Here is a 55,225-nt window from a genome sequence, read left to right as displayed (position 1 = left end):
ACAGCTAAAATGCTGTCTATCCTTTACCCCCTAAGGGTTGCGTAAAAAGATGATCTCAATCCGATTATTGCGTACCGCCATGGGGTTTTTATCCGAAAGCTCTCGGTCCGCGTGCCCAGTCACGCGGTCCAACCGCTGTGGCTGGATGCCTTTGTTCTGCAGCAGTTGGCGGGTGCTTTGCGCCCGCGCGGTCGACAGATCCCAGACCGGGTTATTCGCCAACACGACGGGCGCAGACCGCACATGCCCTTCAACCGCGATTGCGTTTGTCACCAGATCAGAAGACCGCGCTACCAAAAGTGTCAGCGCGCGCATCATTTGGGTTGGCGTGTCTGTCCCCGATTCGAACAACGGTTGATCCTCAGTGGCGAACAGCTCGACCACCAGCCCTTCGTCGGTGACGCGGGTCACGATGTGCTTGCGCATCTTATCGGACACCAGGCTTTCCCCAGCGCGCCCCAGCAACTGCGCCTCGAGCGACGAGAAATCTTCGAACGCACCCTTACCGCCGCCTTTCGCATCCACGCCGGTTGATCCGCGCGCCTGTTTCGCCTCGGTGGGGTTCCGATTGCTGGCACCTGATCCATCCATAACCATGGTTTTTTCCGAAAACATGTTGTCACCGCCGAAGGCACCATCGCCACCGCCCGAGACCGGATTGACCGGTATCGTGGGCGAAAAATAATCCGCCAGACCCTTGCGTTGCGTCTCGGTCGTTGCATTCAGCAGCCACATCAACATGAAGAACGCCATCATGGCAGTGACAAAGTCCGCATACGCGACCTTCCACGCACCACCGTGGTGAGCATCGCCACCCGATACACGTTTCTTCTTGATGATGATTGGCGCCGCATTGGATTGCGCACCCATCTCCACCACCTTCTATTCACCCGCTTACTGGCCTAGCAGGGCAGGTGTTAAGGTGGGCTTAACACTTAAAACTGTTCTGAATTCTAAGACTGCGACACCGGGTTTACACCAGCGCGCCTTAAAATCAGAGATAATCGATTAAAGCTGTTTTCGATACCATCGGGATCAGCCTTCGCAAAAAAGCTATCTAGCTCTTCGTGGACTCGGACGGCGCGATCCAACAAAGGATCTGTTCCTTCGGCATAGAGACCGGCTTTGATCATCACCTCAGATTGCTCATAACTGCCGACCAGCTTGCGGGTTTCTGTAATCAAATGGTTCTCATCTGCGGTCGCCGCACCTGGTAGGCTGCGTGATACGGATCGGCTGAGGTCAATGGCCGGGAAGCGCCCGCGTTCGGCGATGTCTCGGCTCAGCACGACATGTCCGTCCAAGACGCCGCGCAGAATGTCCGCAATGGGCTCGTCCATGTCAGAACCCGCGACAAGAACACTGAAGACTGCGGTGATGTCACCTTGATCGGCAGTTCCGGGACCCGCCCGTTCGCACAGGTTTGCAATCAGCGGCGTGACCGATGGCGGGTAGCCACGTAGCGATGGGGCCTCACCCATTGCGGCAGCAATCTCGCGGTGCGCTTCGGCAAAGCGGGTAACTGAATCGGCCAGAAACAGAACGTTTAACCCTTGATCCCGCAGGTATTCCGCCACCGACATGGCCGACCATGCGCACCGTCTGCGTATCAGGGCCGATTGATCCGAGGTTGCGGCCACGATGACCGATCGTTTCAGACCTTCGGCACCCAGGGCGTTCTCGACAAACTCATTCACTTCGCGCCCGCGTTCGCCCACCAATGCAACGACCACAGCATCCGCCTGGACTGAGCGGGCAAGCGTCGCCAGCAGTGTCGACTTACCAACGCCAGAACCGGCGAACAGGCCGATTCGCTGGCCTTGGACAATGGGCAGCATCGTGTTGAGGATCGCCAACCCGGTTTCCACACGACCGCCCAGCGGCTTGCGCGATACCGCGGTTGGCGGGGCCTGCATAAGGTCACGTTCAAGCGTGCCAGGCAGCAGGGGCTTGCCGTCCAGAGGTTTGCCAAACGGATCGATCACCCGCCCAAGCCAATGCATTCCGGGCGCAAAGGCAGGCATCTGGTCGAGAGAGACCTGATCCCCCAGGCTTACGCCATCGGGTGCGGAGGCTGGCAGCATATGGATCGCGCCTGATTCGACATGCAGGACCTCGCCCGGCAGGTCCGGGCCTTTTTGTCGGCGCAGCGTCAGATGATCCCCGATCCGGGCTTGGGCGGTCAGACCATCGATTTCAACCACGCCGCGCGCAACACCGGTCACACGCCCGATATGGTGTACCGCCGACATCCTATCGAATTCGCATTTCAGACGCATCGGATCGAGATCGGCCATCGCAGGTCCTCCAAATAGATTTGTTGAAAACGGTTTCTAAAGGAATCGGGGTTAAGCCTTGATTGAAATTGATCGAGGGAGAAGCCCCGATGTTCAATGATCTGAACGTCTTTAAGACTGCGTACGCAATGGCAGCCCATGCCGGACAACGGCAAGCGGTTGTTGCGCGCAACATGGCCAACGCGGATACGCCGGGATACAAGTCCCGCGATATTGAAGCATTCCAGACAGCGTTAGAAAACACGAGCCAAGAGGTCGCGATGACCGCGACTCGGACGGGTCATCTGAATGGTGATGTGCGCGCTCAGCCTTGGGCTGAATTCACGGTCGCGGCTTCGAGCGATCCGAATGGCAATGGTGTTTCATTGGAAGAAGAGATGCTGAAAGCTGTCGAGGTCAAGCGACAACATGACCGGGCATTAGCGATCTACAAGTCTTCAATCGGTGTGCTGCGCACGAGCCTGGGCCGGGCATAGGGGAATTCACGATGAGCGATTTTTCCTACTCGTTGGACGCGTCGGCTAGCGCACTGCGTGCGCAAGCAGCGCGGTTGCGTCATGTGTCCGAGAACATCTCGAACGCCGATACGCCCGGATACCGGCGTAAGACAGTCCCGTTTGAGACAGTCGAACGGGACGGAAATGAAATGGTTCAGGTGGGGCGCGTCAAACTCGATCGTCGCGACCTGAGCCGAATTTATGATCCTGGCCACCCTATGGCTGATGAGACTGGCCATTACAGAGGATCAAACGTCGATCTGATGATCGAAATAGCAGACGCCCGAGAGGCGCAGCGCAGCTATGAAGCCAACCTCAAGATGTTCGACCAGACCCGGCAGATGTCATCGAGTCTGATGGATCTACTCCGAAAATAAAGGAATACCAGAATGGATGTTCGCTCACTTACCGCCGCGCAGAATTATACGGGTGCGCGCCCAGCAACGCAGGCCGACCCCGAACATCAGGGGACAGCGCAAGGGCTGCGATCCTCGTTTCAGGATTTCGTGGCGACGCTGAAACACAGCGAGCAAGTCACGCAATCTTCGATGGTTGGGCAGGCCGACCCGCACGCTTTGGTTCAGGCGCTGGCGCAGACAGAGTTGGCAGTGGAAACGGCTGTGATTGTTCGGAACAAAGTCGTTGAAGCCTATCAGGAAATCTTGCGGATGCCGGTCTGAACGATGCTGAGCGAAGGTCTGTTCTACGACATCGTGCGCCAGGCGCTTTGGGTTGCAGTCATCACGTCGGTTCCGATCCTGGCGGTGGCGCTGATCTCGGGCCTTACAGTTGGTTTGTTTCAGGCGCTGACCTCGGTTCAGGAGATGACCCTGACCTTCGTGCCTAAGCTGATTGCAATCGTGGTCGTGTTCTGGATGTCGATGGGCTTCATGACCCAGACCCTTGTTACGTTTTTTACCGGGACATTGGTCCCGCTTATTGCCGGAGGTCGCTAATGGACACCGCTTATGTCACCTTGTCCCGCCAATCCGGTCTCATGGATGAGATGCGAATGGTGGCCAACAATATCGCCAATGCCAACACGACCGGGTATCGTCAGCAGGGGTTGGTGTTCTCCGAATTCGTCCGGGATATGCCGGGCAATCCTTCACTATCGCTCAGCCGTGCGCAGGTTCGAAACACTTCTCTTCAACAAGGTGTGCTGACCGAGACAGGCGGGTCCTTCGACTTTGCCATCGAAGGGGACGGGTTCTTTATGATCGAAACGCCCGCAGGGAACCGCCTGACGCGTTCCGGCAGTTTCTCACCCAATGCTGAGGGCGATCTGGTGACGATGGACGGGCACCGGGTTCTGGACAGCAATGGCGCGTCGGTCTTTGTCCCGCCCGACGCCGCAACGATCGATGTTGGCAGCGACGGCACGATGAGCGTCGATGGACAACTTCTGAGCCAGATCGGTGTCTACAACGTCGCCGATCCCGAAAACCTGGTGCGCGAAGGAAGCACACATTTTCGTGCAGGCGGGCAGGTGGACCCGGTGGACGAGCCGGTCGTGCTGCATCGGTTCCTCGAAGGATCGAATGTCAATGCCATTGGTCAGGTGACCCGGATGATTGAAATTCAGCGGGCCTACGAGCTCGGGCAGAGTTTTCTTGAGGCCGAAGACGAACGGGTTCGCGGGGCGCTTAAGGCATTGATGCGCTGATTACCGGAAGGAGAATACGACATGCGAGCATTGAAGATCGCGGCTACGGGCATGACCGCACAGCAGATGCGGGTTGAGACAATTTCAAACAACCTCGCGAATATGAATACAACCGGCTACAACACCCGCCGGGCCGAGTTTGCCGATCTGCACTATCAACAGATGGCGCGCGCCGGGGCGGTCAATGCCTCGGATGGAACGGTCCTTCCGACAGGTATTCAGCTGGGGTTGGGCGTGCGCCCTGCCGCCGTCACCGTACAGCTGGAACAGGGTGGGCTCTCGGCAACGGGCAGTGATCTGGATGTCGCCATTGAAGGGCGAGGTTATCTTGAAGTCACCATGCCGAATGGCCAATCCGCCTTTACCCGAGACGGAAGCCTGAAACGTTCGGCCGAAGGTCTGATCGTAACTTCTGATGGCTTTGCCGTTGCCCCTGAAATTACCATTCCAGACGATGCCAGATCGATCTCAATCAATGCGGCGGGTGAGGTCTATGCCTATTTCGATGATACGGCCGAGGGGCAGTTGCTGGGCGAGTTTACGCTGGCCAGCTTCTCGAACGCCAAGGGTCTTGAGGCGATTGGTAGCAACCTCTTCAAGGAAACCGAAGCCTCGGGCGCTCCGGTTGTCGGCACCCCGGGCGAAGATGGGCTGGGCACATTGCGGCAGGGCTATCTTGAGGACAGCTCAGTCGATGCGGTGCGCGAGGTCACGGAACTGATCGAAGCGCAGCGTGGCTATGAAATGAACGCCAAAGTTATTTCCGCCGTCGACCAGATGATGGGCGCGACCACGCAGGTGCGGTGATGCGTCTGTTAACCCTCATACTATGCCTGACGCCGATGCCAAGCTTGGCCGAGATCGTTGTGCCGACCCGCACGATCCGCGCCAAAGAGGTCATTGTCTCATCCGACCTCGAAGTCAAAACCTCTGAGGTCAATGGGGCGGTTCGTAGGCCAGAGGATCTTATCGGTCAGGAGGCACGTGTTGCGCTTTATCCAGGTCGGCCAATCCGCCCTGCCGATGTCGGTCCGCCTGCGATCGTGGACCGAAACGATCTGGTGACGCTGGTGTTCGATCACGTCGCGCTATCGATCACTGCCGAAGGCCGCGCGTTGGGTCGGGGCGCAGCAGGCGAGCGTATCCGTGTCATGAATCTGGCGTCTCGCACAACAGTAACGGGCGTAATCCGTCCCGATGGACAAATTGAGGTTAAATGATGCCGAGCCTTTCGAAACCCCTGCTATTTGTCGTTCTGAGTGTTGCGGCGTGTGGACGATTGGACCACCTTGGCAAGCCGCCCAGCCTGACACCAAACACGGAATCGCCTGAGCATGTTGCGATGCTGTGGCCCGGACTACCTTTGCACAGCCAGCCTCAGCGAACCGTTGATCAGTCATCTTTGTGGAGTGGCGGTCAGCATTCCTTGCTTGGTGATCAACGGGCGATGAAAAAAGGGGATATTCTGACAGTCGTGATCGAGCTGGATGAAAAGGCCGAAATATCCAACGACACCAACCGGTCGCGGGCCGGGTCAGAAAGTCTTGCGGTGCCGGAACTCTTCGGCCTTCCTCAGCGCGCAGGTGAACGCCTGCCGGAAGGCGCCTCACTTGATGATGCCGTTTCAATTGACTCGGCTTCGGTCAGCAAAGGCAAGGGATCGGTCAAACGCAAAGAAAAATTGACCTTGCGCGTGGCAGCAACGGTCGTCGACGTGTTGCCAAACGGTGTGCTTTCGATTTCTGGATCGCAAGAACTGCGGGTGAATTTCGAACTTCGGGAATTGCTGGTCTCGGGCTATGTCCGCCCCGAAGATATCTCGCGCCAGAATGAAATCACCTATGACAAGATCGCGTCAGCGCGGGTGTCTTATGGTGGCCGCGGGCAGATCACGGATGTGCAGCAACCACGCTATGGACAACAGATACTTGATACCTTGCTACCGTTCTGAGGGCCGCTCTGATGGGAAAACTACTACCGATCGTTTTTCTGGTTTTCGGCCTGGCTGCCGGTGCGGGCGCCCGGATCCTATTGTCCCCTTCCGGGGAAGCTGAAGATCTTGCGGAGGCTGGGCAAAAACCCAATGAAGACAAGAAAAACAAAACTAAACCCGGCAAAGATGATCAATCGGAAACACATGAGTACCTGAAACTCACCAAACAGTTCGTGGTCCCCGTGGTTTCCGAGGACGAGATATCGGCGCTCGTCACCATGTCCCTCAGCCTTGAGGTGAGGCCGGGGATTGCCGAAGCGTTTTATGAGATCGAGCCAAAATTAAGGGACCGGTTTCTGCAAGTTCTGTTTGATCACGCCAATATCGGCGGGTTTGACGGCGCATTCACGCGGTCAGACAACCTGACGGCATTGCGCAATGCGTTGCTGGAGGTTGCGAGAAAGGATCTGGGCGAAGATGTCTCGCAAGTTCTGATCATGAGTGTCAGCCGACAGGATACCTGAACGGGTTGGGGTTACGAATCCTGAGCCTTAGATTGTCGCACGCGTCGCTTGTGTTCTTGCAGGCGGCGCGACAGATCGGCAACGGCCAGTTTGCGCCCAAATGCCCCACGCAATTCTTCCATTGCCGCAAGCTTTTGTGATCGCAGGCGCGCCAACTCGGTGTTCAGGTTGCGCCGTGTCAAAGATTCCCAGCCGTGCCACAACAGGTCTGTGCCGGTGACCTGATAGCCATCCGACTGTGAACTCGTCGCTTTTACTTCGGCTAATTGAGAATCCAGACGCGTCAATTGCTGAAGCAACTGGGCTTCGCGCTGCAACAAAGGGTGCAATTTTTGGTGTTCCTGTTGATAAACAGCTTCGACGACGGTCAAAAGGTTGTCTATGCGATCTTGCGTCATCCGACCTGGCCCTTCGCTCGTTTGCGCATGGCTTCGGCAAACCGAATAGCTGCTGCAACGGGTCGGTAGTATTCTTCGGTAATTTCCTGTCCGATCCCGACGGTCGCGTGCAATGCGCGTGCTGTTGGTGGATCGGAATGAATAGGAATGCCTGCGTCTCCGGCCGTGGCCCTGATTGTTGCCGCGATTTCATCTACCCCTTTGGCGACGCAAACCGGAGCGCTGCCACTTGCTCGCGACCATTTCAGCGCCACCGCATAATGCGTCGGGTTGACGATCACCACATCGGCCTTGGGCACATCCGCCATCATCTGATTGGTTGCTATGTCCTGCGCGCGTTGGCGACGCTGCTGTTTGACGTGCGGATCACCCTCGGAATCCTTGGTTTCATCCTGAATTTCTTTGCGTGACATTCTGTTTTTGCGAAGGTGTTCGGCATGTTGCCACAGATAGTCGATCATGCCGATCGCCAGCGCGATCATTATGACGATAAACAGAAATTGGCTGAGTAAGTTCATCATCAACAGAATTGAGGATCTCGGGGCGGCTGCACTGGCTGTCAGAATCTCGGGCAGGTGGGCGTGCAAAAATAGGGTCAGGCATGTTCCATAGATCAACAATTTAACAAAGCTCTTGGCGAATTCGAACAACCCGCCCCGGCCAAACTTGTTCTTTGCGTTTGAGACGATCGAGATGCGTGAACCGCGTGGTTTCAGCTTTTCCGGCGCGAAGATCAGTGCGCGCTGGGCGATCAGGCTGAGCAACACCGCGACTGCCGGAACGATAAACAACGCGGCGATTGGTGCCAGAGTTGATCTCAGAATCCCAGCGACGGTGGATGTCGCGGGTCCGACGGTCAGCAAGCTTGCGAATTGATCTGATTGGTCGATCAAGACCACGAACAGAGTCCCCAGATGCTCTGCCGTGAATTGCCCCGTGAGCAAAAGTGCGACGAGCAGTCCCATGTATGCAGCCACCACCGACAGATCATTGGACTTCGCCACCTCGCCTTTTTTGCGGGCTTTTTCCAGCTTTTGCGGGGTCGCCTCAAATGACTTATCACTGTCGTCTGATGCGCTCATCTCAGCCCTCCCAGAGGATTTTGGAGAAAGGCGAACAAAGCGTCAGACCAGGTTGCCAGGATCAATGGTGCCCCGGCGAAAAGCAGGAAAAGGCCTGCGAAAGTGATTGCTGGGGCACCGACAAAAGCGACCATGAGCTGCGGCATGGCGCGGTTAATTACGCCCAGTGCGAGGTTGTAGATCAGCGATGCGATGACAAAGGGCATAGCCAGCGCAAAGGCCAGTCCAAAGCTGCGGGCGACTTGCGCAACGCCCCATTGCGACAGATCAGGCGCAGTTGGAAGCGCGCCCATCGGAAACAGCATATAGCTGTGGATCATGAACTGCGCTGCACGGATATGAAGGCCAAGCAATACCGCCAGCGCCAAGCCGGCCAGCGTCAGCAGATACCCCATCGCCGGGACAGGTTCTGCGGCCGCTCCGCCCAGGATCTGAGACAAGGATGTCGCTTGCGCCGCGATTGAACCTGCAGTTTGTAGTGCAAGGACAAATAGGCGCAACCCGATGCCGAGCATAAGACCGATCAAGACTTCGATGGTGATTAATCCAATCATTTTGTGAAAGCCCGGCATAACACCCGATGCGGGTATGGCGGGAATGACAATCATTGTGAAAGCAACTGCCACGCCCAGTTTGACCCGCACAGGGACGCTGCGTTCACCAAAGGCCGGTAGCAGCGAAACCAATGCGGACACACGAAGAAATACGGCGAACAGATGCCACAGGTTTTGCCCCAGATGTGGCAAAAGCTCTGACGGGACTGAGATCACGCGGGCACCGTTCCGACCAAGGCGGGGCGCGCCTCAAGCCCGATCTCTTCAAAAGACAGGACGGGGTTGGCGACGCCGCGCGCGTGCATAATGGTCCTGAGCAATCTGCGTCGGCGGGTCGTGGTTACGACCGCCGGGAACAACCCGTGATCTGCTGATTTTGCGACGCTATCGACAACTCCATCGGCCAGCTTATTGAACAGGTTGGGCGGTAGTGCCACGTCGATACCTGCGTTCGCGGCGTCGATCTGGTAGGTGGCAAATGTGTCCTCCCATTCCGGCGCGAGTTGGATCAGAGGGATCGAGCCGTCCTCGCGCTTCATGTCGGCAACCAGTTGAAAGCCCAGCCGCTGGCGGACCAGTTCGCAGATCCCTTCGGGCTGGGTGGTGGTCAATCGTGCTTCGGCCACGCTTTCAAGGATCAGGGCCATGTTTCGGATCGACACCCGTTCGTCGAGCAACAACCGCAGGACTGCATGCAGCGTATCGATCGGCACCTTGTCTGGGATCAGCTCGTCCAGCAGTTTGCGGTTGGCTTCCGCTCGGGTCGGATCGCTGAGCCGCGTCATCTCGGACAGCAGGCGGCGAAGGGATTTCAGGGTCAAAAGGCGCGAGAAATTCTGTTTGATGATCTCAAGCAGATGGGTCGCCAGAATTTCAGGAGGGGTGACGATGGTGGCCCCATTCAGTGCGGCGACCTCCTGGTCCTTGGGCAATATCCAGCGCGCCGGGGCACCGTAGACGGGTTCGGTCACATCGGTGCCATCAGGTAGAAAGTCGTGCCCGTCCTGTACCAGTGCGAGCACAAGTTCAGAATTCAGAACGCCACGCGCCTGTTCGACCCCTTGTACTTTGATCGCATAAGTTCCGGTCGGAAGATCGGCGCGGTCAGTCAATCGAATTTCGGGCAGGATAAGCCCAAAGCTTGAGGCGACATAGGTCCGCATGTTGGCAATCCGCGCGTCAAGGCCGGTACCGGGGTTTAGCACCATGCTGACCAGATCAGGGGCGAATTCCAAGTGAACGTCGTCGAGGTCCAGGATATCACCGATAGCCTGCGAGACCGGAGTATCAGACTCGGCCTCGGGGGTCTGAGCCTCTGCCTCGCTGGCGTTGCGTTGTCTGAGGCCTGAATAAGCCGCATAGCCCAGCACCCCCGCCCCAAGAATGAACGGTAAGAACGGCAAACCGGGCACCAGGGCGAACAGCACCATCAGAACCGCTACGGTGCCCAACGCCGCCGGGTGGCGTCCAAGTTGCGAGAAGAGCGCATTGTCGGTTGCACCCTGCGTACCGCCACGCGCCAACAGCAAGGCGGACGCAATCGAGATGATCACTGCTGGTATCTGCGATACCAACCCGTCCCCAACGGTCAGGATTGCATAGGTTTCGAAGGCGGACGATACCGGCATCCCATGCACGATGACCCCCATGACCAATCCCATCACGAGGTTGAGAAGTGTGATCAGCAACCCGGCAATCGCATCGCCTTTGACGAATTTCGACGCGCCGTCGAGCGAACCGAAAAAGGTGGTCTCCTGCTGCTCGCGCTCACGCCGTTCTTTGGCTTGCTGGTGATCGATGGCTCCAGCCGACATGTCACTGTCGATGGCCAACTGTTTGCCTGGCATCCCGTCCAGCGCGAACCGGGCACCCACTTCGGCCATGCGGGCTGCACCTTTTGTGATGACCATGAAGTTCACGATCAGCAGAACGCCAAACACCACAAGGCCCAGAAAGATGCTGCCGCCCATGACAAATTGGGCGAAACCTTCGATCACATCGCCAGCGGCGTTAGTGCCAGTATGCCCCTGACCGATGATCAGCTTCGTCGAAGACACGTTCAGCGACAAGCGCAGCATCAGCGAGGCCAGCAGGATCGTCGGGAAGGATGAGAAATCCAGTGGCCGTTCGATGAACAGCGTCAATGTGAAGATCAGGATCGCCAGCGCAAAGGATGCCGCCAGCCCCACGTCCAGTACCCAGGCTGGCATGGGCAGGATCATCATCACGATGACCGCCATCAGCGCCAGCGCCAGCAATATGGTCGGAGAGAACAAGGTGCGGGGATCGATACGGGGCACTATCTGCTCCTAATTGAAAGCGATAAAGGCGGTGGCTGTAGAGGTTTCGGGAACCAGTGACCCCAGCGCGTTCTGGCCGACCGGATGAGCGTTCAGCGGGATGAGCGGACTGGCAGATGCTGTGAATGGATCGCGTTCGTGGGCTGTGCCCGAGCCATCCAGCTGCGCCAAGACGGTCTGAAAACGATCAGAATATGAGGCCGCAAGGTGCTGCGTGCGCGAGTGGTAGGCCCCGGCAGCGGCAGGCCATGATCCAAGTTCCGCATAAAGCTGGGCCAGAAACCGTGCTGCATAGGTTGCGTTTTCATCCGGATCGAACATCGCGTCGATCGAGCGAAAAGCCTTACCATGCCAACGATAATTGATCTGAAAGCAACCGACGTCAAAGCTGCGTACACCGGATTTGAAGATGTCGAACACGTAAGACTTTGCCTCAACCTCGGAGGCAAACCAATATCCCTGTCCTTCACGATTGACGGTCCATGGCCAGGGTTCCAGAACCCCGTCCAGCGTGCGGCCTGTTTCAACGCGGGCAATTGCCTTTAGAACATCGAGCGGAACGTCTTCGGCCAGCGCAGCCCGTTGCGCTGCGCGGTCACAAAGAGCTGCCGTTGTCGCCGCGTCTGCGGCCTGCGCCAAAAACATAAGCGCCGCAATCAGGAGGTTTTGAATTGGCATTCTGCCGGTCCGGGATTCTGATCAGTCCGGGCCAAGCTATCCAGTTACCTGTTTACAGAGAGTTAGCGTGCCTTAGTTTCGATCAATCTTTCGACCGAAGACCACGCTGGTGTTGGTGCGCGACACGCCAGGGATGCGCGCAAGTTCATCGACCAGAATGTCGAGGTCTTCGATCCGTGGCGCTTCGGCGGAAAGCAGCAGGTCAAATTCGCCATTGATTGATAAACACAGTTTGACCTCGGGATAAGCTTCAAGCCGCTTGATGATCCGTGTGGTTTCTTTCTGCTGCACTTCAAGCAGAACGATGATCTGAACGCGTGGCGTATCTACGGTTTCGCGCAGGACGACCGAGTAACCAGCGATGACGCCCCGCTCTTCCATTCGATTGATGCGTTCATGCACCGTTGTCCGCGCGACGCCAAGTGTTGTTGCAATGCGGGTCGTCGAGTCGCGCGCATTGTGCTGTAAGGCGGCGATGATGCGTCGGTCAAGCTGGTCCATTGCGGCTCCGGGTTCAGGCAACTTCGCCTCGGTTTAGGGTAGTTTGGTGTTCGGGCTCAAGGCTGGTGCGGATAACGGGGATGCAGTTCATCAATGATGATCGGATGCGCATGAGGTTTTGGCCCAGACAGGTGGGGGTGATCCTGTGGGAGGTCAGGGTGGCCGTGAACCACCGCATTGTCTTCGCGCCGTGGCCAGGCAATGAGCACAAGAACCAGACCCAGAATCGCTGCGGTCGCCATTCCGGCCATGGCCACAGTTACGCCAAAGCGAGTCATCAGCCACCCGGCCAGGGGATAAAGCACCAGCCAGCAAGCATGAGACAGAGTGAACTGTGCGGCAAACACAGCGGGTCGATCTTCGGGGTGGGCGGATCGGGTCAGCAGGCGGCCCGAGGGCGTCAACGTGCTGGAGTATCCAAAGCCGACCAATAGCCAGGTCGTTGTCAGTAAGCCCAGCGTCATCGGTAGGGTGGCAGATAGCAGCGCCGCTGCTGCCATGGTGCCCGTCGCCAATGATGCACCACCCAGCATGACGCGACGCTCTGGATTGTGATCCAGAAGGCGTGGCAGTGCAAATGCCGCGAGCATCGAACCGCCACCGAACCCGGCCAGCGCGACGGCAACAGCGCTTTCAGAAAGTCCAAGATCGCCGCGCACGATCACGACCGTGTTGACGATGACCATCGAACTGAGCGCGGCCGCGCTCCAACTCAGCGCCAGCAGCCCCCGCAGGCGCGGGGTTTTAAGGTAAATTCGGATGCCGCGCGTGGTGCGGTCATAGATGCCACGCGGCTGGGATGGTTTGGGTGAGGGCAAAATTGCAGACACCACAAGCAAGGCCGAGGCGACAAAACCGACACAGGTGCCCAGAAACAGGCTGTCGAAACTGACGAACAGCAGCAAGGTGGCGGCCAGCATCGGACTCAGCAGGCTTTCCAGATCGTAAGCCAGCCGCGACAGGGACAGGGCTTTGGTATAGTCCTGTTCGTTGGTCAGCACATCCGGGATGGTGGCCTGAAACGCGGGTGTAAATCCGGCTGAGGCGGATTGCAGCACAAAGATCAGCACGTAGACCTGCCAGATTTCGGACACGAAAGGCAGGCAGAGCGCAACCACGGCGCGTACCAGATCCAGTGCGACCAGCATCCGGCGACGATCCAGCCGCTCGGCAAAGGCAGCAGCAAGCGGGGCAACGGTGACATAGGCGATCATTTTGATCGTCAGAGCGGTACCAAGAACCAACCCTGCGGACTCTCCGGCCAGATCAAAAGCCAACAGCCCAAGGGCCACCGTCGCCAACCCGGTTCCAGTCAGTGCCACGACCTGCGCGGCCAACAGGTGTCTGTAGGTACGGTTTTTCAGGATGCTGAGCATTGTCGGAATTTCTCAATCGCGGTGTCGCATCCATAGTTCTCGTGTTGGCCATAAGGTCAAGGGTGCCGCTTTTCCAAGGACGGCGTTGAGTTTGCGGGCCAAACCGCCTATCTCGGGGCCGAAAGCGCACAAAGGACATTTCCGTGGCGAACCACTTGTATAAAAATGACCTGCCGGACGGGCTGGATCTGGGCCCGGTTGTGGCCATTGACTGTGAAACCATGGGGTTGAACCCGCATCGAGATCGCCTGTGCGTGATCCAGATGTCAGGAGGGGACGGCAACAGCCATATCGTTCAGGTCGAGATTGGGCAGACGCAGGCGCCGAACCTCTGTGCGATGCTGGAAAATCCGAATGTTTTGAAGCTGTTCCACTTTGGCCGCTTCGATATTGCTGCGATGTATCACACCTTTGGCGCTTTGGCCGCCCCGGTCTATTGCACCAAGATCGCCAGCCGTTTGGTGCGCACCTATACTGATCGTCATGGTCTTAAGAATCTGTGTCAGGAACTGATTGGCGTCGATATCTCGAAGCAGCAGCAGATGAGCGATTGGGGCGCTGAAACGCTGACTGATGCCCAGTTGGACTATGCGGCATCGGATGTTTTGTACCTGCACCAACTGCGGGATGCACTGGACGGACGTCTGGCCCGCGAAGGCCGCACCGAAATGGCGCAGGCGTGTTTTGACTTCCTGCCAATGCGTGCGAAGCTTGACCTCGCAGGCTGGCCCGAAACTGATATTTTTGCGCACTCATGACTGACACCGAAGCATTCCTCAGAACAGCCCGGCAGGTCGTTACCGACGAAGCCCGCGCATTGGAGGTCCTTGCCGAAAGCTTGGACGAGCATTTCGCCGAAGCCGTGCAACTGATCCTGCAGGCCACTGGCCGCATCATTATCAGTGGTATCGGCAAATCCGGCCATATTGGCCACAAGATCGCGGCGACTCTGGCCAGCACTGGTACGCCCGCCTATTTTGTCCATCCCGCCGAAGCCAGCCATGGTGATTTGGGCATGGTCTCGAAAGGCGATGTGGTCCTTGCGATCTCGAACTCAGGTGAAGCGCCGGAACTGGCGAACTTGCTGGCCTTTACGCGTCGCTTTGGAATTCCGCTGATCGGGTTGTCGAGCAAGCCGGAAAGCACCTTGATGAAACAGGCGGATGTGCATCTGCTTATCCCGTCACTGGGAGAGGCCTGTGGTTTTGGGATGGTGCCCTCAATCTCGACAACGCTGACACTGGCGATGGGCGACGCGCTGGCGATTGCGCTGATGAAGTACCGGGATTTCAAACCCGAAGATTTCCGCGCTTACCACCCCGGTGGAAAGTTGGGGGCGCAACTGTCTACTGTGCGTGATCTGATGCATGAAGATTTGCCCTTGGTGACCGCTGGCACCCCGATGAGCGAGGCGCTGCTGGTCATGAGTCAGAAGAGCTTTGGTGTTGTGGGAGTCACTGATCATGCAGGTCGTTTGCTGGGTATTGTGACCGATGGCGACCTGCGCAGGAACATGGACGGACTATTGAGCAAAAACACCGAAGAGGTGATGACCGAAAACCCAATGACCATTGCGCCAAGTGCCATGGCGGAGGAGGCGGTTGCAATCATGAACGATCGCAAGATCACGTCACTCTTTGTGGTTGATCCTGACACAAATGGTCCAGCTTTGGGTCTGCTGCACATACATGACTGTCTGCGTGTAGGATTGGGTTAGGAAGATGGCTGAAGTTGATCGCCATTCCCGATGGGTGCAGTTCCTGAAGGTACTGCTACCGCTTGTGGCGATTTTGTTGCTGTCTTCTGTCTTTCTTCTTTCTCGCAGCGTCGACACCAATGTCTCGGTGCCGTTCAGTGATCAGGATATTGACGACCGGCTGACAGATCAGGTGGTCACGCGGCCCGACTATAAAGGTGTCACCCGCAAGGGCGAGGAAATCCGCGTCGAAGCCCGAAGGGCCAGTCAGGGTGGCGATGGCGACACGCCGACGGCAGCCGAAGTGCAGGGTCGCTTTGGACTAAGCAATGGGGGCGAGATCACACTCGAATCCAACACAGGCATCATCAGGCCAGACAAGGGTACTGCAACGTTTGCAGGGGATGTGGTCATCACCACCAGAGACGGCATCCAGGTCACCACCGACCTGTTGAATACGTCGCTGGATGAAATACGTGGTGATAGCCCTGGACAGATTGACGGAACCGGTCCGATTGGCGACTTTACTGCCGGAAGAATGGTGTTTGGGACTGAAAAAAAGGACGGTCCGGTTCATATTCTTTTTACAGGCGGCGTGAAGTTGATATATGAGCCGCAAAAAGCAGAAAGATAACTTGTGTTCGATTTACGTGTCGCCTTTTTGTGTCTAGCCGTGGCTGTCGGGGCCGCACCTGTTTCTGCACAAGAGGCTCAGGTGGCGTTCGGCTCGGTCAATGCCGACCCGACGCTGCCGGTCGAGGTGACGTCCGAGACATTGAACGTGAATCAGGAAGATGGATCGGCCGAGTTTATCGGCAACGTCATTGTCATCCAGGGTGAGATGCGCCTGACGGCAGACCGGGTTCTTGTCATCTATAACGAAGAACGCTCGGCCATCGAACGGATGGAGGCCACCGAAAACGTGGTTCTGGTCAGTCCGCCCGACGCAGCCGAGGGTGATTGGGCAGAATACACCATCGATTCCGGCGTGATTGAGATGAAGGGCAACGTGTTGCTGACGCAGGGCCCAAGTATCATCAGCGGCGACGAGATGATTGCAAATCTGACGACGGGAACCGCGACGATGTCAGGGCGTGTCAAAACCATTCTGCAACAAGGTGGCAACTGATGAACCGGCCCGAACTCTCCATCGCTGAAGGTTCTTCCGGTCTGAAGATCGAAAAGCTACGAAAGTCTTATCGCAAGAAGACCGTCATTCGCGATGTGTCCATGGAATTGAACCGCTCCGAGGTCGTAGCGTTGCTAGGCCCGAACGGATCGGGCAAGACCACCACTTTTTATTCTGTCGCGGGTCTGGTTTTCCCCGAAGCGGGCACGGTCACGATTGATGGGCAGAGCGTCACGACCCTGCCGATGTATCGTCGTGCCCGGATGGGGATCGGATATCTGCCGCAGGAGATGTCGATTTTCCGCGGGATGAGCGTTGAAGACAACATCGCTTCGGTTCTAGATATCACGGTTAAACATGCCCATCGCCGCAAGGAGCGGCTGGAAGAGCTGCTATCGGACTTTTCCATCGAACACCTGCGCCGAGCGCCTGCATTGGCATTGTCCGGCGGGGAACGCCGACGGGTCGAAATTGCGCGCTGTCTGGCCGCCGATCCGAAATATCTGCTGTTGGACGAACCATTTGCGGGTGTCGATCCGATCAGTGTCGGTGATATCCGGCATCTGGTGGCCGATCTGAAAAAGCGTGGCATCGGAGTACTGATCACGGATCATAACGTCCGGGAAACGCTGGAGATTGTGGACCGGGCCTATATCTTGCATGACGGCCAGGTTTTGATGTCAGGCACGCCCGACGAAGTTGTCGAAAACGAAAATGTTCGCCGGGTCTATCTGGGTGAAAACTTCCGTATTTCATAAGGTTGTGCGGAGATGCGCCTGATGCATGACGGAAATCACGTATATACACACCTGTTTTGATTGACTCTTCCCTCACCTCTTGGCTCAATTGGCATATGGCATTTCTTCGGTTCCAAACTGGATCTCGATCTCCCTTCGTTGAAGGGCCGGGCCAACGGCAACCGCAGAACATGCCGATACCCCCCACCCGATAAAAACAAGTCAGTTGCGTTACGCGACGTCAGAATGGGTGTGAATTGTGAAGGAGATCACATGCGTTACCAAATCAGCGGAAAACAGATCGACATCGGTGCGGCCCTGCAGACCCATGTGCAGACCGAACTGGGCGAGGTCGTGGGCAAATATGCCCAGCGGCCTACAGACGCCAATGTCGTCTTTTCCCGTTCGGCGCATGAATATGTATGCGAAACCACCGTGCATCTGTCGACCGGCCTGACCGCACAGGCCAAGGCGCACGCGACCGAGATCTACGCGGCATTCGAAGGCTGCTGCGACAAGATGGAGACACAACTGCGACGCTATAAGCGCCGCCTGAAAGACCACCATAAGGATCGATCCGAGCCGGTTGAACTCTTTGGCGCGTCCTCTTATATCCTCGCCTCTGACGAATCGGAGACGGCAGACGAACCCGAATCGCTGCAGCCCATGATCGTGGCTGAGATGGAAACCAAGATCCCATCGCTCAGTGTTGGTGAAGCCGTCATGCAGATGGAACTCGCTGGTGCTCCGGTACTGGTGTTCCGAAATGAGAACAAGGACGGATTGAATGTCGTTTATCGCCGCGAGGACGGCAATATCGGTTGGATCGATCCGTAACAGGCAAGACAAATCGGCCTGCCCCCGAATAGCCGGGGGCACGGCTTAGGAGCAAAATGATGGAGCTTTCGAGCATTCTAAAGCCAGAAGCGGTGCGTGTACTGTCCGCTGCTTCCAGCAAGAAGCGTTTGTTTCAGGAAATTGGCGATGTGGGCGCCGCGACGCTTGGGCTGGATGCTCAGACGATCGTAGACAGCCTGCTTGAGAGGGAGAGCCTTGGCCCAACTGGTGTTGGACATGGTGTTGCACTTCCGCACGCACGGCTTTCCGAACTAGAATCGGTTTCGGGTGTGTTTGTCATGCTGGAAAAGCCCATCGACTTCGGCTCGGTCGATCGTCAGCCGGTCGATTTGGCGTTTTCCCTGTTTGCGCCAGAAGAGGCGGGGGTTGAACACCTTAAGGCGCTGGCGTTGGTCTCGCGCACGCTGCGCGAGCAATCGGTCTGCGCCAAGCTGCGGGCCAACCCTGACCCGGTAAAGCTGTATGCCATTCTGACTGAAGCGCAATCGATGCAAGCTGCCTGATTGGCCCACTTATCAACAAAAAAAGCCCCCGATTTGTCGGGGGCTTTTTTTGTTTCTTTAGCTGGCGTGATCAGCCGCCGGATCCCATCTCCAGCGTCCACCAGATCTTGCCACCGCCTTCTTGGTGCCAGGCGAATCCCATCTGGGTGGCGCGCGGGTCCATGATCACGGCACGAGGACCGGGTTCCTGCATCCATGCGGCCAGCGTTTCGGTCTCGGTCTCAAAGGTTTCCGAGATCGCTTCACCCAGGAATGTACCGAAGTAACCGGCGCGCGCCGCGCGATCCAACGGAGACGAACCGTCCGAACCGAAATGCCATGGCCGATTCTGTCGCGCCATGTCTTTCGCATGAGTGGCGGCAGCTGCATTCAGTTGCGAGTTCAATTGGACCTGTTGCAGGCCAGATGCTTGCCGCAAGGCATTCACCGAATCCAGCATTCTGAACTGCAGCTTTTCAGGGTTGCCACGAATTTTGTACACGGATGGCAGCGGCCTGCCATCGGCGCCAATAGCGGATGTGCCCGAATCGGTACATGCCGCAAGTGCGACAAAACAAATCGCTAGTAGAGAAAGAATACGTGTCATGATCGGCCTAAATATTGTGTCGAGAAGGGAAATAGCCTGCTTGACCGCCCGGAGCAAACCTACAATGCCCCAACCTTGCGTGATTCTGCCGGTTTGATTTGCGACTGAAGCATTCTGGCCATAAAATGCCTTAGATTTTGCATTTGCTGTTAGCAGAGGACCGATCTCCATGGTCAAGAAACATATTCTTACATCGACGCGCCGGGGATTCCTGGCCGGTGCAACCGCCAGCTTGGCCTCGCCTGCGTTGGCTCAGTATATTCCGGGCGACCCGCTACGCCCCGCCCCGGAACCGGAAGCTCCGGTACGCCGCAATGTGTCGGGATTCCGTGCGCTGGACTGGCAGCCCTATTTTTCGAACACAAGAAACGGCGCCATTCTGGTGGATACCGTATCCAGAGCGCTGCATTATTGGTCAGATGATCAATCCGTATACAAACTGTACCCCTCTTCGGTGCCTCTGACCGAGGAATTGACCCGTCGCGGACGCACCAGTGTCATTCGCAAGGTGGAAGGCCCAAGCTGGTCACCGACGCCATCGATGAAAAAGCGCAACCCTGAATGGCCGGATTATATTCCGCCGGGTCCTGATAACCCGCTGGGAACACACGCTTTATATCTGAGCTGGAAGTATTATCGCATCCATGGCACCCACGATACGCGTAAAATTGGACGCCGGTCGTCGAACGGGTGCATTGGCTTGTTCAACGATGACATCGCCGAACTGTTTTCTATGGCTAAGGTCGGCACGCAAGTGTTGCTAATTTGACGACATTTTCGCGCACGAACCCGCTTGCGGGACAAGTTGCAATTGCAATCCGCCTGCATTGCTGATTAGAAAAACTCACGAGGTAAGTCTTAGATGCGTGGTTTCGCTATTGGGAATCGCGCAAATTCTGGAGGTTAATATGAAGAAACTCGTTCTCGCTGCTGCTCTGACCGCTGCTGCTTCGACCGCATATGCTGGCAACCTGGAAGAGCCGGTTGTTGAAGCACCTGTTGTTGTCGAAGAGACCCAAGGTTCGTCGCAGGGCATCATCCTGCCGCTGATCCTGCTGGTTGTTGTTGCCGCAGCTGTTGCAGCAAGCTAAGTCGACGAGACTTTATGCACTTAAAAGGCGGTGGTGCAAACCACCGCCTTTTTTCGTGTCTGGTGAAAGCGCGCGATTAGTCTAACCAACCACGCAGATTGTCTTCGATCACTTTACTCAGCGCGGCGATATGCGAATCATCGTCGTTAAGGCAAAGGATATAGGTGAACGATTCACCACCCGCCTCTTCGAAGCTCTCTTTGATCTCTTCGTTGATCTCTTCCAGTGTCTCAATGCAATCGGCAGAGAAGGCAGGTGCGATGACGGCGATGTTCTTCTTGCCCTGACGCGCCAGATCAGCCACGTGATCGACGGTGTAGGGCTTCAGCCATTCTTCAGGTCCAAAGCGCGATTGAAAGGTCGAGATCAGCTGATCATCCGTCCATCCCAGACGCTCTTTCAGTAGCCTTGATGTTTTCACGCATTGGCAGTGATAGGGGTCCCCTTGCTGCAAATAGCGCTGGGGCATCCCGTGATACGAGCAGACCAGGACATCCGGTTTTGTCTCCATATCTGCATAGGCGCGCTCGACAGAGCTCGCCAACGCATCGATATAGGCAGGTTCGTCGAAATAGGCCGGAACAGTTCGGCTGGCAGGCTGCCATGTCTCTTTCATCAACGCGCGGAAGAACTGATCATTTGCTGTAGCAGTCGTGGCACCGGCGTATTGCGGGTAGAGCGGGAAGAACAGGATGCGATCACAGCCTTCTTCTACCATCTCTCGGACCTTCGACGGAGTTGAAGGATTGCCGTAGCGCATGCAAAAATCCAGCATCACCCGATCGCCATACCGCTGCTGCATCGCTGCGCGCAGCTTGGCAGTCTGATCTTTGGTGATCGTCATCAACGGGCTTTCGCCCTTATCGTGATTCCAGATTGACTTGTACGCCTCACCCGAACTGAAAGGCCGCTTGGTCAGAATGATGCTTTGCAGAATCGGCTGCCACTTCCACGCCGGGTAGTCGATCACGCGCTTGTCCGACAGGAACTCGTTCAGATACCGCCGCATAGGCCAATAACTGTAGTCATCTGGAGTTCCCAGATTAGCCAGCAGGATGCCGACGCGGCCCATCTTGACCTTGGGATGGTCTGCAGGGGCATGGGTTGGACGAGTGGCATCAAACATTGAAAGCTTCCTGATTTGTGGTGTCTGGCCTGAGATATAGGGAAAAGGCCGGTCGTCAATCGGGCAGTTTGCCCTCATCCGTACCTAGCGCATCAGCCAGCCGCATCTTGGCGGATCCCGGACGCAAAGGTTTGGGTTGGCTGTCATCGGGGGCCCAGCCCGTCAGACAGATCAATTCAAATGTTGCCGCCAGGCGGCCCTGTGGCGATTTGTAATGTCCGGCATAGATGTCTTCCGCTTTGTCAAAAACAGCACGTCGGGTCGCGTGTTTCAGGCGATCGGCCAATGCGTTGGTTTCTCCCATCGCACGCAGATCACGCATCAGATGCAGCAGATCGCGGTATTCCGCAGACAGTGTCGCCTTGTCGGCGACGGGCAAAGCCAGCCCGGCCCGCTGCAGCAGCCCCCCCAGATCACGAAGCTCGGCCATAGGAGCAATACGGGGGCTGAGACCGCCAGTCACCTCGATCTCGGCTTGACCCAAGGCCGCGCGTAATTCCTTTAGGGTGTCGCCCCCTAAACATACCGCTAACAGCAATCCGTCGGATTTTAGGGCGCGATGGCATTGGATCAGTTGGCCGACCGGGTCGTTTGCCCAATGCAGTGCCATCGCATGTATCAAGAGATCATGCTCTCCTGGAGTTAGGTCGAGAACATCTTCATCCCTGATCACCCGGGCCTCGGGCCACAACCCCTCCCAGATATGGGGAAAGGGCGTCACGACGGCGGGTGCCTTAAAGGTTTTGTTAACCATGGACAGACGATCCTGCACTTCGTCTACAGCGGCACGGTGCAGGAAAAGCGCGTCGTCCCGCGCGCGGCTGCGGTGAAGCGCAAGGACGGCGCGGTCAAACAGAGAGGGTGTAGTGTCGGACGGAAGCTTCATAAGCCGCAAGTATCGCATTCGTCAGGGGATTCAAACCGCTGTCGAGATGATCTACCCACCGCGTTGCCTGTCCTGCGGAGCACTGACCGAATCCGATTTCGGCCTCTGCGGCGCATGCTGGCGCGACACGCCGTTCATCGGTGGCACCGTCTGCGAAAGCTGCGGCATGCCACTTCCCGGCGTGCAGGACGGACACCGGATTGAATGTGATGACTGCCTCAGGGCACCACGCGCGTGGCAGCATGGTCGGGCAGCGTTGCTGTATCAGGGGCGCGCGAAGGCACTCATACTTGCCTTTAAGCACGGGGATCGGCCTGAGTTGGCCCGCCCTGCCGCACGCTGGATGGCTCAAGCCGGGCAAGAGCTGTTGCACCCGAACATGCTGATCGCGCCGGTTCCGCTGCACTGGACCCGGCTGATCAAGCGTCGCTACAATCAATCGGTGCTGCTGGCGGGGCATCTGGGCCGGGAAGCGGAGTTGAGCGTCTGCCCCGATCTTCTGGTACGCACGGTACGCACCCCTGTTCTGGATGGAAAAACTGCGGTTGAGCGATCCCTTGCGCTGTCCAACGCCATATCTCTGCATCGAAAACGTGCACCCATGATCAGAGGCCGGGATATTCTTCTGGTCGATGATGTTATGACCTCGGGTGCGACGTTGGACGCCTGCGCGCGTGTCTGTCGCGCGTCAGGGGCAAATCATATTTTCGTGTTGGTACTGGCGCGCGTTGCCAAGGATGCCTAATTCGCCCAAGAATGTGCGAAACCCAAAGGGACGGAATATGAAGCCGGTAGAAATCTACACCTCGCCGCTGTGCGGCTTTTGTCATGCGGCCAAGCGGTTGTTGAAACAGAAAGGCGTCGAATTCAAGGAAATCGACGTGCTGATGCATCCGAAACGCAAACCTGAAATGATCCAGCGCGCGGCAGGAAAACGCACTGTGCCGCAGATTTTTGTGGGCACCACCCATGTTGGTGGGTGCGACGATCTTTACGAGCTTGAACGTCAGGGCAAGCTGGACCGCCTGCTGGCGGCTTGATGAAAACCGCTTTGCTGCAGATCACCGCGTCGGATGATCCGACCGAGAATCTGGACATGGTGCGAACCATGATGGCCGATGCGGCTGCGCAAGGTGCGCAGTTCATTCTGACGCCTGAAGTTACGAATTGCGTCTCAACCAGCACCACTCGGCAGCGCGAGGTTTTGCAGCATGAAGAGGACGATATCACTCTGGCGGGCCTTGGCGAACAGGCCGCCAATTTGGGTGTTTGGCTGCTGATCGGGTCACTAGCGATCAAAACGCATGATACCGATGGCCGCTTTGCCAACCGTAGCTTCATGATCGACCCGCAGGGGCAGATCGTGGCGCGGTATGACAAGATTCACATGTTCGATGTGCAGGTCACGGAATCCGAGACCTTCCGCGAATCGAAGAACTACCGCCCCGGCCAGAAAGCAGTGATTGCTGACACCGATTTCGGCAAGGTTGGTTTGACCATCTGCTATGACATCCGCTTTCCGCACCTCTATGCCGCTCTGGCGCAGGCCGGGGCACGGATTCTGACGGTTCCTGCCGCGTTTTCTCCCGTCACCGGCACGGCCCACTGGGAAGCGCTGCTGCGTGCGCGGGCGATTGAGACCGGCTGCTGGGTGCTGGCTCCGGCGCAGACGGGTGAGCACCCTAAAACTCGAGGAAAGACCCGTTATACCCACGGCCACAGCATGGTTGTCGCCCCGTGGGGCGAGGTGCTGATCGACGCAGGCACCGATCCGGGCATTCACTTTTTTGATTTGGATGATAGGTCTGTTACAGAGGCGCGTCGGCGCGTGCCTTCACTAACACATGTCCGCCCCTTTGACGGACCCTGATCCAGAACCGGACCATGACTGACGAAAAGAATGCCCTGGCGGTCACGCTGTTCAGCGAGATCCTGACCGCAGATCAGCTATTGCGCAATCGGCTGAGCCGGGTGCTGCCCAAAGGTATGGAAATCTCGCATTTCTCGGTGCTGAACCATCTGGTGTTTGTCGGCGACGAGCGCACTCCGGCGCAACTGGCCAGAACATTCCACGTGACGCGTGGGGCGATGACCAACACTTTGGCCAAGCTGGAATGGGCCGGATACATCCACATTCGCCCCGACTGGGACGACGCCCGCCGCAAGATGGTGGCGATCAGCCCTGCTGGCCGGAGGGCGCGCGATCAGGCGATTTCGTCGATTGCCCCGCTGATCAACCGCGTCGTTGGAGAGCTGGGGCTGGAGCGGGTCCGCAGCACGCTGCCCGTGTTGAGGGATTTACGGTTGCAGTTGGAGGGGGAGTAGGGGCTTTGCGCCAACTGCGCCAAAGGATCGCAAAAGATGACGGATGAAATTTGGGTTTCCGACATTACCGTCGGGATGGACCTGCAGAGGCCATTCCGGGCGCTTGTCCCTGATGATTTTCCTGAAGAACCAAGTGAGCGCTTCAAGGCCTTCAGGTGGCAGCCCGGATCAGGTTATCATGCGAACCTGTATCGTTGGCAGCGCCTCGGGGAACCGCTAGAGCAGCAGGATATCTTGCCGGATTTCTTTCAAGAGGTTGCACCTGAAGATCATGATTTTGAGCCTCACTACGGCAAGTATTCTCCTGTAATCGCGTTGTTTGGAATTCTCGCGGTCCGATCAGATGTGGCCGATGTCCTCAAGAACTTCGACTTAGGAAAAGGGGGGCTTTATCCCGTCAACCTATTCGAAAAAGACAAGATCACACCGATTGAGCAGAACTACTCGATCCTGTGGATCGCAAACAAATCAGGCACGCTGAACATTGCTGAGTCAAAGGGCCTTCTGCGTCGCCGACCCGATCGGGATGACCTTTTCCGACTTCCTGAATGGAAGGATGTCAAGCCGAGGGATGTTGTCTGCAATGCGGATGCGGCGTCCGGGATCGACATTTGGCGCGACCCGGGCGTACCACATCGCGTTTTTCTAAATGGGCGTCTCAAACACTCGTTGGACGAAGCTGGTTTTGCCTCAGCGTTTTACCTTCACCGTTTAGCCTTAAAATAATCAAGCGTAGGATGGGTTTTAACCCATCGCTTAAGATCGAAAACGCTTGCAAGATGGGTTGAAAACCCATCCTACCTAGGCTTCACACTCGCCGTCACGTAATTCACGCTCAAATCCCGGTCCGAGATCGACCAGCTCCACAGGATCGGGTTGAAGACGAACCCCTTGCGGTCCACCGGTTCCAGCCCGGCCTGGCGCAGCAGGTCGAACAGCTCATCCGGGGTGATGAACTTGTTCCACTCGTGCGTGCCGCGCGGCAGCCAACGCATGACGACCTCGGCCCCGATGATGGCCATCGCGTAGGATTTCGGGTTGCGATTGATGGTTGAGCAGATCAGTAACCCGCCCGGTTTCAGCAATTGCTGCGATGCGGTCAGGAAACCCAACGGATCAGCGACGTGTTCGACCACTTCCATGTTCAGCACCACATCGAACTGTTCGCCTGCGGCGGCCATGTCTTCGGCGGTAGTGTGGCGGTAGTCGATCTGTAGCCCCGATTGCTCGGCATGGATGCGCGCGACAGGCAGGTTGCCTTCGGCGGCGTCGGCGCCCACGACCGTGGCGCCCAAACGCGCCATCGGTTCGCTCAATAACCCGCCGCCGCAGCCGATATCCAGCAGGCGCAAGCCTTCGAAGGGACGCGGAGCTTTCAGATCACGGTCGAACTCGCCTGCGATCTGCTGTGTGATATAATCCAGGCGACACGGATTCAGCATGTGCAGAGGTTTGAATTTCCCATGCGGGTCCCACCATTCCGCAGCCATCGCCTCGAATTTTGCGATCTCGGACGGGTCAACCGTGTTCGGATGCGCTTGCATTCCTGTCTCCGTGTGCTCTTTTACGCTTAAGGACTATATAGGGCCGTAATGGATAAGTACCCGGACCAAAAGCGCGCAGTTCAATATCTTTACCCGCCGATCGATCCGTTTGATCAGCGCGTGGTCGATATGGGCGATGGGCACCGTATTTATGTGGAACAATGCGGTAATCCCAATGGGATACCAGTGGTGATCCTGCACGGCGGGCCGGGCGGCGGCTGCAGCCCGGCGATGCGACGGTATTTCAACCCGGATGCCTATCGGGTGATTCTCTTTGATCAGCGCGGATGTGGCCGGTCGCGGCCAACCGCGTCGGTCGAAAACAACACGACATGGCATCTGGTGGCGGATATCGAGCGTCTGCGCAAATTGTTCGACATCGAAGATTGGATCGTCTTTGGCGGCAGCTGGGGCGCGACACTGGCGTTGATCTATGCCCAAACACATCCAGATCGGATAAATCGGCTGGTATTGCGCGGCGTGTTTCTGGCCACACAGGCCGAACTGGACTGGTTTTATGGCGGTGGTGCGGGCAAATTCTGGCCTGAACAATGGGCCAAGTTCACCTCTCTCTTGCCCGAACATGAAGTAAACGACGCAATTGCGGCCTACAACAAGCGCCTGTTTTCGGGCGACCGCGCGACCGAGATCCTGTATGCTCGCGCCTGGTCACATTGGGAAAACGCTTTGGCCTCGATCCACACCAATGGGTCGGTTGGGGAAAGTCCCGGCGAATACGCGCGAACTTTTGCGCGGCTTGAGAATCACTATTTCACGAACAAGGCGTTTCTTGAGTATGACGGGCAAATTCTGGATCAGATGGACCGGATTGCCCATATTCCCGGTCACATCGTTCAGGGACGCTATGACATGATCTGCCCACCGCAGGCTGCATGGAACCTGTCCGAGCGCTGGCCCAATGCCGAACTGAAGATGGTGCGGCAAGCCGGTCACGCCCTGTCAGAACCGGGCATCAGCGCGGAACTGGTTCGGATCATGGATCGCGTGTCGGAGGAAACGGTATGACTCGCATCGACCGTCGCGCATTATTTGCCTCGGGCGCCGCCGCCGCTTTGCTGGCGGCGACAGGAGCGTCTCTGGCCGATACGCCGAAACAGGGCGGCACCTTACGGCTGGCGGTGCCACGCGACAATAGTTTGGAACAGGTGGCTCGGGGCGCAGTCTTTGACAGCCTGACCGAGATCGCGCCCGATGGTACCCTGCGCGGAGAGCTGGCTACAAATTGGCAGACCGATGCTGATGCGCGGGTCTGGAACTTTGATCTGCGCGACGATGCTGTGTTCCACGATGGCACCAAGCTGGACGTGAACGATGTACTGGCTGTTCTGGAAGATATTGGACAGGCCGAGGCCATTGCACCTGATCGTGTGCAGCTGCAATTGGCCGAGGGTAACCCGGGACTACCATTCTTGCTGGCTGGGTCACGGTTTGTCATTGCGCGAGGGGGCGTGACGCCACTGGCTCAGGCCAACGGCACAGGATGCTACCGGGTTGAGCGGGCCGAGGATGAACGCCATTTCCGCGCACGCAGGGTGTCCAATCACTACAAAAGCGGAACGGCAGGATGGGTTGATACGCTTGAGATTATCGTGATCCCGGACGCCGGAGTGCGGGCCGAAGCATTGCGCGATGGATATGTAGATATCGCAGCGCTCCCGGCTGGTGAGGAGCTAACCGCGCAACGCGGGCTGCGATATCATCCGTCTGAGACCGAGATGGCGTTGGCAATGGCCTCTCATGTCGGTATGCCGCGCCAGATCAGCCGGGCTGCGCTGGATGATGGGCGCATCGCCGAACGGTGGTGGCTGGCGTAAATTTGATCACGATTTGCGCCGGGGGTTGCAGACTCAGGAACTCCTGCGTATATGCAACTGCAACAGCGGCGCGTCGGACTTCTGGTCCGGGGCTCCACCGGAAAATTCGACGGGCCGCGCGCCCGTTTTTTTGTGCCCGATGACAGGGTAGAGAACCTGAATGACAAACGACCTGATAGCCAAAGCAGCGATTGACCGGCGACTGGCCGAGATCATCACCCCTGTGATCGAGGATCTGGGGTATGAGCTGGTGCGCATCCGCCTGATGAGCGGCAAGACCACCACGATGCAGATCATGGCCGACAAGCCCGATGGCGGCATCGAAGTGGATGACTGCGCCGAGATTTCGAACGCAGTGAGTGCCACGCTGGACGTCGAGGACCCGATTCTTGATGCCTATACGCTTGAAGTGTCCAGCCCCGGCATCGACCGCCCTCTGACCCGTCTCAAGGATTTCGAGACCTTCGAAGGATACGAGGCCAAGATCGAGACCGCTGAACTGATCGACGGCCGCCGCCGCTTTAAGGGTGAATTGGCCGGGATCGAAGGGGATGAGGTACTGATCAACATCCCCGAAGGGGACGAGACGATCACTATCGGTCTGCAATTCGACTGGCTGAGCGACGCCAAGCTGGTCCTGACTGATGACCTGATCAAGGAAATGCTGCGCCAGCGCAAAGACGCCGGTGCGCTGAACGAAAACGCTTTCGACGAGATTGAGACCGAAGGGTCCGAAGAGGAGACGAACTGATGGCAATCACCTCAGCCAACCAGCTGGAGCTGCTGCAGACCGCCGAGGCCGTGGCCCGCGAAAAGATGATCGACCCCGGTCTGGTTGTCGAAGCGATGGAGGAATCGCTCGCCCGTGCCGCCAAGAGCCGCTACGGCGCGGAAATGGACATCCGCGTCAGCATCGATCGCAAGACAGGTAGAGCGACCTTTACCCGCGTCCGCACCGTGGTCGAGGATGAGGAGCTGGAGAACTACCAGGCCGAGATGACCGTTGAACAGGCCAAGCAGTATATGGAAGCGCCAGAGGTTGGTGACGTTTTCGTTGAAGAGGTTCCGCCGGTCGAAATGGGCCGTATCGCTGCCCAATCCGCCAAACAGGTGATTCTGCAGAAGGTACGCGAAGCTGAACGTGATCGTCAGTACGAAGAATTCAAGGATCGCGCGGGCACCATCATCAACGGTGCAGTCAAGCGTGAAGAGTTTGGCAACGTCATCGTCGATCTGGGCGGTGCCGAAGCCGTTCTGCGTCGCAACGACAAGATCGGCCGCGAAAGCTATCGCCCGAATGACCGCGTGCGCGCCTATATCAAAGAGGTTCGCCGCGAGGTGCGTGGCCACCAGATCTTCCTGTCGCGTACAGCGCCGGAATTTATGGCTGAGCTGTTCAAGATGGAAGTGCCCGAAATCTATGACGGCATCATCGAGGTCAAGGCCGTGGCCCGTGACCCCGGCTCGCGCGCCAAGATCGCCGTAATCTCGTATGACGGCTCGATCGACCCAGTCGGTGCTTGCGTTGGTATGCGCGGCAGCCGTGTGCAGGCCGTGGTAAACGAGCTGCAGGGCGAAAAAATCGACATCATTCCGTGGAACGAAGATCAGCCGACCTTCCTGGTGAACGCACTGCAGCCTGCTGAGGTCTCTAAGGTGGTTCTGGACGAAGAAGCGGGCAAAATCGAAGTTGTGGTTCCCGAGGAGCAGCTGAGCCTCGCCATCGGCCGCCGCGGTCAGAACGTGCGTCTGGCCAGCCAGCTGACCAATCTGGACATCGACATCATGACCGAGGCCGAAGAATCGGCCCGCCGTCAGAAAGAATTCGAAGCCCGCACCCAGCTGTTCATGGAAACGCTGGATCTGGACGAATTCTTTGCACAGTTGCTGGTCTCAGAGGGTTTCACCAACCTCGAAGAAGTCGCTTATGTCGAGCTGGACGAACTGCTGGTCATCGATGGTGTGGATGAAGGCACCGCGCAAGAACTGCAGACGCGTGCACGCGAATTCCTGGAAGCTCAGGCTAAGGCGGCGCTGGATGCAGCCCGCGCGCTGGGTGCCGAGGATAGCCTCATTGAATTCGAAGGCCTGACACCCCAAATGGTAGAGGCGCTGGCCAAGGATGATGTGAAGACGCTGGAAGACTTCGCAACCTGCGCTGACTGGGAACTGGCCGGTGGCTGGACCACGGTCGATGGCGAACGCATCAAGGATGATGGTGTACTGGAGCCCTTCGGCGTGACGCTTGAAGAGGCGCAGGATCTGGTCATGACCGCGCGCATCATGCTGGGTTGGGTTGATCCGGCCGAGCTGGAGCAGGCCGAAGAAGACGGCGAAGCAACCGATGAGGAGGTCGAGGCCTGATCTCAGGCCTCGGGTGGCTGACATGGGTCGCGGTGGCGTCCATAAGGATCGGTCGGAAGGCCCTGAACGCAAGTGCATCGCCACGGGCGAGATTCAGCCTAAATATGGCTTGATCCGCTTTGTGGCAGGACCGGACGGTCAGGTCTTTCCCGATGTCGCGGCGAAATTGCCGGGACGTGGGGTCTATGTGGCGGCAGATCGCGCCGCGCTGGACAAGGCGGTGAGCAAGAAACTGTTCTCACGCGGTTTCAAGGCGCAGGTGAGCGCGGCCAAAGATCTGACCGATGAGGTTGAAAAACAGGTGGCGCGTCGTGTGATTGAACTGATCAGTCTGGCGCGCAAGTCCGGCGATGCAGTCGCCGGGTATGAAAAGGTCAAATCGTGGCTGGACCGGGAAGAGGCCCAGGTGCTGATTCAGGCCTCGGATGGATCGGGGCGCGGCAAGTCGAAACTCAGCACGCCGCACTTCGGGAAATATATCGGTTGGCTGACTGCGGATGAGCTTGGGGCGGCATTTGGGCGCCAAACCGTGATTCATGCGGCCTTGGCCTCTGGCGGACTCGCCAAACGTGTTGTAGAGGAAGCGCAGCGCCTGCGTGGCTTGCGCGAAACGGATGACGGCGGCAAGGGCCGCTCGGAAGGGTAAGAAGCTTTATGAGCGATAGTGACGGCAAAAAGACATTGGGTCTTCGTGGCGGGGCACGCCCCGGAAATGTGAAACAGAGTTTCAGCCACGGACGCACCAAGAATGTCGTGGTGGAGACCAAACGCAAACGCGTGGTCGTACCCAAGCCGGGCGCGACCAAACCAAGTGGTGGTGCGGCACCTTCGGGTGATCCTTCGCGTCGTCCGGCGGGTATTTCCGATGCGGAAATGGCGCGCCGTATGAAAGCGTTGCAGGCCGCTAAGGCACGTGAGGCCGAAGAGGCCGCTGCCCGTGAGGCGCAGGAAAAGGCGCGCGAAGAAGAACGCGCACGCCGCCGGGCCGAACAAGAGGCCAAGGAACGCGAGCAGCGTGAAGCTGAAGAGCGTGCCCGTGCCAAGGCCGAAGAGGAAGAACGCAAGCGTAAAGAGGCCGAGGAAGCAGCCCAGCGTGCTGCCGCAGCCCCGGCACCCGCCGAGCCCAAAGCCGCGCGCAGCCCATCCAGCAAGCCTGCACCTGCTGCTGCACCGCGCAAGCAGGATCGCGAGCGTGAGCAGCGTGGCCGTGGCAAGGGCCGTGACGACAACCGCCGCTCGGGCAAGCTGACACTTGGTCAGGCCACTGGCGGCGAAGGCAATCGCCAACGCTCGATGGCCGCGATGAAGCGCAAGCAGGAGCGTGCGCGCCAGAAGGCCATGGGCGGCACGGTCGAGCGGGAAAAGGTGATCCGCGACGTTCAGCTGCCCGAGGCGATCATGGTCTCGGAACTGGCCAACCGTATGGCCGAGCGTGTCGCTGACGTTGTCAAATCGCTGATGCAAATGGGCATGATGGTCACGCAGAACCAGACCATCGACGCTGACACCGCTGAACTGATCATCGAAGAATTTGGCCACAAGGTCACGCGTGTCTCTGATTCGGATGTTGAAGACGTCATCAAAGAGGTCGAAGACAGCGATGACGATCTGCAGCCCCGTCCGCCGGTCATCACCATCATGGGTCACGTTGACCATGGTAAGACCTCGCTGCTGGATGCGATCCGCGACGCGCGTGTTGTTGCCGGCGAAGCCGGTGGAATCACGCAGCATATCGGTGCCTATCAGGTGAAAACCGACGGCGGCACCACGCTGACCTTCCTGGATACGCCTGGCCACGCGGCCTTTACCTCGATGCGCTCTCGCGGTGCTCAGGTCACGGATATCGTGGTTCTGGTTGTTGCCGCCGATGACGCTGTGATGCCGCAGACGATCGAGGCGATCAACCACGCCAAAGCGGCCGAAGTGCCGATGATCGTGGCGATCAACAAGATCGACAAGCCCGACGCGAACCCCGACAAAGTCCGCACGGACTTGCTGCAGCACGAAGTGATCGTCGAGAAGATGTCGGGTGAGGTTCAGGACGTTGAGGTCTCGGCCATGACTGGTCAGGGTCTGGACGAATTGCTGGAAGCCATTGCACTGCAGGCCGAGATTCTGGAACTGAAAGCCAACCCAGATCGCGCCGCCCAAGGTGCCGTGATCGAGGCGCAGCTGGATGTGGGCCGTGGTCCCGTCGCCACCGTTCTGGTTCAGAACGGCACGCTGCGTCAGGGCGACATCTTCGTTGTGGGTGAGCAGTACGGTAAGGTCCGTGCGCTGATCAACGACAAGGGCGACCGCGTCAAAGAAGCTGGCCCCTCGGTTCCGGTCGAGGTTCTGGGTCTCAACGGTACGCCCGAAGCAGGTGACGTGTTGAACGTGACCGAGACCGAAGCGCAGGCCCGTGAGATTGCTGCTTATCGTGAGCAAGCCGCCAAGGACAAACGCGCCGCTGCCGGTGCCGCGACCACCCTTGAGCAGCTGATGCAGAAGGCCAAGGAAGACGAAAACGTCACCGAGCTGCCAATTCTGATGAAAGCGGATGTGCAGGGCTCTGCCGAAGCCATCGTTCAGGCGATGGAGAAGATCGGCAACGACGAAGTACGCGTGCGCGTGCTGCACTCGGGCGTTGGTGCGATCACCGAGACGGATGTCGGTCTGGCCGAAGCCTCCGGTGCACCGATCTTTGGCTTCAACGTGCGTGCGAACGCATCGGCGCGGAACACCGCCAACCAGAAAGGCGTCGAGATTCGCTACTATTCGGTGATCTACGATCTGGTGGATGACGTGAAAGCGGCCGCATCTGGCCTGCTGAGCGCCGAGATTCGCGAGAAGTTCATCGGTTACGCCGAGATCAAAGAGGTCTTCAAGGTTACCGGCGTCGGCAAAGTTGCTGGCTGTCTGGTCACCGAAGGTGTTGCCCGCCGCTCGGCTGGCGTACGCCTGCTGCGCGACAACGTGGTGATCCACGAAGGCACGCTGAAGACCCTCAAGCGCTTCAAGGATGAAGTGGCCGAGGTACAGTCGGGTCAGGAATGCGGTATGGCGTTCGAGAACTACGACGATATCCGCGCTGGCGACGTGATCGAAATCTTCGAGCGCGAAGAAGTCACGCGCACGCTGGACTGATCCGGTTTTAGAAAAGAGCTTGAAGCAGCGGCCCCACGAGGCCGCTGTTTTCGTTTGCCGGTTACTCGCTGCGCGACGACAGAAATGTGCCCGATGGCATGATGATGTCGAAGTGATGCTTGCCCTTCTGCAGATCAAAACTGACCGAATGCCCGGCCTTGCGCAGCAATTCCGCATAGTCACGGCTTTGGCGGATAAACTCGGGCGTATCCCGCTCGGCGACTGTCACCCTGTAACGGGGTCCTGGCGCGGGCAGGTTGAGGCAGGGTGAGAAATCGTGAATCTCGACTTTGGTCAGTTGCAACGGATCATTCACCGAGGTCAGGCAGATCGGAACAAGGTCATAGATCCCGCTAATCAGGATCACATTGCGCACCCGCAGGCCAGCCTGCGCAAATGCCTTCGAAGACGTCGCCATCACCATCGCAACCAGATGGGCACCTGCACTATGACCCGATAGCGTGATGTTTGATGGATCAAAACCCAGTGTTTCGGCCTGTGACGCGAGCCACAACAAGGCGGTACGGCATTCGTTGACCATCTGCCCCAATCTGGCATCGGGTGCGAGCGTATAATTCAGCGTGGCAAAGGCTTGCCCGTTCTCATGCAATACCGGTGCCATAGGGGCCGACTCACGCTGACTAAGCGCCTGCCAATAGCCACCATGAATAAAGACATGCAAAGGCGCGTTGGCGCCAGGTGCGGGGAAGAAATCCAGAACTTGCGTCGGGCTGTCGCCATAGGAACGGTTTTCCTGCATCCTAATTTCAGACCGTGCCTGTGCGCTGAGGGCAGAATAGCTGGCTAGATATGGCGTCAGATCACCGCCAATCATTGAGCTAGGGGAATACTCCTGCTCAAGCTCTTCTTGGGTGAATCCGCGATACTGCATGGCCTATTCCCCAGTATACATCAGTTCGGTTCGCACGTCGTAGAGGTCGTGGAAAAACCGCAACTCCAGCGCCTTGCGCAGGAAGGCCACGCCGCTAGATCCACCCGTTCCGGGCTGCATTCCGATCACGCGCTCAACCGCGGTTGCATGATCGAATCGCCACCTCTGGAAAAGAGATTCCACATCCATCAGTTTTTCAGCCAGCGCGTAAAGATCCCAGTATTGTTCCGTGTTGCGGAACACTTCGACCCAGATTTTGACGATACGCGGATCGCCGGAATAGGACTTTGCGTAATCCCGCTCGATCAGATCATGCGGCACGTCAAACCCTTGCCGGGCCAGCATCCGCAGCACTTCGTCATAGAGCGAGGGTTTGGTAAGAGCCGCGTTCAGCATCTCCATCACTTCTGGGTCATGCGCATGCACTTTCAGGGTCGCGGGATCTTTGTTGCCCAGAATGAACTCGATTTGGCGATAGCCATAGCTTTGAAAGCCTGAAGAACTGCCTAATGCGTCCCGAAACGTCATGTAGTCCGCGGGAGTCATAGTCAGTAGCGTCTCCCACGCGGCGATCAACTGCCGTTGGATCGCCTTGATCCGGTCGAGGTTCTTCATCGCCGGACCGAAATCGTCCTGCTGCAGGAACCGGCGGACTTCGACAAGTTGATGGTGCATCAGTTTCAGCCACAGTTCGCTGACCTGATGAATGATGATGAACAACATCTCATCAGGTTGGGCCGGGTCCTGAAAGGTCTTTTGCAGGTTCAGCAGAGTCTTAAGTTGCAGAAAATCCCCATAGCTTTTGCGGTGAGTTTCTGTGAAATCGGTGACCAGAGACTCTTCGATTCCCCGTTCTGTATACCTGTCTTTGTCGCCCATGTGCTCCTCCAGACGCGCGGGTTTATCCCTGTTTAGGGACAAAACCGGCACGGTTCCAGAGCGTTAGGTCCAGTCCAGAACCACCTTGCCTGATTGACCGGATTTCATGGCCTTGAATCCCTGGGCAAAGTCATCGACCGCGAACTGGTGGGTGATTACGCGGCTGACATCCAGCCCGTTCTGCAACATGGCGATCATCTTGTACCAGGTTTCGAACATCTCGCGCCCATAGACACCCTTGATGGTGATAGCTTTGAACACGATGCGCGACCAGTCCACCGGAGATTTTCCGGGCGGAATCCCCAACAGTGCGATCTTGCCGCCCATAACCAGCGCTTCGACCATCTGGTCCAGCGCGGCTTGCGAGCCCGACATTTCAAGCCCGACATCAAAGCCCTGAGTCATGCCCAGTTCCGCGATGACATCCTGCAGATCCTCTTTGGACACATCAACGGTGCGTACCGTTGGTACCACGTGTTCGGCCAGTTTCAGGCGGTCGGCGTTGATATCGGTGATCACTACATGCCGGGCACCGGCGTGACGGGCAACGGCGGCGGCCATGATGCCGATAGGGCCTGCGCCAGTAATCAATACGTCCTCGCCCAGCAGATCGAAGCTGAGTGCAGTGTGCACGGCATTGCCCAGCGGGTCGAGGATCGCCCCGATCTCATCCGGTACGTCGTCAGGCAGGGGCACCACGTTAAAGGCAGGCAGTTTCAGGTATTGCGCAAAGGCACCCTGTTCATTCACACCGATACCGCGCGTGCCGGGATCAAGGTGGAACTTGCCCGCACGGCTCTGGCGGCTGTCAGGGGTGATCAGATGCCCCTCGCCTGAACAGCGCTGGCCGACAGTCATCCCTGTCACGTTGCGACCCAATTCAACAATTTCACCAGCGAACTCGTGGCCGGTGATCATCGGGATCGGCACGGTCGCCGCAGCCCATTCATCCCAGTTCCAGATATGAATATCCGTGCCGCAAATCCCGGTCTTGTTGATGCGGATCAGAACCTCATCGGGGCCGATCTCGGGTACCGGGGCCTGCACCATCCACAGACCTTCCTCGGGCTTGGATTTCTCAAGGGCTTTCATCGTGTTGGGCCGCATCAGATTATCCCCAATTCTTTGCCGACCTTGCCAAATGCCGCGAGCGCCCGGTCTAATTCGTCGCGTGTTAGAGCCGCATTCATCTGCGTTCTGATCCGGGCCTGTCCACGCGGCACGACAGGGAAGAAAAAGCCCGAAACATAGACGCCTTCGTCAAACAATCGCGATGCCATATCCTGCGCCAAGGGCGCTTCACCCAGCATGACCGGAATGATCGGGTGTTCACCCGGAAGTAGGTCGAAGCCCAGATTCTCTAACCCGGCGCGCCAGTATTTGGCATTGCCGAACAATTGGGCGCGCAGCATGTCACCTTCTTCAACCAGACGGATTGCCTCAAGCCCTGCGGCAACGATGGACGGCGGCAGCGAGTTTGAGAACAGATAGGGCCGCGCCCGCTGCCGCAGCAGGTCGATCACTGGCTGCGGCCCGGCGATATAACCGCCGATTGCCCCCCCAAGTGCCTTGCCCAGAGTTCCCGTCAGAATATCCACGTCGACGCCGAAGTGGTCCGGCGTGCCCGCCCCGTTTGGCCCCATAAAGCCGGTGGCGTGGCAGTCATCGACCATCACGATGGCGTCGTATTCGTCGGCCAGCTCGCGAATCTTCGGCAGATTGGCCAGATAGCCATCCATTGAGAACACGCCATCGGTTGCGATCATGATATGCCGCGCCCCGTCCTCGCGCGCTTGTTTCAGCCACGCTTCGAGGTCGTTCATGTCGTTGTTCATGTAGCGATAGCGTTTTGCCTTACACAGCCGTACCCCGTCGATGATCGAGGCATGATTCAGACTGTCAGAGATAATGGCGTCTTCGGGCCCTAACAAAGGCTCAAACAACCCGCCATTGGCGTCGAAGCAGGCAGCGAACAGAATTGAATCGTCCTTGTTCAGGAACTTTGCCAGCTTCTGCTCAAGTTCGCGATGAATGTCCTGCGTACCGCAGATGAACCGGACCGAGGCCATGCCGAACCCCTTGGGCTCCATGACGCCTTTGGCGGCGTTGATCAGCGCGGGGTGATCGGCCAAACCCAGATAGTTGTTGGCGCACAAGTTGATCACCTGCTTGTCGCCCACCGTAATCTCACCGCCCTGAGGCGAGGTGATCATCCGTTCGCGCTTGTACAGACCCTCTGCCTCAATCTGCGCGAGTGTATCCGAAATATGGGACAGGAATGCATCAGCCATGGCGACCTCCGTTAATCTGAGTCGCACGTCTAACATAGCGGATGAAATTCCCAAATAGGAGAATTACAGTATTTGGGAAAAATATCCGTGAAGGCGGAATCTTGCCCGTTCAGGCGTTTTTTACGATCAGGAAAACGCGGGCCGGGTTTTCAGCGCTTATCGAATGCGTAATATCGGCGGCATACCGGGCGGTATCCCCTTGTTTCAGATCGCTGGATGCCGTTCCCGAAGTGACACGAACGGCGCCTTCCAGCACAGTCAGTTGCTCCCGTGCGCCGCGCGCATGAGGTTGGCTGTTCAGGCTCCCATTGGCCTGAAACTGAATATCATAGACCTCGTGTCCTCCGGCCTCTTCGGGGGGAGAGAGGATGCGAATCCGGCATTTCTCGCCCATATTGTCGATACTGGGCACTTCCGCTTGACGCAGCACTTCGATCTGGTCGGTCGTTTTGGCGTCTTCCAACAGTCCGGCGAAATCCACCTGCAGAGCGCGTGTCAGGTTCCACAGAGTCGAAATTGTGGGGCTGCTTTCGCCACGCTCGATCTGGCTGACCATAGAACGGGAGACGCCGCTGAGGTTGGCAACCGCCTCAAGCGACAGGCCTTTGGCGCGGCGCGCCTCTTTCAATCGGGCGGGCAGGCGCGTCAGAATATCGTCTGTGTTTTCCGTCATGACGGAATCCATGGGTGTTGCGCAACGTAATGTCAATTCCGGCGTGACAGTGAGTCTAATATGAAGATCATGCTGCAGGTGCATAATGCGCGCGAGACTTGGAGGAGAAAACATGACGGACATAGTAATACTGGACGGTGCGCGCACAGCCATCGGGACCTTTGGCGGTGCGTTGGCCTCGACCGCTCCGATCGATCTGGCGACCGTGGCGACCGAGGCGGCAATGGAGCGTTCGGGCGTTGAAGGCGCGCAGATTGATCATGTTGTCTTTGGTCATGTGATCAACACCGAACCGCGTGACATGTATCTGTCGCGAGTCGCCGCAATGCAGGCGGGTATTCCGAACGGGACTCCGGCGATGAACGTGAACCGGCTGTGCGGTTCGGGGGCGCAGGCAGTAGTGTCGGCGGTGCAGGCGCTGATGCTAGGCGATGCCGAGTTTGCCGTGGCGGGCGGTGCTGAAAGCATGTCGCGCAGCCCTTATGTCGTGCCGCAGGCCCGTTGGGGGGCGAAGATGGGCGATGTCAAATCGCTCGACATGATGCTGGGCGCGCTGAACTGCCCGTTCGGCACCGGGCATATGGGGGTGACCGCCGAGAATGTGGCGGATGAACACCAAATCAGCCGCGAACAGATGGACGCGTTTGCGCTGACCAGCCAGACCCGTGCGGCTGCGGCGATTGAGGCCGGGTATTTCGACAGCCAGATCGCGCCGGTGCAGGTCAAGGTCAAGCGCGACATGGTCGACTTCAAGGTCGATGAACATCCCAAGGCCACCACTGCCGAGGCGCTGGCCGGATTGCGCCCGGTATTCCAGAAAGATGGGCGGGTGACGGCGGGCAACGCCTCGGGCATCAATGACGGCGCGGCGGCGATGGTGTTGGCGACAGCGGATGCTGCAGAAAAGGCGGGCTTGAAACCCAAAGCGCGCGTGATTGGCTATGCCCATGCCGGCGTGCGACCCGAGGTGATGGGCATCGGCCCGGTTCCCGCAGTGCAGAACCTGTTCGCAAAGACGGGTTTGTCTGCGGATGATTTCGACGTGATCGAAAGCAACGAGGCGTTTGCGGCGCAAGCTCTGGCCGTCAATCAGGAATTGGGTCTGGACGCTGCAAAGGTGAATCCGAACGGTGGGGCTATTGCACTGGGCCATCCGGTGGGCGCCACAGGGGCGATTATCACGCTTAAGGCGTTGTATGAGTTGGAGCGTATTGGCGGATCGAAAGGTCTGATCACCATGTGCATCGGCGGAGGGCAGGGGATTGCCCTCGCCATCGAGCGGCTCTGAGTTGGGTCGGGGCAAGGGGGCTGTCTGCCCCCCATCGCGCCGGGGCGCGATTCCCCCCGAATGTATTTTTAGCCAGATGAAGCGGTCGGGTTGGTTTAGCTGAGTGCGAAGATCACCAGCGTCGCGGCTATGCCTGCGGCCGCGCCGATCGCTGCTGGCAGAAGGTTTGCGATGAAACCCGGGGTCTTTGGGTCGTCTTTTTGAGTCTGGGCAATAAGGGCATTTTCCACCAGACCGGGCAAGCGGGGGCCGAAACGGGCAAGCACCAGGGCGGTTTTGCCGAAATCGCGCAGGGCGGCGCGGGGGCCGATGGATTGTTTGATGTAATCCTCGACCACCGGTCGGGCGACCTCCCAGATGTTCATGTGATCATCAAGCGAGCGGGCGACGCCTTCGACCACCACCATGGTGCGTTGCAGCAGGATCAGCTCGGTGCGGGTTTCCATGCCAAAGCGTTCAGTGACTTCAAACAGGTAGCTTAGCAGCCGACCCATCGAGATATGGGTGGCGTCCATGCCGAAGATCGGCTCACCTACCGCGCGCAAGGCGCGGGCGAATTCGTCGACGTCCTGATTGGCAGGCACATAGCCTGCTTCGAAATGGACTTCAGCCACGCGTTTATAGTCGCGGCGGATGAAACCAAAGAGAATCTCGGCATATACCCGGCGAGTATATTCATCGATATGACCCATGATGCCGTAGTCATAGGCGATAATGTCCCCGTTCGCAGCGACCTTGAGGTTGCCTTGGTGCATGTCGGCGTGAAAATAGCCGTCGCGTAGCGCGTGCAACAGGAACAGGCGGAGCACGCGCTCAGCCAGATCGCGGCGATTATGTCCGGCAGCGTCCAGCGCGTTGTTATCTCCCAAGGGAATGCCATCAGCCCAGCTGAGCGTCATGACGCGGCGGGCGGATAGCGACCAGACCACCGGAGGCAACCAGAATCCGGCATCATCCTTGGTATTGGCAGCGTATTCCGAGGCGGCGGCACTTTCCAGACGCAGGTCCAACTCGCCGCGTACTACGCCGTCGAAATGCTCGATCACTTCCATCGGGCGTAGTCGGCGCGCTCCGGGGGCGCAAAGTTGTACCATACGCGCGGCGAAATAGAACGCGTCTACATCCTTGCGGAAGGCGCGCTCGATACCCGGTCTCAGGACTTTGACAGCAACGTCTTCGCCTGTGCTGGTCAGCTTGGCCTTGTGAACCTGAGCAATCGAGGCAGCGGCGATGGGTTCACTGAACTCGCTGAATATCTCTGACGTCGGTTGGCCTAACTCTTTCTCGACCTCTGCCATTGCTTCAGCTTTGGAAAAGGGCGGCAGCTTGTCTTGCAGAACACGCAGTTGCTCGGCCAGTTCATTTCCCACCACGTCGGGGCGGGTCGAAAGCACCTGCCCGAATTTGATGTAAGCCGGACCCAATGCGGTCAGGGCACGGGTGGCGGGCGGCATCTCGGGGTCGCCCTTGTAGCCCAGCCATTGGAACGGTTTGCCCAGCGTATGCGCCAGAATACGTACGGCGCGCGGCGCTTCAAACGCGTCCAGCACCACATTCATGGCACCGGTGCGTTCCAGCGTGGCGCCCGTCCGGACCAGGCGAATGATGTTGTGGGGGCCGCGCATCTAGATCTTCCAGCCAGAATGCAGTGCGGCAATGCCCATGCTCAGGTTGCGGTATTTGGCGTTTTCGAACCCGGCGGTGCGGACCATGTTCAGGAATGTCTCCTGGTCTGGGAACTTGCGGATCGATTCCACAAGGTACTGATAGCTGTCGTAGTCGTTGGCGATCAGCTTGCCCATACGCGGGATGACATTGAAACTGTAGAGGTCGTAAAGCTTCTGCAGCCCGTCATTGGGTAACTGGCTGAACTCAAGCACTATCAGACGACCACCGGGCTTCAGAACGCGATAGGCCTCGTTCAGCGCCTCTTGCGGGCGGGTGACATTCCGGATGCCGAAGGAGATGGTGTAGACATCGAAGGTGTTATCCTCGAAGGGCAGCGCCATCGCATCGCCCACCACCCAATTCAGGCTGTCGGACATCTGGTCGGCCTCGGCGCGCTGGCGGCCTTCGACCAGCATCGGCTCGGTCAGGTCCAGCACGGTAGCATGGCCGTGGCCTGCGCGCTTAAGAAAGCGGAACGAGATATCGCCGGTGCCGCCCGCCACATCCAGAAGCCGCTGACCGGCGCGCGGGGCAAGCCAGTCCATCATCGCGTCTTTCCAGACCCGGTGGATGCCCATCGACATCACGTCGTTCATCACGTCGTATTTCGAGGCGACCGAATTGAACACGCCCTGTACGCGGCCGGCTTTTTCAGCCTCGCGCACTGTTTCGAACCCGAAATGGGTGGTCTTGTCGTTGGTGTCGGACATTTGCCTTGCCGTTTGTCGAATTTCGCCTCTGTTATAGGGCGATAAGAGGCGGGCACAATGCGGCCCTTTGGAATAGGAGCCCTGTAATGCCCGAATTGCCCGAGGTCGAGACAGTAAGACGCGGCCTGAGCCCCGCAATGGAGGGCGCAGTGATCGAAAGGGCGGATGTGAATCGCCCCGATTTGCGTTGGCCTTTCCCGGCTCGCATGGCCGAGCGGCTGACGGGCCAACGGGTGGATCGGCTGCGGCGACGGTCGAAGTACATTCTGGCGGATCTCAGCAGTGCCGAGACGTTGTTGATCCATCTGGGCATGTCGGGGCGGATGACGGTCTCTGGCGATCCGCTCGGACAGTATGCGCATGAGCATCCGATGGCGCAGAAACATGATCACGTGGTGTTTCATATGGCTAATGGCGCACGCATCACCTTCAACGATCCGCGCCGGTTCGGGGCAATGGATCTGCTGCCGACGGCAACGGCAGAGCAGCACAAGCTGCTATCGGTTCTGGGACCTGAACCGTTGGGTAATGATTTTCACGAACAGCACCTGATAGACGCCTTCAAAGGCAAGAACAGCCCGGTCAAATCGGCGTTGTTGGATCAGGGAATCGTTGCCGGTTTGGGTAATATTTACGTCTGCGAAGCGCTTTATCGCGGCAAGGTGTCGCCACGTCGCAAAGCGGGACAGATTTCTGCGCCACGCGTTGCGGCCCTTGTGCCGATCATCAGAAAAGTGTTGCAGGACGCGATTGAAGCGGGTGGGTCATCGCTGCGTGATTTCCGCCAAGCCGATGGAGAACTTGGATATTTTCAACACAGCTTCGACGTCTACGGTCGCGAAGGAGAGCCTTGTCGAACCGAGGGTTGTGGCGCTGAAATCAAGAGAATCACCCAGTCCGGTCGCTCATCCTTCTATTGCGCGCAATGCCAAAGATAACTTGATCCAGCGAAATCGCGTGATAAGGAATCGTACCTGAACGGAACAACCGGAAGCTTACACCTCATGGCTTTTGAGACGATCATCGTCGAAATCGAAGACCACGTCGCCCTTATCAAGCTCAACCGCCCCGATGCGATGAACGCGCTGAACACACAGTTGCTGGGTGAGCTGTGCGAGGCGCTGGAAGATGCGGATAGCAATGACAAGGTGCGCTGCATCGTCATCACCGGCTCGGACAAGGCCTTTGCCGCCGGTGCGGACATCAAGGAAATGTCCGAAATGAGCTTTGTCGATGTGTTCGACGTTAATCTGTTTGCGGACGCCAATGATAGGGTTTCCGCGATCCGTAAACCTATCATCGCTGCCGTTGCCGGTTACGCGCTGGGCGGCGGGTGTGAACTGGCGATGCTGTGCGATTTCATCATCGCTGCCGACACCGCCAAGTTCGGCCAGCCCGAGATCAATCTGGGAGTCATCGCGGGGCTTGGTGGCAGTCAGCGTCTGACCCGCTTCGTAGGAAAGTCCAAATCGATGGACATGAACCTGACAGGCCGCTTCATGGACGCTGAAGAGGCCGAGCGCGCCGGATTGGTCAGTCGTGTCGTGCCCGCCAAAAAGCTGATCGAAGAGGCAACCGGTGCGGCGCAGAAGATTGCAGAGAAATCGCAGATCACGGCCATCGCGGCCAAAGAGGCTGTGAACCGCAGCTATGAGCTGCCGCTGAGCGAAGGCATGCTGTTTGAGCGTCGGGTGTTCCATTCGATGTTCGCGACAGAGGACCAGAAAGAAGGCATGGCCGCGTTTCTGGAAAAACGTGCGGCTCAGTTCCGCGACAAGTGATCATAATCGTCGCTTAGTGATATTAGGCGGGCAGACCCCGCCTTTTTCCCTCATCACATACTGGAAGAATCAGCTTGGCAAACCTGCCAAACTTGGTTAGAGACCGCCGTCATACATGCGCGTGCGGCCCGCTTGGCCCGACTCACACTCGTGATTTCTGATCCGGTGCGGATATGTCCGTGGCGCGCAACCCAAGATAACCGTACCGAACAAAAGGTCAGAGACACATGGCAAATTCGCCCCAGGCAAAGAAACGCGCCCGTCAGAACGAAAAGCGCTTCGCCGTCAACAAAGCGCGTCGTTCGCGCATCCGTACCCACCTGCGCAAAGTTGAAGAAGCGATCGCATCCGGCGACAAGGACGCAGCTACCGCAGCCCTGCGCGCCGCTCAGCCCGAGTTGATGCGTGGCGTCACCAAAGGCGTCTTCCACAAGAACACCGCTGCCCGCAAAATGTCGCGCCTGTCGGCGCGCGTCAAAGCGCTGGGCTGATTCTTTGGGAAAACGCGTCAAGCGTTGATTTGCGAAAAAGGCGTCGCTGATTGCGACGCCTTTTTCATTGTTGCCGGAAAGCCGCGTCTTCACGAAGCCGAGAGATTCTTTCGCCCAGAACCCCGAGTCAATATCAGAGTTTCGTTGCCCGGACCCTTGGGCTCTTGCTACGACTTAATCAGCGATTCACTCGCTTGGGGGGACAGGCTGTTCCAAGGATCTGACCGACGGGCATCGGAAAGATTTAGGAACGAATGTTCGAAAGCTGGCTTCGGTCAGTTGGACGATCTGCTCTGGGTCTCGGGTTAGCCGAAGATCCTGGCCCTGTCGATAAATTGGAATATCATGCGCATCCCGGATTCCGGGTGTGCCCCCATTTTGGGGCCGTGCTGTATTGGACTGCGATGATATTCGAGCGTACCCGCCAGACCATCAGGTTTGGCGAAACGTTCCCTTGTGTGTGAGCGCCATAAAGGCCCGTAATTCGGGACACATTAAAAAAGGCCTTAAGGCCAATAATGAATGGGATGCGTGAGGCGCCGAATGACACAAGAGAAATGGGGACAACTGCGTAGCAAATTGATGAAGGCGGTTGGGAAGAACAATTTTACCACCTGGATTGAACCCTTGGAGTTTCAGGAGTTGCAGGATGGTGTAGCGGTGTTCTCGGTGCCGACCAACTTCATGGGCAACTATGTCAGTCAGAATTTTGCGGACCTTATTCTCTATGAGTTGAACACATCGGGCGAAAAGGTTCAGCGCTTGGCATTTCGCACAGCGGCCAATTCGTCAGCCCGTCCCACATTGGTGGAAGAGTCCAAGCCATCTCCCGCGCCAGAAACCCGGCCCGCTGTTACAGATACAGCCAACGATGCGCTTGAAGCACTACAGGCTGCGCCACTGGATGCACGGTTTACCTTTGATAGCTTTGTTGTTGGCAAACCCAACGAACTTGCACATGCCGCAGCTCGCCGCGTATCCGAGGGCGGCCCGGTAACTTTCAATCCGCTCGTTCTCTACGGCGGTGTTGGACTGGGTAAAACCCACCTGATGCACGCGATTGCGTGGGAGTTGAAAACCAAGCACCCCGAGTTGAATGTGCTTTATCTGTCAGCAGAACAGTTCATGTATCGCTTTGTGCAGGCTTTGCGTGAACGCCGCATGATGGATTTCAAGCACTTGTTCCGTTCGGTCGATGTGCTGATGGTCGATGACGTGCAGTTCATCGCTGGCAAGGATTCGACGCAGGAAGAGTTTTTCCACACGTTCAACGCGCTGGTGGATCAGAACAAGCAGATCATCATCTCGGCCGACCGCGCACCGGGCGAGATCAAGGACCTTGAAGACCGCGTAAAGTCACGCCTGCAATGTGGCCTTGTCGTCGATCTTCATCCCACAGACTACGAATTGCGTCTGGGAATCCTGCAGAACAAAGTGCAGCAGTACAGCAGCACTTATCCCGATCTGACCATTGCTGATGGTGTATTGGAGTTCCTTGCACACCGCATCTCGACCAATGTGCGCGTGCTGGAAGGGGCGCTGACCCGCCTTTTTGCCTTTGCCTCGCTGGTCGGGCGCGAGATCGATATGGAGCTGACGCAGGATTGTCTGGCCGATGTACTGCGCGCCTCCGAGCGCAAGATCACCGTCGAAGAGATCCAGCGAAAGGTCTCGGATTATTACAACATCCGCCTCAGCGATATCATCGGCCCTAAACGCCTGCGGTCCTATGCGCGTCCGCGTCAGGTGGCGATGTATCTGTGCAAGCAACTGACCAGTCGGTCGCTGCCTGAGATTGGCCGTCGATTTGGCGGGCGCGACCACACCACGGTCATGCATGGCGTGAAGCGCATCGAAGAGCTGAAGTTGACCGATGGCCAGATTGCCGAAGATGTTGAGATGCTGCGCCGGGCCTTGGAAGCCTAAACCGCACTGAATCCTTGAAAAACACCCCGGACTATTGCGTTCGGGGTGTTTTCTTGTGCGCTATTGTCCACGGTTGAGAATGATCTGGTGTGTTTCACGCGCGCTGCTCTTGACCACCGAGGCAATCCGACCCAGAAATCCGTAAAAAATCCTTGTGCCTCAGGGCTGAGACGCTAACGTGCCAGTCCCGCCTATTTCGGCACGCAAGTCAAAGGAACAGAGGGTATGAAGATCAGCATCGAACGCGGCACCCTTCTCAAGGCCGTTTCGCAGGCCCAGTCAGTTGTCGAACGTCGCAACACGATTCCCATACTTGCCAACGTGCTGATCGAGGCCGAAGGCGATCAGGCGCTGTTTCGTGCCACCGATCTGGACATCGAAGTGGTCGACAAGGCCCTCGCGCAGGTCGAGAAAGCGGGCGCCACGACTGTTGCGGCCACAACGCTACATGAGATCGTACGCAAGCTGCCCGATGGGGCGTTGGTGACCCTGACCGCAGATAGTGCAGCTGGGCGGTTGACCGTGGAAGCGGGGCGCTCGAATTTTTCTCTGGCGACGCTGCCGAAAGAAGATTTCCCGGTTATGGCGTCTTCAGAATACCAATCGAACTTTACGGCGTCGGCGGCATTGTTGCGCCGGCTGTTCGATAAATCGAAGTTTGCCATTTCCACGGAAGAGACGAGATATTATCTAAACGGCGTTTACATGCACGTTGCGGATGGTTCCGAGGGCGGCAAGGTACTGCGTTGCGTGGCGACTGATGGTCACCGCTTGGCACGGATCGATGCGGATCTGCCGGATGGTGCAGCGGATATGCCGGGCGTGATCGTGCCCCGCAAAACCGTGGGCGAACTGCGCAAGCTGCTGGATGATGACGAGATGGACATCGCCGTCTCGGTCAGTGAAACCAAGGTGCGGTTTGCAACGCCTGACATCACGCTCACCTCGAAAGTGATCGACGGAACGTTCCCGGATTACACACGTGTCATCCCGCAAGGTAACACGCGCAAGTTAGAAGTGGACGCGGCTGAATTCGCGCAGGCCGTGGATCGTGTGGCGACAGTTTCGTCCGAGCGGTCGCGGGCCGTCAAACTGCAGTTGGATGCGGATAAGCTGATTCTGTCAGTGAATGCACCCGACAGTGGTGCGGCTGAGGAAGAGCTGGCAGTTGCTTACGGGGATGAGCGCCTGGAGATCGGGTTCAACGCTAAATACCTGCTCGAAATCGCGTCTCAGGTGGATCGTGAAAATGCGGTGTTTATGTTCAACTCGGCGGGTGATCCGACACTGATGCGCGAAGGCAACGACCAAAGCGCAGTATACGTCGTAATGCCGATGCGCGTCTGATTGCCTCGACTGGGTGATCTCTAACGAAAGAGAGGGGTCATGGGATTGGCCCTGACCGAGCTTACGGTCTCGCATTTTCGGTCTCATAAGCTGGCACGCCTGTCGTTGGACGGGCGGCCAGTGGCGATCCATGGGCCGAACGGTGCCGGTAAGACCAACATCCTGGAAGCGGTTTCTCTGTTTTCACCCGGGCGCGGGATGCGGCGGGCAAGCGCCGCTGAGATGACACGGCGCCCCGAGGCGGTGGGGTGGAAGCTGATTGGGCTATTGAATGCGCAAGGACAGAATTTCGAGATTGAAACTTGGTCCGAAGGTGGTGCGGCGCGGCAGGTGCGGATTGATGAGAAAGCCTCAAGCCAGATTGAATTGGGAAAGCTGGCGCGGGTTGTTTGGTTAATCCCATCGATGGACCGTCTTTGGATCGAAGGGGCCGAAGGGCGACGGCGGTTCCTCGACCGAATCGCGCTGAGTTTTGATCCGGCACATGCCGAGGCATCTCTGACCTATGAAAAAGCGATGCGCGAGCGGAACCGGTTGCTGAAAGAACAAGTTCGCGATGCCCATTGGTACGCGGCGCTGGAAGGGCAGATGGCTGAGATGGGGCATCGCATCCACGCCGCGCGGTTGAGTGCGTTGGAGTATCTGCGCGCAGCACAGGACAAAGCTGAGACGGCCTTTCCGTCAGCGGATCTCGAATTGGTTCAAACCGAAGGTGCAATGCCTGAGACGGCGGAAGACTTGCGAGAAGCTTTGGATGAAAGCCGGTTTCGCGATCTGGCCGCCGGGCGGACTTTGGTCGGCCCGCATCGATCAGACCTGTATGGTGTATATTCCGCCAAGGGCGTTCCTGCCAAAGATTGCTCGACCGGTGAGCAGAAAGCACTGCTGGTATCGCTGATCCTATCAAACGCGCGAGCGTTGGCGGAGATGGTTGGAGCACCTCCTATTGTATTGCTGGATGAGGTGGCCGCGCATCTGGATGCGGGTCGGCGCGCTGCGTTATATGATGAGATTTGTGCGCTGGGTGCACAGGCCTGGATGACGGGCACCGGGCCTGAGCTATTTGCAGAATTGGGGGATCGAGCCCAAACGCTGGTCGTTACCGAAGGCGACGAGGGCTCGGTCGTCAGCGTTTAGGCAGGCTCGCCGACCTTGCGTTCCCAAAGGAAGCCGCGCATCACTTCGTCGACCGGGGTTTTGGCCATGTGGTTGACGTAGTTCGACATGGTTTTTTGTGCCAGACCCAGTACGACATCCAGGACCGCACGGTGGGAATAGCCAGCGTCAAAGAAGGCCTGCAGCTGTTCCTCAGTCGGGTTTCCACGGGTTTCCATCACTTGCAGGGTAAAGGTGCGTAGCGCTTCCAGCTTGGCCGTGGGCAGCGGAGTTTCGTTGCGCAGCGCCTCGGTGATCTCGTCAGAGACTTTCATCATCTTTGCGATGCCGGTATGCGCAGGCACACAGTAATGGCATTCGTTTTCGACATTGATGGTTTGCCAGACAACGGTTTTTTCGTCGTTGTTGAAATCGGTCTGCAGAAACAGGCCGTGCAGAACCTGATAGCCTTCCAGATGCTGGGGGCTTTCGGCCATTACTTTATGAAGACCGGGCAGGCGGCCGAATGCAGCCTGAGATTTCTCAAGCAGCGGCTTGGACCCTTCCGGGGCGGTTTCTAGGTCGTGAGACGGGAAATTGGCCATGTCAAAACTCCTGTTTCTGGCGCGATGAGTCGTATTTAGGGTTTCTTGAGCGATCACTCAAGTATATATTTGAGCGAACGTTCAAGAATTGGTGAAACGATGCCCCGCAAACCCTCATATGACCGAGACGCGCTTATCGCGCAGGCGCGAGATATTTTCTGGCGTCACGGCTGGGCGGGGACGTCGCTTAAGGATCTCGAGCGAGAGCTGAAGCTGAAACCGGGCAGCTTCTACGCGGCATTCGGGTCGAAAGATGCGCTCTACGCCCTGGCGTTAGAGCGGTATACTCAGGAAGGGGTTGCCAATATGAAGGCTTTGGCGCAGGAATTGGGCCCGCTTGGTGCTCTTAAGGTGCAACCTCGTCGTGTGATCGAGGCGTCGGAACTGCCAACAAAAGCCTGCATGTTGGCGAAGACTTATGCGGAATTGCAAGCCAAAGACCATGATTTGGCTGATCAGGCGCAAACCCACATGGCTGACATGAAAGCTTGTTTTGCGGACCTCTTTCGCAGCGCGCAGAAGGCCGGAGAAATCGCGCCAAGTCATGACCCGGATCGCTTGGCGGCGCGCTATCAATCCGACCTTCTGGGGTTGCGATTGTCAGCCGAACGGGACGATGTGAACGCGGCAGAAATCGCCGAGGATATTGCAGCAGACCTTGATCGGCTTTGATCCGCAAATTAAGCGGATCAGAACCACAAAATATGGGGGGAGCGCGTGACAATCCCCACCAGAAAACGTATAAGTTACCAAAATAATATAGGTACTAACGGCATGTCCGAAGACGCACAGGCACCCCAAGAATACGGCGCTGATTCCATCAAAGTTCTCAAAGGCTTAGAGGCAGTTCGCAAACGTCCCGGTATGTATATCGGGGATACGGATGATGGTTCGGGTCTGCACCATATGGTGTACGAGGTTGTCGATAACGGAATTGACGAGGCACTGGCCGGTCATGCCGACCATGTGACTGTAAAAATTCACGCGGATTCCAGCGTTTCGGTCAGCGACAATGGACGTGGAATCCCGGTGGATATCCACCCCGAGGAAGGCGTTTCAGCGGCTGAAGTCATCATGACCCAACTGCACGCTGGCGGTAAGTTCGACAGCAACTCGTACAAGGTGTCAGGCGGTCTGCATGGAGTGGGCGTCTCGGTGGTGAATGCGCTATCCGATTGGCTGGAACTGCGCATTTGGCGGGCCGGCAAAGAACATGTGGCACGTTTTGAGGGCGGTGAGACGGCGGAACATCTGAAAGTCGTCGGCGAGTGCGGCGATCGCACGGGAACCGAGGTACGGTTTCTGGCCTCGACCAACACGTTCTCGAATCTCGAATACTCGTTTGAGACGCTGGAAAAGCGCTTGCGCGAGCTGGCTTTCCTGAACTCAGGCGTGCGGATTATTCTGATCGACGAACGCCCTGCTGAGCGGCTGGAAACCGAACTGTTCTACGAGGGTGGCGTCAAAGAGTTTGTCAAATATCTCGACCGGTCCAAGACCCCGGCGATGCCCGAACCGATTTATATCAAGGGCGAGCGTGACGATATCGGCGTGGAAATCGCCATGTGGTGGAACGACAGTTATCATGAGACCGTGCTGCCCTTCACCAACAACATCCCGCAGCGCGATGGCGGCACCCATGTGGCTGGCTTCCGTGGTGCACTGACCCGGACGATCAACAACTATGCGCAGTCCAGCGGGATCGCGAAGAAGGAAAAGGTCAGCTTTACCGGTGACGATGCACGCGAAGGACTGACCTGCGTGTTGTCTGTGAAAGTGCCCGACCCGAAATTCTCGTCCCAGACCAAGGACAAGCTGGTCAGCTCTGAGGTGCGCCCGGCGGTCGAAGGTCTGATGAACGAGAAGCTGGCTGAATGGTTCGAAGAGAACCCGAGTGAGGCTAAGGGGATTGTCGGTAAGATCATCGAGGCAGCTTTAGCGCGCGAGGCCGCCCGTAAAGCTCGCGAACTGACCCGCCGCAAGACTGCGATGGATGTGAACTATCTGGCTGGTAAGCTCAAGGATTGCTCTGAAAAAGATCCGTCCAAGACCGAAGTTTTCCTGGTCGAGGGGGACTCGGCTGGTGGTTCTGCCCAGACCGGTCGGGATCGGCTGACTCAGGCTGTTCTGCCTTTGCGTGGCAAAATCTTGAACGTGGAACGGGCGCGGTTTGACCGGATGTTGTCGAGCCAAGAGATCGGTAACCTCGTGATGGCGCTAGGCACCGGCATTGGCCGCGACGAATTCAACATCGAAAAACTGCGTTACCACAAAATCGTCATTATGACGGACGCAGATGTTGACGGCGCGCATATCCGCACCCTCTTGTTGACCTTCTTCTACCGGCAAATGCCAGAGTTGATCGAGGGCGGGTATCTCTACATCGCTCAACCACCACTATACAAGGTTTCTCGCGGTAAATCAGAGGTTTACTTGAAGGACCAGGCCGCGCTGGATGATTATTTGATCAATCAGGGCGTCGAAGGCGCAGTACTTAAATTAGGCTCGGGCGAGGAAATCATCGGCCAGGACCTGACCCGCATAGTGGATGAAGCGCGTCAGCTGAAGCGAGTGCTGGACGCCTTCCCAACGCATTATCCGCGCCATATTCTGGAGCAGGCTGCTGTAGCCGGTGCCTTCGTGCCCGGCGCTGTTGATGCCGATTTGCAGGGCGTGGCCGACAAGGTCGCGGCGCGCCTTGACTTGATTGCACTGGAATACGAACGCGGCTGGCAAGGCCGCATCACACAGGATCACGGCATCCGCCTCGCACGCATCCTGCGCGGTGTGGAAGAAGTGCGCACACTGGACGGCCCCATGTTGCGCTCGGGTGAGGCCCGTAAAACCGGCAGTTTCACCCAAAGCCTGCAAGAGGTCTACAACACCCCCGCAACGTTGGTGCGTCGCGATCGGGGTCAAGTCATACACGGCCCGCTCGACCTGCTGCGCGCGATTCTGGAGGAGGGCGAAAAGGGCTTGTCGCTGCAACGCTACAAAGGTTTGGGAGAGATGAACCCCGATCAACTCTGGGAAACAACGCTGGACCCGGACGCACGGACCCTTTTGCAAGTACGCGTGGATGATATGGTTGAGGCCGATGATCTGTTCACCAAACTCATGGGTGATGTGGTAGAGCCACGCCGTGAATTCATTCAAAAGAATGCTCTGAGCGTGGAGAATTTGGATTTTTGAGCGGTTGTAGGTTTGCGCATAACACTTCGCACACCCCATAAATTTGCGCAGTTCGCCCACAGTTTTGCGCTGCGCGATTGTCGGCATTGGCGACGAATTCAATCAGTTTTGGCCTAGTCGTTGTGGTTTCGACCCTTTGCATTTCTCAATCCCGCAAAGGGCCACTCTAAGGAAACTTGGATTCTCGCGAAGGTCTGCGATGCGCAGAAAGCTGACATTGCAAAGTTGCCGTTCAAAGTTTCGCTTGCCCGACCTGACCGTCCCAGATGGTCGGAGGCTCTTCTTGGAAGTGCGGCACTTTAGATTGTTGGCCTAATTGAGGCAAATTTAGGTACAGAGTATTTTTGGGCTACGTCAGCCAACGTAAACGCCAGGGAATAAGGGTAATGCGAAATCCGATTAACCAGATGATAATTGACAAACTAGTGGTCGATTAATCTCATTGTCCGCGCAAAACCTACCATGCGAGCTTCAGCGCTGCTTTCGTTTAACCGAAATAATGCACCCAGAGTGTTTTGGATGCCGAGCAGGTACATCCCGGGCCATTGCGTCCACGTTTCCGAGGTGCCGCAACGCTCCGTTGTTCAGCAACACGCCTCGCCCGGCATCATACCGGCGCTGTCCAAATCCGCTGGCAACGCATTCCCAGTCTTCCTTGGCCGCCGCGTTGCGGAATCTCGGTAGGTCGTGCGGGTCATGTCGTCCAGGTGTTGCTGCGACGTGATCGTGTTTCTTCGCATTACTTTGGTGGGTTAAATGGTGGGTCACTTGTGTTGTGCTAGGTTGCTGGACACTACCGGTTGTCGGCCTCGGCTTGGGGCGCATGATTGTCACGACGCCTTGAGGTTTCGGATGTCCTGGGACGGCCACGTGAGTTGCCGTCGGTTTCGGCGTCAACTGTGGAACCTGGCTAGGAACCGCCGTGGGAACCTGATTGGGGGTTGCGGTTGGGGCAAGCGGTGGTGTCGCCGTAGTACCGCTGGGTTGCGGAACACGGCCGGGCACTGCGACCGGAATCTGGTTTGGTGTTGCAGTCGGGACGAGCGGTGGCACAGCAGTTTGTCCAGTGGGCTGAGGTGGGACCTGACCAGGAACTGCGACTGGTATTTGGTTTGGCGTTGCGGTTGGCACAAGTGGCGGTACCGCTGTTGGGCCGGTAGGTTGAGGCGGAACCTGGCCAGGGATAGCTATCGGAACTTGATTAGGAGTTGCAGTCGGAACTTGCGGCGGCACCGCGGTAGGACCGGTAGCCAATGGTGGAACCTGATTGGGAACGGCTGTCGGAACCCGGTTTGGTGTCGCGTTTGGTGCCAAAGGCGGAGTTAGCGTCGGCGCTACTATCGGTGTGGGAACCTGACCAGGAACCGCTATTGGCGTCGCAATAGGAACCTGACCGGGAATTGCGTTCGGTACCGCGCCCGGCGCAAGGACTGGAACAGTAACGGAAGTGGGTGTTTGCTGCGTTCCCTTAGGCGGCAACTGATTTGCCACCGGCTGAGTAGGGCCAGTAACTTGATTACCTGCCCCTTGCCCACCAGACTGCCCGCATCCTTGGCTCGACTGGTGCGGGTTCCCTACGCCTCGGCACCACCCGTAGTGATTTCCGCGGGCAACGACCTGGGTAGCGGCCAGTTCTGCGATCAAACAAGCTGCAGTAAGTAAAACAATGCGGTTCCGTTTCATAACATCCTCACCAACTTGTTGTCAGAGCAAGATACGCGCCAGGATCGCCAGATTCGGTTAAAGGGCCGTCTCTCAAAGGGACACCGACGTATCCGGACAGAAATAGGTTTCGCTTGAACTCGATGTCCAAACCCAGACCTGTGGATGCCAGTGTAGCATTATCAACTTCAAAACTCGCAGGGTCATTGTTCGAGATGTAACCCACGTCGAAAAAGGCAAAGGGCGTTAGCCGATGAATGCTCTGAGAGCTGGGGAAGTAGGAGTGAGATATTTCGAATATCGCAGAAATCCCGGAATCACCGTCTACTTCGTCAAATCGATATCCGCGCAAAGCATAACGATCACCAAGGAAGTACTCTTCAACAGAGGGCAACCGGTCTGTTGTGTACTGCCCCCAAATCTCGGTGCGCCAAGCTGTGTTGGGCGACAAGCCCGTAAGTGGGCTTTCGTATCCGACGCCGCCTCGTAGGTGCCAGAACGAAGAGTCCCCGTCGTCAAAGTTTGCGTCTGTGGTGTCGTTGTCATTGTCGCCAAAAGACAGTGTTAACCCGGCTTCAAGGGCTTGCCCTTTGGAATAGTTTTGCCCGTACAGATAGGTAAGGCCAACAACACTTGCGTCACTGGACAATGGAACGCCACCGCTAACAGAATCCGATTCTGAAAGGCGATAATCCAAAAGCAGGTATCCATAACGAGCAACATCGCGGATCACAGGATAACCCAACGCAAGGGTGAAGTTCTCGCCGTCAATATCTGTTCTGGCAAAGTCCCCTGAAATGTCGCGTTTTGCGTTGACGTTCCCATAAAAAATCTCACCGTATAGACCATTGCTGTTCAGCGGCGTGCGATAGGTAAGAGCGCCCCACAATGAGTGTTCATCGTCTTTGTCCCAATTGTAATTGCCTGATCCCTCAAATCGCAGCAAATCTCCGACGGTCAGCGTCGAATAAAACTCTTGTACGACATAAAAACTAAGCGCTTCTCCAAGCTCACGCGGAGGGTTGTCGAGTGTCGCACTACCGGCTTGTTTTCGCAGTGGCTCTCCCAATACTCTCAGCCGAGCACCAGTCTGATCCGGGTAATCAAGTT

Annotated in this window: 60 protein-coding genes (1 of these 60 running past the window's edge); 38 read left to right on the top strand and 22 right to left on the bottom strand. The window is 57.5% G+C overall.

What is annotated here, in order from left to right; translation table 11 throughout:
* Positions 1-30: 30 nt before the first annotated feature.
* Positions 31-870 carry a flagellar motor protein MotB gene (locus tag ACR0NE_RS15455; RefSeq protein ID WP_170567488.1) on the bottom strand — a complete coding sequence of 280 codons (840 nt, stop codon included), beginning with the start codon at positions 868-870 and terminating at the stop codon, positions 31-33.
* 83 nt (positions 871-953) lie between these two features.
* Positions 954-2,279: a FliI/YscN family ATPase gene (locus ACR0NE_RS15450; protein WP_480459860.1), complete on the bottom strand. Its 1,326-nt coding sequence runs from the start codon at positions 2,277-2,279 to the stop codon at positions 954-956.
* A 107-nt stretch (positions 2,280-2,386) separates the two neighbouring features.
* Here ACR0NE_RS15450 and ACR0NE_RS15445 point away from each other — a divergent pair, with 107 nt between their 5' ends.
* Genes ACR0NE_RS15445 through ACR0NE_RS15405 form a run of 9 tightly spaced genes read left to right on the top strand, consistent with a single transcriptional unit; the run spans position 2,387 to position 6,917 of the window.
* On the top strand, positions 2,387-2,773 hold the full coding sequence (locus ACR0NE_RS15445) for a FlgB family protein (RefSeq protein WP_170597150.1): 387 nt from the start codon (positions 2,387-2,389) through the stop codon (positions 2,771-2,773).
* Positions 2,774-2,784: 11 nt separating this feature from the next.
* The gene (gene flgC / locus ACR0NE_RS15440) at positions 2,785-3,171 is read left to right on the top strand and encodes a flagellar basal body rod protein FlgC (protein WP_170597151.1); all 387 of its coding nucleotides are present in this window, start codon (positions 2,785-2,787) and stop codon (positions 3,169-3,171) included.
* A gap of 12 nt (positions 3,172-3,183) precedes the next feature.
* Positions 3,184-3,474 (top strand): flagellar hook-basal body complex protein FliE, encoded by a 291-nt coding sequence (fliE, locus tag ACR0NE_RS15435; RefSeq protein WP_170395268.1) that lies wholly within the window; start codon positions 3,184-3,186, stop codon positions 3,472-3,474.
* A gap of 3 nt (positions 3,475-3,477) precedes the next feature.
* Positions 3,478-3,750: a flagellar biosynthetic protein FliQ gene (locus ACR0NE_RS15430; RefSeq protein WP_170395271.1), complete on the top strand. Its 273-nt coding sequence runs from the start codon at positions 3,478-3,480 to the stop codon at positions 3,748-3,750.
* Positions 3,750-4,460, top strand: a complete 711-nt coding sequence (locus ACR0NE_RS15425) for a flagellar hook-basal body complex protein (RefSeq protein ID WP_170408684.1) — start codon at positions 3,750-3,752, stop codon at positions 4,458-4,460. The genes ACR0NE_RS15430 and ACR0NE_RS15425 overlap by 1 nt, the downstream gene beginning before the upstream one ends.
* Before the next feature lie 21 nt (positions 4,461-4,481).
* Positions 4,482-5,267 carry a flagellar basal-body rod protein FlgG gene (flgG, locus tag ACR0NE_RS15420; protein WP_170395277.1) on the top strand — a complete coding sequence of 262 codons (786 nt, stop codon included), beginning with the start codon at positions 4,482-4,484 and terminating at the stop codon, positions 5,265-5,267.
* On the top strand, positions 5,267-5,680 hold the full coding sequence (gene flgA, locus ACR0NE_RS15415; protein WP_170597152.1) for a flagellar basal body P-ring formation chaperone FlgA: 414 nt from the start codon (positions 5,267-5,269) through the stop codon (positions 5,678-5,680). Before flgG ends, flgA begins: the two co-directional genes overlap by 1 nt.
* Positions 5,680-6,411: a flagellar basal body L-ring protein FlgH gene (flgH, locus tag ACR0NE_RS15410; RefSeq protein WP_170395282.1), complete on the top strand. Its 732-nt coding sequence runs from the start codon at positions 5,680-5,682 to the stop codon at positions 6,409-6,411. Before flgA ends, flgH begins: the two co-directional genes overlap by 1 nt.
* 11 nt (positions 6,412-6,422) lie before the next feature.
* Complete coding sequence (locus tag ACR0NE_RS15405; RefSeq protein ID WP_170408681.1) at positions 6,423-6,917, top strand: flagellar basal body-associated FliL family protein; 495 nt, start codon at positions 6,423-6,425, stop codon at positions 6,915-6,917.
* Between the two features lie 11 nt (positions 6,918-6,928).
* Here ACR0NE_RS15405 and ACR0NE_RS15400 read toward each other — a convergent pair whose 3' ends face one another.
* The 7 genes from ACR0NE_RS15400 to ACR0NE_RS15370 form a co-directional block, all read right to left on the bottom strand.
* Positions 6,929-7,288 (bottom strand): hypothetical protein, encoded by a 360-nt coding sequence (locus ACR0NE_RS15400; RefSeq protein ID WP_480459809.1) that lies wholly within the window; start codon positions 7,286-7,288, stop codon positions 6,929-6,931.
* Positions 7,289-7,311: 23 nt separating this feature from the next.
* Positions 7,312-8,397, bottom strand: coding sequence for a flagellar type III secretion system protein FlhB (gene flhB / locus ACR0NE_RS15395; RefSeq protein WP_170597154.1), 1,086 nt, complete (start codon positions 8,395-8,397; stop codon positions 7,312-7,314).
* A complete protein-coding gene (locus tag ACR0NE_RS15390; protein WP_170597155.1) occupies positions 8,394-9,167 on the bottom strand; it encodes a flagellar biosynthetic protein FliR in 774 nt (257 codons plus the stop codon). The genes flhB and ACR0NE_RS15390 overlap by 4 nt, the downstream gene beginning before the upstream one ends.
* The gene (flhA, locus tag ACR0NE_RS15385) at positions 9,164-11,251 is read right to left on the bottom strand and encodes a flagellar biosynthesis protein FlhA (RefSeq protein WP_170597156.1); all 2,088 of its coding nucleotides are present in this window, start codon (positions 11,249-11,251) and stop codon (positions 9,164-9,166) included. The genes ACR0NE_RS15390 and flhA overlap by 4 nt, the downstream gene beginning before the upstream one ends.
* 9 nt (positions 11,252-11,260) lie before the next feature.
* Complete coding sequence (locus ACR0NE_RS15380; protein WP_170597157.1) at positions 11,261-11,929, bottom strand: transglycosylase SLT domain-containing protein; 669 nt, start codon at positions 11,927-11,929, stop codon at positions 11,261-11,263.
* Positions 11,930-12,001: 72 nt separating this feature from the next.
* On the bottom strand, positions 12,002-12,430 hold the full coding sequence (locus tag ACR0NE_RS15375) for an Lrp/AsnC family transcriptional regulator (protein ID WP_170597158.1): 429 nt from the start codon (positions 12,428-12,430) through the stop codon (positions 12,002-12,004).
* Between the two features lie 56 nt (positions 12,431-12,486).
* Positions 12,487-13,806 carry an MFS transporter gene (locus ACR0NE_RS15370; RefSeq protein ID WP_170597159.1) on the bottom strand — a complete coding sequence of 440 codons (1,320 nt, stop codon included), beginning with the start codon at positions 13,804-13,806 and terminating at the stop codon, positions 12,487-12,489.
* Positions 13,807-13,949: 143 nt separating this feature from the next.
* Between ACR0NE_RS15370 and ACR0NE_RS15365 the strand changes: the two genes are divergently transcribed.
* The 7 genes from ACR0NE_RS15365 (at position 13,950) to ACR0NE_RS15335 (ending at position 18,729) form a co-directional block, all read left to right on the top strand.
* Positions 13,950-14,564, top strand: coding sequence for a ribonuclease D (locus tag ACR0NE_RS15365; protein ID WP_170597160.1), 615 nt, complete (start codon positions 13,950-13,952; stop codon positions 14,562-14,564).
* Entirely contained in the window at positions 14,561-15,523 is a 963-nt protein-coding gene (locus ACR0NE_RS15360) for a KpsF/GutQ family sugar-phosphate isomerase (RefSeq protein WP_170597161.1), read from the top strand. The genes ACR0NE_RS15365 and ACR0NE_RS15360 overlap by 4 nt, the downstream gene beginning before the upstream one ends.
* A 4-nt stretch (positions 15,524-15,527) precedes the next feature.
* Positions 15,528-16,136 carry an LPS export ABC transporter periplasmic protein LptC gene (locus tag ACR0NE_RS15355; RefSeq protein WP_170408672.1) on the top strand — a complete coding sequence of 203 codons (609 nt, stop codon included), beginning with the start codon at positions 15,528-15,530 and terminating at the stop codon, positions 16,134-16,136.
* A 3-nt stretch (positions 16,137-16,139) separates the two neighbouring features.
* Positions 16,140-16,631, top strand: a complete 492-nt coding sequence (locus ACR0NE_RS15350) for an LptA/OstA family protein (protein WP_480459812.1) — start codon at positions 16,140-16,142, stop codon at positions 16,629-16,631.
* Positions 16,631-17,389 carry an LPS export ABC transporter ATP-binding protein gene (lptB, locus tag ACR0NE_RS15345; RefSeq protein WP_170395315.1) on the top strand — a complete coding sequence of 253 codons (759 nt, stop codon included), beginning with the start codon at positions 16,631-16,633 and terminating at the stop codon, positions 17,387-17,389. Before ACR0NE_RS15350 ends, lptB begins: the two co-directional genes overlap by 1 nt.
* 252 nt (positions 17,390-17,641) lie before the next feature.
* Complete coding sequence (gene hpf / locus ACR0NE_RS15340) at positions 17,642-18,205, top strand: ribosome hibernation-promoting factor, HPF/YfiA family (protein ID WP_039541074.1); 564 nt, start codon at positions 17,642-17,644, stop codon at positions 18,203-18,205.
* 59 nt (positions 18,206-18,264) lie between these two features.
* On the top strand, positions 18,265-18,729 hold the full coding sequence (locus tag ACR0NE_RS15335; protein ID WP_170395318.1) for a PTS sugar transporter subunit IIA: 465 nt from the start codon (positions 18,265-18,267) through the stop codon (positions 18,727-18,729).
* Between the two features lie 70 nt (positions 18,730-18,799).
* Here ACR0NE_RS15335 and dalA read toward each other — a convergent pair whose 3' ends face one another.
* Positions 18,800-19,315 (bottom strand): divisome-associated lipoprotein DalA, encoded by a 516-nt coding sequence (gene dalA, locus ACR0NE_RS15330; protein ID WP_255611997.1) that lies wholly within the window; start codon positions 19,313-19,315, stop codon positions 18,800-18,802.
* Between the two features lie 169 nt (positions 19,316-19,484).
* On the opposite strand from dalA, the gene ACR0NE_RS15325 reads away from it, so the two are divergent.
* Both ACR0NE_RS15325 and ACR0NE_RS15320 read left to right on the top strand, forming a co-directional pair.
* On the top strand, positions 19,485-20,084 hold the full coding sequence (locus ACR0NE_RS15325; RefSeq protein ID WP_170395325.1) for a L,D-transpeptidase: 600 nt from the start codon (positions 19,485-19,487) through the stop codon (positions 20,082-20,084).
* Positions 20,085-20,223: 139 nt separating this feature from the next.
* Positions 20,224-20,406 carry a hypothetical protein gene (locus ACR0NE_RS15320; protein ID WP_010442520.1) on the top strand — a complete coding sequence of 61 codons (183 nt, stop codon included), beginning with the start codon at positions 20,224-20,226 and terminating at the stop codon, positions 20,404-20,406.
* A 76-nt stretch (positions 20,407-20,482) separates the two neighbouring features.
* Here the strand turns inward: ACR0NE_RS15320 and hemH are convergent, their stop codons facing one another.
* Positions 20,483-21,532 (bottom strand): ferrochelatase, encoded by a 1,050-nt coding sequence (gene hemH / locus ACR0NE_RS15315; protein ID WP_170597162.1) that lies wholly within the window; start codon positions 21,530-21,532, stop codon positions 20,483-20,485.
* 55 nt (positions 21,533-21,587) lie between these two features.
* A complete protein-coding gene (locus ACR0NE_RS15310) occupies positions 21,588-22,418 on the bottom strand; it encodes a methyltransferase domain-containing protein (protein WP_170515690.1) in 831 nt (276 codons plus the stop codon).
* Between ACR0NE_RS15310 and ACR0NE_RS15305 the strand changes: the two genes are divergently transcribed.
* Genes ACR0NE_RS15305 through ACR0NE_RS15285 form a run of 5 tightly spaced genes read left to right on the top strand, consistent with a single transcriptional unit; the run spans position 22,399 to position 25,469 of the window.
* Positions 22,399-23,163 carry a double zinc ribbon domain-containing protein gene (locus ACR0NE_RS15305; protein WP_480459814.1) on the top strand — a complete coding sequence of 255 codons (765 nt, stop codon included), beginning with the start codon at positions 22,399-22,401 and terminating at the stop codon, positions 23,161-23,163. The genes ACR0NE_RS15310 and ACR0NE_RS15305 overlap by 20 nt on opposite strands.
* A 37-nt stretch (positions 23,164-23,200) precedes the next feature.
* Positions 23,201-23,458 (top strand): glutaredoxin 3, encoded by a 258-nt coding sequence (grxC, locus tag ACR0NE_RS15300; protein WP_170395334.1) that lies wholly within the window; start codon positions 23,201-23,203, stop codon positions 23,456-23,458.
* Positions 23,458-24,288: a carbon-nitrogen hydrolase family protein gene (locus tag ACR0NE_RS15295; protein WP_170597163.1), complete on the top strand. Its 831-nt coding sequence runs from the start codon at positions 23,458-23,460 to the stop codon at positions 24,286-24,288. The genes grxC and ACR0NE_RS15295 overlap by 1 nt, the downstream gene beginning before the upstream one ends.
* 14 nt (positions 24,289-24,302) lie before the next feature.
* Positions 24,303-24,743 carry a MarR family transcriptional regulator gene (locus ACR0NE_RS15290; RefSeq protein WP_170597164.1) on the top strand — a complete coding sequence of 147 codons (441 nt, stop codon included), beginning with the start codon at positions 24,303-24,305 and terminating at the stop codon, positions 24,741-24,743.
* Positions 24,744-24,779: 36 nt separating this feature from the next.
* Positions 24,780-25,469 carry a hypothetical protein gene (locus tag ACR0NE_RS15285; RefSeq protein ID WP_170597165.1) on the top strand — a complete coding sequence of 230 codons (690 nt, stop codon included), beginning with the start codon at positions 24,780-24,782 and terminating at the stop codon, positions 25,467-25,469.
* A gap of 71 nt (positions 25,470-25,540) precedes the next feature.
* On the opposite strand, the gene ubiG is transcribed toward ACR0NE_RS15285, so the two are convergent.
* Positions 25,541-26,287 (bottom strand): bifunctional 2-polyprenyl-6-hydroxyphenol methylase/3-demethylubiquinol 3-O-methyltransferase UbiG, encoded by a 747-nt coding sequence (ubiG, locus tag ACR0NE_RS15280; protein WP_170408667.1) that lies wholly within the window; start codon positions 26,285-26,287, stop codon positions 25,541-25,543.
* Positions 26,288-26,335: 48 nt separating this feature from the next.
* Here ubiG and pip point away from each other — a divergent pair, with 48 nt between their 5' ends.
* The 6 genes from pip to infB all read left to right on the top strand — a co-directional run bounded on the left by pip (position 26,336) and on the right by infB (position 33,615).
* A complete protein-coding gene (gene pip / locus ACR0NE_RS15275) occupies positions 26,336-27,313 on the top strand; it encodes a prolyl aminopeptidase (RefSeq protein ID WP_170423351.1) in 978 nt (325 codons plus the stop codon).
* The gene (locus ACR0NE_RS15270; RefSeq protein WP_170597166.1) at positions 27,310-28,122 is read left to right on the top strand and encodes an ABC transporter substrate-binding protein; all 813 of its coding nucleotides are present in this window, start codon (positions 27,310-27,312) and stop codon (positions 28,120-28,122) included. The genes pip and ACR0NE_RS15270 overlap by 4 nt, the downstream gene beginning before the upstream one ends.
* 160 nt (positions 28,123-28,282) lie before the next feature.
* Positions 28,283-28,873, top strand: a complete 591-nt coding sequence (gene rimP / locus ACR0NE_RS15265; protein WP_010442531.1) for a ribosome maturation factor RimP — start codon at positions 28,283-28,285, stop codon at positions 28,871-28,873.
* Positions 28,873-30,486 (top strand): transcription termination factor NusA, encoded by a 1,614-nt coding sequence (gene nusA / locus ACR0NE_RS15260; protein WP_170597167.1) that lies wholly within the window; start codon positions 28,873-28,875, stop codon positions 30,484-30,486. The genes rimP and nusA overlap by 1 nt, the downstream gene beginning before the upstream one ends.
* 22 nt (positions 30,487-30,508) lie before the next feature.
* Positions 30,509-31,132, top strand: coding sequence for an RNA-binding protein (locus ACR0NE_RS15255; protein WP_170597168.1), 624 nt, complete (start codon positions 30,509-30,511; stop codon positions 31,130-31,132).
* An 8-nt stretch (positions 31,133-31,140) separates the two neighbouring features.
* Positions 31,141-33,615, top strand: a complete 2,475-nt coding sequence (gene infB / locus ACR0NE_RS15250; protein WP_170597169.1) for a translation initiation factor IF-2 — start codon at positions 31,141-31,143, stop codon at positions 33,613-33,615.
* Between the two features lie 61 nt (positions 33,616-33,676).
* Here the strand turns inward: infB and ACR0NE_RS15245 are convergent, their stop codons facing one another.
* The 5 genes from ACR0NE_RS15245 to ACR0NE_RS15225 all read right to left on the bottom strand — a co-directional run bounded on the left by ACR0NE_RS15245 (position 33,677) and on the right by ACR0NE_RS15225 (position 38,350).
* On the bottom strand, positions 33,677-34,507 hold the full coding sequence (locus ACR0NE_RS15245; protein WP_170597170.1) for an alpha/beta hydrolase: 831 nt from the start codon (positions 34,505-34,507) through the stop codon (positions 33,677-33,679).
* 3 nt (positions 34,508-34,510) lie between these two features.
* A complete protein-coding gene (locus tag ACR0NE_RS15240) occupies positions 34,511-35,386 on the bottom strand; it encodes a tryptophan 2,3-dioxygenase (RefSeq protein WP_170597171.1) in 876 nt (291 codons plus the stop codon).
* A 63-nt stretch (positions 35,387-35,449) separates the two neighbouring features.
* Positions 35,450-36,478 carry an L-threonine 3-dehydrogenase gene (gene tdh / locus ACR0NE_RS15235; RefSeq protein ID WP_170597373.1) on the bottom strand — a complete coding sequence of 343 codons (1,029 nt, stop codon included), beginning with the start codon at positions 36,476-36,478 and terminating at the stop codon, positions 35,450-35,452.
* Between the two features lie 14 nt (positions 36,479-36,492).
* On the bottom strand, positions 36,493-37,677 hold the full coding sequence (locus ACR0NE_RS15230; protein WP_170597172.1) for a glycine C-acetyltransferase: 1,185 nt from the start codon (positions 37,675-37,677) through the stop codon (positions 36,493-36,495).
* Between the two features lie 109 nt (positions 37,678-37,786).
* Positions 37,787-38,350, bottom strand: coding sequence for a helix-turn-helix domain-containing protein (locus ACR0NE_RS15225; RefSeq protein ID WP_170395365.1), 564 nt, complete (start codon positions 38,348-38,350; stop codon positions 37,787-37,789).
* Positions 38,351-38,462: 112 nt separating this feature from the next.
* On the opposite strand from ACR0NE_RS15225, the gene ACR0NE_RS15220 reads away from it, so the two are divergent.
* Positions 38,463-39,638 carry an acetyl-CoA C-acyltransferase family protein gene (locus ACR0NE_RS15220; protein WP_170408660.1) on the top strand — a complete coding sequence of 392 codons (1,176 nt, stop codon included), beginning with the start codon at positions 38,463-38,465 and terminating at the stop codon, positions 39,636-39,638.
* Positions 39,639-39,733: 95 nt separating this feature from the next.
* On the opposite strand, the gene ubiB is transcribed toward ACR0NE_RS15220, so the two are convergent.
* Together ubiB and ubiE are read right to left on the bottom strand one after the other, a co-directional pair.
* Positions 39,734-41,263, bottom strand: coding sequence for a 2-polyprenylphenol 6-hydroxylase (ubiB, locus tag ACR0NE_RS15215; RefSeq protein WP_170408659.1), 1,530 nt, complete (start codon positions 41,261-41,263; stop codon positions 39,734-39,736).
* The gene (gene ubiE, locus ACR0NE_RS15210) at positions 41,264-42,016 is read right to left on the bottom strand and encodes a bifunctional demethylmenaquinone methyltransferase/2-methoxy-6-polyprenyl-1,4-benzoquinol methylase UbiE (protein ID WP_170597173.1); all 753 of its coding nucleotides are present in this window, start codon (positions 42,014-42,016) and stop codon (positions 41,264-41,266) included.
* An 86-nt stretch (positions 42,017-42,102) separates the two neighbouring features.
* Here ubiE and mutM point away from each other — a divergent pair, with 86 nt between their 5' ends.
* The 6 genes from mutM to recF all read left to right on the top strand — a co-directional run bounded on the left by mutM (position 42,103) and on the right by recF (position 48,698).
* Complete coding sequence (mutM, locus tag ACR0NE_RS15205) at positions 42,103-42,954, top strand: bifunctional DNA-formamidopyrimidine glycosylase/DNA-(apurinic or apyrimidinic site) lyase (protein ID WP_170408657.1); 852 nt, start codon at positions 42,103-42,105, stop codon at positions 42,952-42,954.
* Positions 42,955-43,020: 66 nt separating this feature from the next.
* Entirely contained in the window at positions 43,021-43,797 is a 777-nt protein-coding gene (locus ACR0NE_RS15200; protein ID WP_170395375.1) for an enoyl-CoA hydratase, read from the top strand.
* Between the two features lie 227 nt (positions 43,798-44,024).
* Positions 44,025-44,288: a 30S ribosomal protein S20 gene (rpsT, locus tag ACR0NE_RS15195; RefSeq protein WP_010442545.1), complete on the top strand. Its 264-nt coding sequence runs from the start codon at positions 44,025-44,027 to the stop codon at positions 44,286-44,288.
* Between the two features lie 543 nt (positions 44,289-44,831).
* Entirely contained in the window at positions 44,832-46,214 is a 1,383-nt protein-coding gene (gene dnaA, locus ACR0NE_RS15190) for a chromosomal replication initiator protein DnaA (protein WP_170395377.1), read from the top strand.
* A gap of 225 nt (positions 46,215-46,439) precedes the next feature.
* A complete protein-coding gene (gene dnaN / locus ACR0NE_RS15185; protein ID WP_170597174.1) occupies positions 46,440-47,561 on the top strand; it encodes a DNA polymerase III subunit beta in 1,122 nt (373 codons plus the stop codon).
* A 39-nt stretch (positions 47,562-47,600) separates the two neighbouring features.
* Entirely contained in the window at positions 47,601-48,698 is a 1,098-nt protein-coding gene (gene recF, locus ACR0NE_RS15180; protein ID WP_170597175.1) for a DNA replication/repair protein RecF, read from the top strand.
* Here the strand turns inward: recF and ACR0NE_RS15175 are convergent.
* Positions 48,695-49,261 carry a carboxymuconolactone decarboxylase family protein gene (locus tag ACR0NE_RS15175; protein ID WP_170423365.1) on the bottom strand — a complete coding sequence of 189 codons (567 nt, stop codon included), beginning with the start codon at positions 49,259-49,261 and terminating at the stop codon, positions 48,695-48,697. The genes recF and ACR0NE_RS15175 overlap by 4 nt on opposite strands.
* A 99-nt stretch (positions 49,262-49,360) precedes the next feature.
* Between ACR0NE_RS15175 and ACR0NE_RS15170 the strand changes: the two genes are divergently transcribed.
* A complete protein-coding gene (locus tag ACR0NE_RS15170; protein WP_170395383.1) occupies positions 49,361-49,933 on the top strand; it encodes a TetR/AcrR family transcriptional regulator in 573 nt (190 codons plus the stop codon).
* Positions 49,934-50,035: 102 nt separating this feature from the next.
* Positions 50,036-52,453 (top strand): DNA topoisomerase (ATP-hydrolyzing) subunit B, encoded by a 2,418-nt coding sequence (gene gyrB, locus ACR0NE_RS15165; RefSeq protein WP_170597176.1) that lies wholly within the window; start codon positions 50,036-50,038, stop codon positions 52,451-52,453.
* 1,690 nt (positions 52,454-54,143) lie between these two features.
* On the opposite strand, the gene ACR0NE_RS15160 is transcribed toward gyrB, so the two are convergent.
* On the bottom strand, positions 54,144-55,225 hold the 3' portion of the coding sequence (locus ACR0NE_RS15160; RefSeq protein WP_170597177.1) for a ShlB/FhaC/HecB family hemolysin secretion/activation protein. The gene runs 463 nt beyond the window's last position; only the last 1,082 of its 1,545 coding nucleotides appear in the window; its start codon lies beyond the right edge, outside the window; it ends in the stop codon at positions 54,144-54,146.

The organism is Ruegeria sp. C9, assembly GCF_056537585.1.
The sequence above is the reverse complement of the archived record's forward strand: the minus strand, read 5'-3'. Positions and strand labels throughout refer to the sequence as shown.

Excerpts from the sequence above, each read along its gene's own strand:
- flhB (WP_170597154.1), bottom strand. The coding sequence starts at position 8,397 with ATGAGCGCATCAGACGACAGTGATAAGTCATTTGAGGCGACCCCGCAA.
- tdh (WP_170597373.1), bottom strand. The coding sequence starts at position 36,478 with ATGAAAGCCCTTGAGAAATCCAAGCCCGAGGAAGGTCTGTGGATGGTG.
- ACR0NE_RS15255 (WP_170597168.1), top strand. The coding sequence starts at position 30,509 with ATGGGTCGCGGTGGCGTCCATAAGGATCGGTCGGAAGGCCCTGAACGC.
- ACR0NE_RS15405 (WP_170408681.1), top strand. The coding sequence starts at position 6,423 with ATGGGAAAACTACTACCGATCGTTTTTCTGGTTTTCGGCCTGGCTGCC.
- ACR0NE_RS15425 (WP_170408684.1), top strand. The coding sequence starts at position 3,750 with ATGGACACCGCTTATGTCACCTTGTCCCGCCAATCCGGTCTCATGGAT.
- dnaA (WP_170395377.1), top strand. The coding sequence starts at position 44,832 with ATGACACAAGAGAAATGGGGACAACTGCGTAGCAAATTGATGAAGGCG.
- flgA (WP_170597152.1), top strand. The coding sequence starts at position 5,267 with ATGCGTCTGTTAACCCTCATACTATGCCTGACGCCGATGCCAAGCTTG.
- dnaN (WP_170597174.1), top strand. The coding sequence starts at position 46,440 with ATGAAGATCAGCATCGAACGCGGCACCCTTCTCAAGGCCGTTTCGCAG.
- dalA (WP_255611997.1), bottom strand. The coding sequence starts at position 19,315 with ATGACACGTATTCTTTCTCTACTAGCGATTTGTTTTGTCGCACTTGCG.
- ACR0NE_RS15285 (WP_170597165.1), top strand. The coding sequence starts at position 24,780 with ATGACGGATGAAATTTGGGTTTCCGACATTACCGTCGGGATGGACCTG.
- fliE (WP_170395268.1), top strand. The coding sequence starts at position 3,184 with ATGGATGTTCGCTCACTTACCGCCGCGCAGAATTATACGGGTGCGCGC.
- ACR0NE_RS15230 (WP_170597172.1), bottom strand. The coding sequence starts at position 37,677 with ATGGCTGATGCATTCCTGTCCCATATTTCGGATACACTCGCGCAGATT.
- ACR0NE_RS15320 (WP_010442520.1), top strand. The coding sequence starts at position 20,224 with ATGAAGAAACTCGTTCTCGCTGCTGCTCTGACCGCTGCTGCTTCGACC.
- pip (WP_170423351.1), top strand. The coding sequence starts at position 26,336 with ATGGATAAGTACCCGGACCAAAAGCGCGCAGTTCAATATCTTTACCCG.
- ACR0NE_RS15375 (WP_170597158.1), bottom strand. The coding sequence starts at position 12,430 with ATGGACCAGCTTGACCGACGCATCATCGCCGCCTTACAGCACAATGCG.
- mutM (WP_170408657.1), top strand. The coding sequence starts at position 42,103 with ATGCCCGAATTGCCCGAGGTCGAGACAGTAAGACGCGGCCTGAGCCCC.
- rimP (WP_010442531.1), top strand. The coding sequence starts at position 28,283 with ATGACAAACGACCTGATAGCCAAAGCAGCGATTGACCGGCGACTGGCC.
- ACR0NE_RS15430 (WP_170395271.1), top strand. The coding sequence starts at position 3,478 with ATGCTGAGCGAAGGTCTGTTCTACGACATCGTGCGCCAGGCGCTTTGG.
- ACR0NE_RS15245 (WP_170597170.1), bottom strand. The coding sequence starts at position 34,507 with ATGCAGTATCGCGGATTCACCCAAGAAGAGCTTGAGCAGGAGTATTCC.
- flgH (WP_170395282.1), top strand. The coding sequence starts at position 5,680 with ATGCCGAGCCTTTCGAAACCCCTGCTATTTGTCGTTCTGAGTGTTGCG.
- ACR0NE_RS15175 (WP_170423365.1), bottom strand. The coding sequence starts at position 49,261 with ATGGCCAATTTCCCGTCTCACGACCTAGAAACCGCCCCGGAAGGGTCC.
- grxC (WP_170395334.1), top strand. The coding sequence starts at position 23,201 with ATGAAGCCGGTAGAAATCTACACCTCGCCGCTGTGCGGCTTTTGTCAT.
- ubiG (WP_170408667.1), bottom strand. The coding sequence starts at position 26,287 with ATGCAAGCGCATCCGAACACGGTTGACCCGTCCGAGATCGCAAAATTC.
- lptB (WP_170395315.1), top strand. The coding sequence starts at position 16,631 with ATGAACCGGCCCGAACTCTCCATCGCTGAAGGTTCTTCCGGTCTGAAG.
- ACR0NE_RS15445 (WP_170597150.1), top strand. The coding sequence starts at position 2,387 with ATGTTCAATGATCTGAACGTCTTTAAGACTGCGTACGCAATGGCAGCC.
- ACR0NE_RS15360 (WP_170597161.1), top strand. The coding sequence starts at position 14,561 with ATGACTGACACCGAAGCATTCCTCAGAACAGCCCGGCAGGTCGTTACC.
- infB (WP_170597169.1), top strand. The coding sequence starts at position 31,141 with ATGAGCGATAGTGACGGCAAAAAGACATTGGGTCTTCGTGGCGGGGCA.
- ACR0NE_RS15225 (WP_170395365.1), bottom strand. The coding sequence starts at position 38,350 with ATGACGGAAAACACAGACGATATTCTGACGCGCCTGCCCGCCCGATTG.
- ACR0NE_RS15450 (WP_480459860.1), bottom strand. The coding sequence starts at position 2,279 with ATGCGTCTGAAATGCGAATTCGATAGGATGTCGGCGGTACACCATATC.
- rpsT (WP_010442545.1), top strand. The coding sequence starts at position 44,025 with ATGGCAAATTCGCCCCAGGCAAAGAAACGCGCCCGTCAGAACGAAAAG.
- nusA (WP_170597167.1), top strand. The coding sequence starts at position 28,873 with ATGGCAATCACCTCAGCCAACCAGCTGGAGCTGCTGCAGACCGCCGAG.
- ACR0NE_RS15335 (WP_170395318.1), top strand. The coding sequence starts at position 18,265 with ATGGAGCTTTCGAGCATTCTAAAGCCAGAAGCGGTGCGTGTACTGTCC.
- ACR0NE_RS15240 (WP_170597171.1), bottom strand. The coding sequence starts at position 35,386 with ATGGGCGACAAAGACAGGTATACAGAACGGGGAATCGAAGAGTCTCTG.
- ACR0NE_RS15370 (WP_170597159.1), bottom strand. The coding sequence starts at position 13,806 with ATGCTCAGCATCCTGAAAAACCGTACCTACAGACACCTGTTGGCCGCG.
- ACR0NE_RS15325 (WP_170395325.1), top strand. The coding sequence starts at position 19,485 with ATGGTCAAGAAACATATTCTTACATCGACGCGCCGGGGATTCCTGGCC.
- ubiB (WP_170408659.1), bottom strand. The coding sequence starts at position 41,263 with ATGCGCGGCCCCCACAACATCATTCGCCTGGTCCGGACGGGCGCCACG.
- recF (WP_170597175.1), top strand. The coding sequence starts at position 47,601 with ATGGGATTGGCCCTGACCGAGCTTACGGTCTCGCATTTTCGGTCTCAT.
- ACR0NE_RS15310 (WP_170515690.1), bottom strand. The coding sequence starts at position 22,418 with ATGAAGCTTCCGTCCGACACTACACCCTCTCTGTTTGACCGCGCCGTC.
- ACR0NE_RS15355 (WP_170408672.1), top strand. The coding sequence starts at position 15,528 with ATGGCTGAAGTTGATCGCCATTCCCGATGGGTGCAGTTCCTGAAGGTA.
- ACR0NE_RS15170 (WP_170395383.1), top strand. The coding sequence starts at position 49,361 with ATGCCCCGCAAACCCTCATATGACCGAGACGCGCTTATCGCGCAGGCG.
- ACR0NE_RS15220 (WP_170408660.1), top strand. The coding sequence starts at position 38,463 with ATGACGGACATAGTAATACTGGACGGTGCGCGCACAGCCATCGGGACC.
- ACR0NE_RS15270 (WP_170597166.1), top strand. The coding sequence starts at position 27,310 with ATGACTCGCATCGACCGTCGCGCATTATTTGCCTCGGGCGCCGCCGCC.
- ACR0NE_RS15295 (WP_170597163.1), top strand. The coding sequence starts at position 23,458 with ATGAAAACCGCTTTGCTGCAGATCACCGCGTCGGATGATCCGACCGAG.
- gyrB (WP_170597176.1), top strand. The coding sequence starts at position 50,036 with ATGTCCGAAGACGCACAGGCACCCCAAGAATACGGCGCTGATTCCATC.
- hpf (WP_039541074.1), top strand. The coding sequence starts at position 17,642 with ATGCGTTACCAAATCAGCGGAAAACAGATCGACATCGGTGCGGCCCTG.
- ACR0NE_RS15290 (WP_170597164.1), top strand. The coding sequence starts at position 24,303 with ATGACTGACGAAAAGAATGCCCTGGCGGTCACGCTGTTCAGCGAGATC.
- ubiE (WP_170597173.1), bottom strand. The coding sequence starts at position 42,016 with ATGTCCGACACCAACGACAAGACCACCCATTTCGGGTTCGAAACAGTG.
- hemH (WP_170597162.1), bottom strand. The coding sequence starts at position 21,532 with ATGTTTGATGCCACTCGTCCAACCCATGCCCCTGCAGACCATCCCAAG.
- ACR0NE_RS15380 (WP_170597157.1), bottom strand. The coding sequence starts at position 11,929 with ATGCCAATTCAAAACCTCCTGATTGCGGCGCTTATGTTTTTGGCGCAG.
- flgG (WP_170395277.1), top strand. The coding sequence starts at position 4,482 with ATGCGAGCATTGAAGATCGCGGCTACGGGCATGACCGCACAGCAGATG.
- ACR0NE_RS15200 (WP_170395375.1), top strand. The coding sequence starts at position 43,021 with ATGGCTTTTGAGACGATCATCGTCGAAATCGAAGACCACGTCGCCCTT.
- ACR0NE_RS15455 (WP_170567488.1), bottom strand. The coding sequence starts at position 870 with ATGGGTGCGCAATCCAATGCGGCGCCAATCATCATCAAGAAGAAACGT.
- flgC (WP_170597151.1), top strand. The coding sequence starts at position 2,785 with ATGAGCGATTTTTCCTACTCGTTGGACGCGTCGGCTAGCGCACTGCGT.